Consider the following 57,671-nt stretch of genomic DNA (forward strand, 5'->3'; position numbering starts at 1 on the left):
GTCCTCGGTTGCCCTGTCGATCGATCCGCCTGTGCTGTATTCGCGTCCGGCCATCGACCCCCTGTTTGAATCGGCCGCGGCGGTGTTTGGTCCGCGCGTGCTGGCACTGCTGCTGACCGGCGCCAGCAGTGATGGCTCCGAGGGCGTGGCGGCAGTGCGCGAGGCGGGAGGTCGCGCCTGGCTGCAATGCCCCGAAGAGGCCGAAGCCTCGATGATGCCGGCCTCGGCCCTGCAGCATGCCGGCGCCGATGCGGTGCTGCCCCTTGAACTGATGTGTCGCCGCTTGAAGGAGTTGTTTTCATGAACCTGTTGCCACCGGACCCTGCGCAGGCCCAGGCCCCGGTCAACCTGTTGATCGTCGATGACGTTGCACAGAACCTGGTGGCGATGCAGGCACTGCTGCAGCGCGAGGGCGTCAACCTGCTGCTGGCCAGCTCCGGCGCCCAGGCGCTCGAACTGCTGCTCGAGCACGAGGTGGCGCTGGCGCTGCTGGATGTGCACATGCCCGAGATCGACGGCTTCACGCTGGCGGAACTGATGCGGGGCTCGATGCGCAGCCGCGACGTGCCGATCATCTTCCTCACCGCGTCGCCGGATGATCCGGTGCGCGCGTTCAAGGGATACGAAACCGGCGCGGTGGACTTCCTGCACAAGCCGGTGGCGCCGCAGGTGATCCTCGGAAAGGTCAATGTGTTCATCGAGCTGTACCAGCAGCGGCAGCTGCTGAAGGTGCGCAACGAAGCCCTGGAGCGCGCGCTGAAGTTGAACGAGACCATGGCCGCGGTGCTTACCCACGACCTGCGGACGCCGCTGTCAGCCATCCTGCTCTGCGCGGACAAGCTCAGCCTGGAACTGCCTGCGGGCAATTCCGCTGCACAGCAGACATTGCAGCACCTGGAAGCAAGCACGCTGCGCATGGCACGGATGGTCGAGCAGCTGCTGGACTTCTCGCGCATCCGCAGCGGCGGCCTGCGATTGCAGACCACGACCTGCGACCTCGACGCCCTGGCCCGCGCGGTCATTGCGGAGGCGGGCAGTGCCCACGGACTCGAGCGGATCCGCTTCCAGGCGCAGGGCGATACCGTCCTGCAGGGCGACATGGACCGGTTGGGACAGGTCGCATCGAACCTGATCGGCAACGCACTGACGCATGCCGGCGAAGCGCATGTCGAACTGGACGGTCGTGAGCCGCAGCGGGTGGTGTTGCGGGTCAGCAATGCCGGCCACATCGACGCGGCGCTGCTGCCGCGGCTGTTCGAGCCCTTCAAGGCCAGCTTCCACCAGAGCAAGGGCCTCGGCCTGGGGCTGTACATCGTCGATCAGTTCGTGCGCGCTCACGGCGGTCGATTGACCGCGCGCAACGACGCAGGGCAGGTCGTGCTGGAGGCGGCACTGCCACGGCTGTGCGGTGGGCCGGATATGGCCTGAACCTGAATTCTTCAGCAAGCGGGGCGCGCGCTTATGACGGGCTCATCCGCAACTGCTACCGTGGCTGCACATCTTGCCAGGGAAGCGCTATGCCATTGCGAGCCATCGCCTACGTCAGCCAGGCGCTGCCGGATCTTTCCGCAGATCGCCTGCAGGCGCTGGTGGACGACGCCGCCCGTTTCAACAAGCTGGCTGGCGTGACCGGGGTGCTGCTGCATGATGGCGGGCGCTTCCTGCAGTACATCGAAGGGCCGCCGGATGGCATTGATTCGGTGTATGAGCGCATCCTGCAGGCCGGCAGCCATGTCGACATCGTCGAGCTGGCGCGCAGCAGGCTTGGCCAGCGCCAGTTTCCCTATTGGGCGATGCGTGTCCTGCAGGTGGAGGCGTCCATGCTGCATGGACTCACGGTGGGCGACTGGGCCGGATTCAGCCGTGCGCTGCAGGGCGACCGCGCGGCGCCGACGGCGGTGGACCTGCTCGCCGACATCGTGCAGCCGGCGCTCCACGCCGGCTGAGTCGCGGCAAGGGCGCCGGGCTTCACCGCTGTCTCACCCAGCATGCGCTGAGATTGGATCTCCAGGGCATGGACGGGGGCAACATGGTACGGATGAAGCACACAGGGGCCGCGCTGCTGGTGGCGGCCCTGGCAGGCGCTGCAATGCCTGCCTTGGCCTGCACACGTGCGGTCTATCTGGGTGACAACGGCGATGTGATCACGGCGCGGTCGATGGACTGGAAGGTCGATGTGGCGACCAACCTGTACGTGTTGCCGCGCGGAATTGCACGGACCGGCGAGGCCGGGCCGAAGTCGTTGGCCTGGACTGCACGGTACGGCAGCGTGGTGGCCACCGGCTACGACGTGTCGACCACCGATGGCATGAACGAGAAGGGGCTGGTCGCCAATCTGCTATGGCTGGTGGAATCGGAGTATCCGCAGCAGCGCGGCAGCAAGCCCGGCCTGGCCATTTCATTGTGGGCGCAGTACGTGCTGGATAATTTCGCGACAGTTGCAGAGGCCGTGGCGGCGCTGCAGCGGGAGCCGTACTCCATCGTCACCGACAAGGTGCCCGGCGAGGACCGGCAGGCGACCCTGCATCTCTCTCTGTCCGATGCCAGCGGCGACAGCGCGATCGTGGAATACATCGGTGGCCGCCAGGTCATCCATCATGATCGCCGCTACCAGGTGATGACGAATTCGCCCATCTTCGAGCATCAGCTTGCGCTCAACAGCTACTGGCAGCAGATCGGCGGCACGGTGATGCTGCCGGGCACCAACCGATCGGCCGACCGTTTTGCACGCGCGTCGTTCTACATCAATGCGATTCCCAAGGCGGAAGACCCCGTGGTGGCACTGGCCAGTGTGTTCAGTGTGATCCGCAATGTCTCGGTGCCGTACGGAATCACCACGCCGGGCGAGCCCAACATCTCGTCCACGCGTTGGCGCACCGTGGCCGACCACAAGCGACGCCTGTACTTCTTCGAGTCCGCGATGACGCCGAATACGTTCTGGGTGGACCTCAACAGGATCGACTTCGGTGGCAAGGTGCTCAAGCTGGACCTGGGCAAGGACCAGCGCAACACCTTCTCCGGCGATGCGCTGGAGCATTTCGTTCCCAGCGCACCGTTCACCTTCCTCGGTGTTGGGAGCTAGTTCGACGCCTGGGTCGCGGCCGGGTAGACCGCCTGGATCTGGCAGCTGCCGCGGGTGTACAGCGGCAGCGGCCCCAGGCCACGCTCGTCGCCGGGCTCGAACTCGGCACTGAGGATGCGATCGCCGGGATTGCCGCAGATCAGGCCGTTCTGCAGCCCGGACTGGAAGCTGACCTGTGGCGCGCGGTCCAGCTGGCGGCAACTGCCGCCCAGTTCGACGCGGTAGTAGCGGTGGCCGCCATTGCGGTGTGGATTGGTCTCCACCAGCAGCCCCTGCTGGTCGGAGGACCAGGCACGGACGTTGCGGGTTGCGAAACAGTAGGAGGCCGATCCGCCGAAGCTGCGGCGCTGCTCGCGCCGCTGGCTGATGGTCACGGCAGGCAGGGTCGCGGTGCTCAGGCGGTCACTGTCACGGGCGACAGTGGCGTAGTCGCGGTTCTGCACTGGACTGACCGCGCTGACCGCGCAGCTGTGCCCGTCCACCACCACGCGTTCGCTGGGGCGGCCGCAGGCCCAGCCTGCCGGCGCTTCCAGCTTCAGGGAGGTGGCGGCACGCACGTTCGGGCAGTCTTCGCTGAAGTCGATCCGGTAGGCCTGGCCGGACGCGGCACGGACGGCGATCGAGCGCGGCGAGGCCTGCTCCACCTCCTGCACGCCCACGGCGTCGAGGCAGTGCGGTGCCGGCGCCCGGCGTTCCTGCCCGCTGGCGGTGACGGAAAGGGACAGGCCGATGCTCGCGGCCAGAGCCAGGGAAACCTGTCGATATGCCATGACCTGCACTCCTTGCTGGATAGACGGCCCGACTATAGCAGTCAATTGCACCGCCGGTGCCAGGCGCGCAGACTTGCCGAATGGGCGCCATTTTCCACCTCCGGCACTATGGCCAGGCCACTGGCCTGGATCGCCACGACTACGCGCAATGGGTGCTGCCACTGCAGGGCGAGCTGCAGTTCGAGCTGGAAGGGCGGGGCGGCCGGCTGGACCTTCTGCAGGGCGCATTCGTGGCCGCCGGCGAGGCGCATGACCAGATGGCGGAGGGTCCGAACGGTTTCGTGATCGTTGATTGCGGTCCGGATGTTCTGGACGACGACACGCAGGAGCACCTGTGCAGGCAGCGGTGGCTGCATCTGCCGCTGGCCCTGCGCCAGGGGCTGGCCGAGGTGCGGCAGGGGCAGCCGCTGCCGTTGCTGCTGCCCGCCTTGCTGAGGGTGTTTGCACCGGCAGGCAGTGGCGCGCGCATGCAGGGGCTGTGCACGGCGGTACAGGCCGACCCGGGGCAGCCCTGGCCGGTCGCGCGCATGGCGGCATTCGTCGGCGTCAGCGAAAGCCGGCTGCATGCGTTGTTCCAGCGCGAATTCGGCTTGAGTCCGCAGGCCTGGGTCAGTGCCTGCCGCCTGCGCTGGGCCAAGCACCAGCTGCGGACCAGTGCGCTGCCGATCAGCGAGATCGCGCTGGCCGCAGGGTATTCCGAACAGAGCGCATTGACCCGCGCGCTGCGCCGGGAAAGCGGCGTTACCCCTGCGGCCTGGCGGCGGGGCGGCCTCTGATCCATGGCGCTGCGGGAACGCAGCCGAGTGCGTCCGGCCCTGCCGGGACAGCAATAGCCTGGGTCAAGAGAGGTCGTCCGGTGGGCGGCTACACTGCGCGGCCTCTTCTCCCCCGAAGAATCCGCAATGCGCAACAATCCGATGGTCCTGGGCATCGCCAATGGCGTAGCCGCGGGCGCGCTGTGGGGCGTGGTGTTCCTGGCGCCTGCCGTGCTGCACACGTTCAACGCCCTGCAGCTGTCTGCCGGCCGTTATCTGGTCTATGGCCTCATCGCCGTGATCCTGCTGCTGCCGCGCTGGAGGCGGCTGGCACCGAGGCTGGGGCGCGCAGAATGGTACGGCCTGCTGTGGCTGAGCCTGGCGGGCAACCTGGTGTACTTCCTGCTGCTGGCCACGGCCGTGCAGTGGGCCGGTGGCGCTGCGGCCTCGCTGATCGTCGGCCTCATCCCGGTCGTGGTGACCCTGGTGGGCGTGCGCGAGAAGGGGGCGGTGCCCCTGAAGCAGCTGTTGCCGGCCCTGGCGCTGTGCATGCTTGGCGTGGCCCTGGTGGGGTGGGAGGCGCTGATGTCCGAACACCTGGCGACGCCCTGGCGGCAGCGCCTGATCGGCCTGCTGTGTGCCTTTGGCGCACTGTTCTCGTGGGCGCTGTACTCGATCGGCAACAGCCGCTGGCTGGCGCGGCGTCCGGATCTGACCAGCCATGACTGGTCGTTGCTGACGGGTGTCACCACCGGCGGGCTGTCCCTGCTGCTGGTACCGCTGGCCTTCGCCGGGTCTGCCGGCAGCCACACGGCCGCACAATGGGGCGCATTCTGGGCCATCAGCGCAGGTGTTGCGGTCGTGGCGTCGATCGTGGGCAACGCATTCTGGAACCGGGCCAGCCGTCTGCTGCCGCTGACTTTGACCGGGCAGATGATCGTGTTCGAAACCCTGTTCGCGCTGCTGTACGCATTTGCCTGGCAGCAGCGCTGGCCGACCGTGCTGGAGGCATTGGCGATCGTGTTCCTGGTGGCAGGGGTGATGCTGTGCGCGCACGCCCACCGCGCGCCACGCGCGATCGCCGAACATGCCGGCTGAAGGCGTTCTCAATGTCGACGATCGCCGCTTTGTCTCAATTGCAACCAAATGACGGCACGTTGACAGATGATCGGCGCAAGGAGTTTTTGCGCTGCAGCACTTGACAGCAGCGGGGCGAACAGTGTTTTCTGTCCGCCATGGTCCTTGATGCCGCCACCGCCAGCCTGATTGCACCCGCTACCGCGGGCCGTCCGACTGCACCGGTCGCCATCACCACCATTACCACCACCACCGTCACCACTGCCCTGGTGCGGCCCGTCGTCTTCGTGTAACTCCCGAAAACCACGGCCCCGCACCATCCAGGTGGCGGGGAAACTCGACACCTGCATGCGACGGGGCCTCCTGCCGAGGTCTGCATGTCTTCCCACGTTCTCCCCCCTTCTGTTGCCCCGGCCGAGCTGGCCGCGCCGTCCACGGTCGTGCACAAGTTCGGCGGCACTTCGGTGGCTGACGCCGAGCGCTACCGCCATGTCGGCGGCCTGCTGCGGGCCCGTCCCGAATCTCAGCAGGTCACCGTTGTCTCGGCCATGAAGGGCGTCACCGATGCGTTGATTGAACTGGCCCAGCTGGCGGCGCAGGGAGACGAGGGGTGGCGCGAGGCCTGGCATGCGTTGCGTGCCCGCCATCGTGGGGCCGCGGTGGCCCTGCTCGGCGAACAGGTGGGCGACACCGTGGAGTGGATCGACGCGCGTTTCGCGCAGCTGTCCGAAGTGCTGGCCGCGCTGACCGTGATCGGGGAGCTGCCGCGTGAAGTGCTCGACCGCGTGCAGGGCCTGGGCGAGGTGTTCTCCGCGCAGCTGCTGGGGACGTACCTGCGCGCATGTGGCGAGGACTGCGCCGTCCTTGATGCACGCGACGTGCTCGTGGTCGGCCACGGCGAGCTGGGCGTGGATGTGGACTGGGAAGCCAGCGCCGACCGTCTGGCGAAATGGCGCCTGCAGCACCCGCAGTCGCGCGTGGTCGCCACCGGGTTCGTCGCCCGGGACCGCAACGACCGCATCACCACCCTCGGCCGCAATGGCAGTGACTACTCCGGCGCGATTTTCGCCGCGCTGTTCAATGCCGACGAGCTGCACATCTGGACCGATGTCGATGGTGTGCTGTCGGCCGACCCGCGACTGGTGCCGGAGGCGGTGCAGCTGGAGTCGCTGAGCTACGACGAAGCCTGCGAGCTGGCGTACTTCGGCGCGAAAGTGGTGCACCCGCAGACGATGTCGCCGGCGATCCGGCTGGGGCTGCCGATCTTCATCCGCAACACGTTCCAGCCGGCCCATCCGGGTACGCGCATCAGCGCCGAGCGCTCGCCGCGCGGACCGGTGAAGGGGCTCACGCTGAGTCCCGACCTGGCCCTGCTGAATCTCGAGGGGACCGGCCTGATTGGCGTGCCCGGCACCGCCGAGCGCGTATTCGCAGCGTTGCGCCAGGCGCAGGTGTCGGTGGTGATGATCTCGCAGGGTTCTTCGGAGCACTCGATCTGCTGCGTGGTGCGGGCTGCCGAAGCGGGCCGTGGCCGCGGAGCGTTGCTGCAGGCCTTTGCCCATGAACTGTCGGTTGGCCAGGTGCAGCGCGTGCAGGTCCACGAAGGGGTCAGCGTGCTGGCGGCGGTGGGCGATGGCATGGCGGGCCAGCCCGGTGTGGCTGCGCGCCTGTTCGAGGCGCTCGGTCGGGCGCAGGTGAACATCCTGGCGATCGCCCAGGGTTCCTCCGAGCGCAACATCTCGGTGGCCGTGGACAGCGCTGACGCGACGCGCGCGCTGCGCGCCGCCCACGCCGGTTTCTGGTTGTCGCCGCAGACGTTCGCAGTAGGCGTGATCGGGCCGGGCAACGTCGGTGCCGCGCTGCTGGATCAGTTGCTGGCGGCGCGCCCGCAGCTGCTGGCCAAGGCCAATGTCGATCTGCGCCTGCGTGCACTGGCATCGCGTTCGCGGATGCGGCTGGAGGCCGATGGTCTGCATGCCGACTGGCGGCAGGCGCTGCAGGCGGGCGGTGAGGCCAGCGATCTGGACCGCTTCACCGAGCATCTGCTGGCCGCGCACCTGCCGCATGCGGTGGTGATCGACTGCAGTGGCAGCAGCGAGGTGGCCGAGCGCTATGCCGATTGGCTGGCCGCGGGCATCCATGTGGTCACCCCGAACAAACAGGCAGGCGCCGGCCCGCTGTCGCGCTACCAGCGGATCCGTGCGGCGGCGGCGGCCAGCGGCGCGCGCTTCCGCTATGAGGCGACGGTGGGCGCCGGCCTGCCGGTGATCACCACGCTGCGCGACCTGGTCGATACCGGCGACGAGGTGCTGGCCATCGAAGGCATTTTCTCGGGCACGCTGGCCTGGCTGTTCAACCGCTTCGACGGCAGCCAGCCGTTCTCCTCGCTGGTGGCGCAGGCGCGTTCGATGGGCTACACCGAGCCGGATCCCCGCGATGACTTGTCGGGCGTGGATGTCGCGCGCAAGCTGGTGATCCTGGCGCGCGAGGCCGGCCACGCACTCAGTCTTGAACAGGTGCAGGTGGAAAGCCTGGTGCCGGCGCTGCTTCGCGAAGGCAGCGTCGAGGACTTCATGGCCCGCCTGGGCGAGTCTGATGCATCACTGCAGCAACGCCTGCAGGACGCGCGCGCGCGCGGCGCAGTGCTGCGCTATGTGGCCAGGCTTGACGCGGACGGCGCGTCGGTGGGTCTGCACGAGCTGCCGGCGGCACACGCGTTCGCCAACCTGCGCCTGACCGACAACGTGGTGCAGTTCCGTACCCGCCGCTACTGTGAGAATCCGCTGGTGGTGCAGGGACCCGGCGCGGGACCGGAGGTCACGGCTGCAGGCGTGTTTGCCGACCTGCTGCGGGTGGCGGCCGGTGAAGGGGCGCGCCTGTGATCGCACGTGCATTCGCGCCGGCATCGGTGGCCAATGTGGCCGTGGGGTTCGACATTCTGGGCCATGCCATCGCCGGTATCGGCGACACGGTCAGCGTGCGCCGCATTGATGAGCCCGTGGTGCGTATCGCGGCGATCCGTGGCAGTGCGGTCGAGCTTCCACTGGAGGCAGCGGGCAACACGGCTGGCGCGGCACTGCTGTCACTGCGCGAGGGCCTGGGCCTGGGCTACGGGTTCGAGCTGGAGATCGACAAGGGCATTCCGTTCGGCTCCGGCATGGGTGGCTCAGCGGCATCCTGCGTCGCGGCACTGGTTGCAGCCAACGCGCTGCTGGATGCGCCGCTGCCACGCGTCGCTCTGTATCCACACGCGCTCGACGGCGAAGCGGTGGCCAGCGGCGGTCGCCATGGCGACAACGTCGGTCCCTTGCTGGCAGGCGGGCTGGCGCTGTGCACCGCCGACAGGGTGGTGCCGGTACCGGTGCCTGCGTGCTGGCACAGCCTGCTGGTGCATCCGCATGCGGTGCTGGAAACGCGCAGGGCACGGCAGGCGCTGCAGGGCAGTTATGCGCTGCGCGAGTTTGTCGCCCAGAGCGCGAATCTGGCCCTGGTCCTGAGCGGCTGCCATCGCGGCGATGCCACGCTGGTGCGCGCCGGCTTGCGCGATGTGCTGATCGAGCCACGCCGCGCCGGCCTGATCGCGGGATTCGAGGCAGCGCGTGACGCCGCGCTGTCGGCGGGCGCAATGGGCGCGGGCATTTCCGGTGCCGGCCCCAGCGTGTTCGCCTGGTTCGAGGATGCGGTGCAGGCGCAGGCTGCCGCAGGGCAGGTTCGGGCGGCATTCGCGGCTGCGGGCTTCGACAGTGACGCGTGGGTCTCGCCGCTGGACGCGGCGGGAGCACGACTGTGCTGACTTCTTTCCTCTCACTGGATGCCGATCCCATGCAATTCGTTTCCACCCGCGGCCAGTCGCCGGCCATCGGCCTGAGTGCCGCCATCGCCGCCGGCCTCGCCCCCGATGGGGGACTGTATGTGCCCAGCGCCTTGCCTGCGCCGCATCATGTGCAGCAGGGCGAGACCCTCGCCGAAACCGCCGCCGATCTGCTGGCACCCTTCTTCGGCGGCGACGCGCTGCAGGAGGCGCTGCCTTCGATCTGCCGTGAGGCATTCGATTTTCCGGTGCCGTTGCGACCGCTTGGTGGTGGCGACTACGTCCTCGAGCTGTTCCATGGACCGACCGCGGCCTTCAAGGACATCGGCGCACGTTTCCTGGCAGGCGCGCTGTCGAGGCTGCAGGCGGACAAGGAACGCGACCTGACGATCGTCGTTGCCACGTCCGGTGATACCGGTGCCGCGGTGGCGGCGGCCTTCCATCGCCAACCGGGCGTGCGCGTGGTGGTGCTGTATCCGGATGGCCGGGTATCGCCGCGCCAGGCGCACCAGCTCGGCTGCTTCGGCGACAACATCCAGGCGCTGCGCGTGGCGGGTTCGTTCGACGACTGCCAGGCCATGGTCAAGCAGGCGCTGGCCGATCGGGCGTTGCAGGCGGACGTGCCGCTGAGTTCGGCCAACAGCATCAGCCTGGGGCGTCTTCTGCCACAGATGAGCTACTACGCGCATGCGGCACTGGCCCATCATGGGCAGCATCGGCGCCGGCTCAATCTGGTGGTGCCGACCGGCAACCTGGGCAACGCGATGGCTGCGGTGCTCGCACGCACGCTGGGGGTTCCCATCGGCCAGATCGTGCTGGCCACCAATGCCAATGATGTGCTGCCGAAGTACTTCGAGGGCGGCGCGTATCAGCCGCAGGCCAGTGTCGCCACGGTCGCCAATGCGATGGATGTGGGCGCGCCGAGCAACTTCGAGCGCCTGCGGTGGCTGTACGACGGCGACGATGCCGAACTGCGCGCAGCCCTCCGTGCTTTCGCGGTGGATGATGTGACCATCCGCGCCACCATCGCCAGTGCGCACGCCAGCGGGGGCGAGCTGTTCTGCCCGCATACCGCGACGGCAGTGAAGGTGCTGCAGGACCTCCGCGCGGGCGGGGCGAAGGGCGACTGGGCGGTGGTGGCAACCGCGCACCCGGCCAAATTCGAGGCGGTGGTGGAGCCATTGATCGGCGAAGCAGTGCCGGTGCCTCCGGCGCTGGCGGCGCTGCTGCAGCGTCCCGCGCATGCGGAACCGCTGGCTGCCGACTATGCGGCGCTGCGCGAGGTGCTGCTGCGCTGACGGACAGGTGCCGGGCATGGCGCGGTGTCGTCTGAAGCAAGGGGCAGGGTGGGGCGCCCGGTACCACCGGGCGCAGGTCGTGGCGCGACGCTCAACCCTGGACGTCGCCTGCCAGCTGGCGCAGCCCGTCCTCGTCGAGGATCTCCACGACGTTCAGGTGCGGCAGCGCGATCAGCGCCTGCTGACGCAGCTTGGTGAAGGTGCGGCTGACTGTCTCCATGGTCAGGCCGAGGTGGTCGGCGATGTCGCCGCGCCCCATCGGCAGCGAGACGCGCAGGCCGTCGCCGCCCAGTCGCGCCTCGCGCGCGGCCAGGCGCAGCAGGAAGTCAGCCAGCTTTTCCGCGGGCTGCAGCCGCGCCAGGGCGAGGGCCGCATCCTGCGCAGCGTCCAGCTCCTGGCAGGCGCGTTGCAGCAGCTTGCGCTCCAGGTGCGGATAACGCCCGCGCAGCGCCTTCATCTGCGGCAGCGCGACGCGGCAGACCCGGCTGTCAGCGATCGCCTCGATGTCGTAGCGGTGATGGTCGCTGCCGCTCAGGCCCAGGTAGTCGCCCGGCAGCACGAAGCCATTGATCTGGCGGCGGCCGTCGGCCAGCGTCCGCACCAGGCGCAGTGCGCCGGCGGTCAATGTATAGACATGCTGGCGCTCTTCGCCGGTGCGGGCCAGGGTGCTGCCCATCGTCACCGCCTGCGAGACGGTCACCTGTTCAAGTGCCTGCACTTCGTCGGGAGACAGCGCCGAACACACCGCCAGGTGGCGGACCGAGCAGTGCAGGCAGTCCAGCGTGGAGCAGGACTGCCCGGCGGTATCGTTGTTGGCGGACGGGGCGCCGGAAGGCCGGGACATGGTGCGTGGGCGTATCACGGGCGGGGAGGGCCTTATGATACTTCAAGCGGCTGTTCGACCCTGCGTCAGGCGGCCGCGCGCTCCAGGGCGCTAGAATGTCGCCCCCTCCCACGTCCCGTTCCAGCAGGAGTTGCTCCCGTGATCAAGCCCCGTACCCCGCCCGGCACCCTTGAGCTGCTGCCGCGCGAGCAGATTGCGTTCCAGCGCATGCTGGACGTCATCCGCCGCAACTACGAGCGCTTCGGGTTCCTGCCGGTGGAGACGCCGGTGTTCGAGCTGTCCGATGTGCTGCTGACCAAGTCCGGTGGCGAGACCGAGCGCCAGGTGTACTTCGTGCAGTCCACCGGTGCGCTGGCCAATGCTGCCGAGTCGGGTGACCGCTCGCTTCCGGAAATGGCCCTGCGCTTCGACCTGACCGTGCCGCTGGCGCGCTATGTGGCTGAGCATGAGCACGAACTGACATTCCCGTTCCGGCGCTACCAGATGCAGCGGGTGTACCGTGGTGAGCGTGCCCAGCGCGGCCGTTTCCGCGAGTTCTACCAGTGCGATATCGACGTGATCGGCAAGGACAGCCTGAGCGTGCGGTACGACGCCGAAGTGCTGGCGGTGATCCACGCGGTGTTCTCGGAGCTGCGTATCGGAGACTTCAGCATCCAGTTGAACAACCGCAAGCTGATGCGTGGCTTCTTCGAAAGCCTGGGCGTGGCCGAGGGCGAGCGCCAGCTGGCGGTGCTGCGTGAAGTGGACAAGCTGGACAAGCGGGGCGCCGACTACGTGCGCGAGACGCTGGTGGGCGACGGGTTCGGCATTCCGGCCGGACAGGTCGAGAAGATCCTGGCATTCGTGGCCGTGCGTTCGCGGGGGCATGCCGATGCGCTGGCCCAGCTTTCGGCGCTGGAGGGCGCTGCGGGGTCCTCGGAAACGCTGCGAGCCGGCGTGGCCGAGCTGCGCGAAGTGCTGCAGCTGGTGCAGGCACTGGGCGTGCCGGAGAGTGCCTACTGCCTCAACTTCTCGATCGCCCGTGGCCTGGATTACTACACCGGCACCGTCTACGAGACCACGCTGACCGACCACCCGCAGATCGGTTCGATCTGCTCCGGCGGCCGTTATGAAGACCTGGCCAGCCACTACAGCAAATCGAAGCTGCCGGGCGTCGGCATTTCGATCGGCCTGTCGCGCCTGTTCTGGCAGCTGCGTGAGGCGGGCCTGATCGACGGAATCGAGGCCAGCAGCGTGCAGGCGCTGGTGGCGCTGATGGACGAGCAGGGCATGGCGCAGTCGCTGGATATCGCCCGCCGCCTGCGGGCCGGTGGCATCAACACCGAAGTGCAGATGGAGCCGAAGAAGATCGGCAAGCAGTTCCAGTACGCGGCCAAGGCGGGCATCCGCTTCGTGGCGCTCGCCGGCGAGGACGAACTGGCGCGCGGAGTGGTGGCGGTGAAGGATCTGCTCCGCGAGCAGCAGTTCGAGGTATCCCGCGAGGAGCTGGCCAGCACCCTGCAGGTGGAACTGGAACAGTCGAAGGTGATGGTGTGAACTGACATTGCCGTGCCGCCGCTCTCCTGTTGGGGCGGCGCTGACCTGGAAGACGCCCGCCTCTGGCGGGCGTTTTTCGTTTCCGGCACCTGAATGATCGGGGCGGAGGCCGTGGAGCTGGTTTGACGCACTGCGCAAGAATGCGCTAATGTACTAGCGCGCTATTACATTGATGCAAGAGATCCGCCCCGTGAAAGCCCGTCCCGACATCGCCGCCAAAGACCCCCAGGCCGATCTGGAAGCCCTGGCCCAGGCGTTCGCGGCCCTGCGTGAGCCGGAGCAGGTCATGGCTTTCCTGCGTGACCTGTGCACTCCGGCCGAGCTGGAGGCCATGGCCGACCGCTGGAAAGTGGTGCCGCTGCTGCAGCAGGGGGTGCCGTACCGCGAGATCCACGAGCGCACCGGGGTCAGCGTGACCACCACCGGGCGGGTGGCGCGCTCGCTCGAGCATGGCCATCGAGGCTATGCCGCTGCCATCGACCGTCTGGCCTCGCGCTGATCCGCGCCCCGTACCGAACTTCGAGACCTTCCCATGAGTGCAACCCAGGCAGCCCCGGCACGAGACCGGCTGCGTATCGCCATCCAGAAGAGCGGGCGGCTTGCCGAGCCCGCCCGCAACCTGCTCAGTGCCTGCGGCCTGAGCTGGCGCGAAAGCCGTGACAAGCTGTTCTGCTACGGCGAATCGTTGCCGGTGGACCTGCTGCTGGTGCGCGACGACGACATTCCCGGCCTGATTGCCGACGGCGTCTGCGACCTGGGCATCGTCGGCCGCAACGAACTGGACGAGCAGGCCGCCGCGCGTCGCCAGATCGGCCTGCCGGATGCCTATCAGGCCCTGCGGGGGCTGGGTTTCGGCCAGTGCCGGCTGATGCTGGCGGTGCCCGAGGACTGGCAATGGCAGGGGCCGGCACAGGTGGCCGGCACGCGGATCGCCACCAGCTATCCCGCCATCCTCAAGGCATGGCTGGTTGAGCAGGGCGTGGACGCGCAGGTAGTGGAGCTGTCCGGTTCGGTTGAGATCGCGCCGCGGCTGGGCACGGCCGACCTGATCTGCGATCTGGTGTCGAGTGGTGCCACCCTGCGTGCCAACCAGCTTGTGCCGGTGCACAACCTGCTGGACAGCGAGGCGGTGCTGGCCGGTGCGGTGCGCGTGCCCGATGACGCTCGAGCGGGCCTGCGCGCCATGCTGCTGCGCCGCCTCGATGGCGTGGTACAGAAGCAGGACCGCAAGCTGCTGATGTTCCGCGCCAGCGAAGACCGTGTTGATGCCCTGGCCCAGCTGCTGGCCGATGCCGGGCCGCTGGAGCGCCTGCCGGCTGACGGCGGCACGCTGCGGCTGCAGACCATGTGCCCCGGACCACTGAGCTGGCAGCGCATGGAAGAGCTTGAGCGTGCGGGCGCGCAGGGCCTGATGGTGTTGAGCGTGGAGCGGTCGCTGGCATGAATCGTCTGATCTGGTCGCAACTTGATGAGGCCGCGCGCAGTGCGGCACTGACCCGCCCGGTGCAGGCCGTGGCGCAGCAGACGCGCGATGCGGTCGCGACCCTGATCGCGCAGGTGCGCGCGCAGGGCGACGAGGCGCTGCGTGTGATCACCGCACGCTTTGACGGTGTGCAACTGCCGTCTTTTGAAGTGTCTGACGCCGAATTCGCGACTGCCGAAGCGGCGGTGCCAGGCCATCTGCGCCAGGCCATGGTGGAAGCGGCCGGGCGCATCGCGCGCTTCCACAGCGCAGGCATGGGCCAGGGCTATGCGGTGGAAACCGCGCCGGGCGTGGTCTGTGAACGCATGCTGCGGCCGATCGGCCGGGTCGGCCTGTATGTGCCGGCCGGCAGCGCACCGTTGCCGTCCACGGCGTTGATGCTCGGCGTGCCGGCGCAGCTGGCCGGGTGCCCGCAGGTGGTGCTGTGCACACCACCGCGCGCCGACGGCAGCGCCGATCCGGCGGTGCTGGTGGCTGCCCGGCTGACCGGCGTGCAACGCGTTTTCAAGCTGGGCGGCGCGCAGGCGATCGCTGCGATGGCCTATGGCACCGCCAGCGTTCCGGCCTGCGACAAACTGTTCGGGCCCGGCAACAGCTTCGTCACCGAAGCCAAGCAGCAGGTCGCGCAGAACGGTGCAGCGGCGATCGACATGCCTGCAGGGCCGTCGGAAGTTCTGGTGATTGCCGATGCCGGTGCCAATCCGGCGTTTGTGGCTGCCGATCTGCTGTCGCAGGCCGAACACGGCCCCGATTCGCAGGTGCTGCTGCTGACCGATGATGCCGCGATGCTGGCCGCGGTCGAGGCCGAAGTGGAACGCCAGGTCGCGCTGCTGCCGCGGCAGGATATCGCCCGCCAGGCGCTTTCGGCGTCGCGCCTGATCCTGGTCGACACGCTGGCCGATGCCTTCGCGATCAGCAACCGCTACGCCCCTGAGCACCTGATCCTGGCCCTGCGCGAACCACGCGGCTGGCTTGATCGGGTGCAGGCTGCAGGCTCGGTGTTCCTGGGTGATTACACCCCCGAGGCATTGGGCGACTACTGCAGTGGTACCAACCATGTGCTGCCCACCGCAGGCGCCGCACGTGCGTACAGTGGTGTCAGCGTGGCCAGCTTCCAGAACTTCATCAGCGTGCAGAGTGCCAGCGCCGCCGGGTTGGCGGCGATCGGCGGCTGCGCGCGCACCCTTGCCAGCGCCGAAGGGCTGGACGCGCACGAGCGCGCCGTTGCCCTGCGCATGGAGGTGGCTGCATGAATGCCGGGATCGACGAGGTACTGGCGCTGGTCCGCACCGACCTGCAGGCCTTTGCAGGTTACAGCTCGGCGCGCAGTGCGGCAGTGCAGGGCGATGTCTGGTTGAACGCCAACGAATCGGCCTGGGCCAACCCCGCGGACGCCGAGGGCCGCAGCCGGCGCTATCCAGAGCCCCAGCCACAGGCGTTGCGCGATGGACTGGCTTCGCTGTATGGCGTGCAGCCGCAACAGGTGCTGGTCGGGCGTGGCAGCGATGAAGCCATCGACCTGCTGGTGCGCGCGCTGTGCGTGCCGGGGCGCGACGGTGTGCTGGTCACGCCGCCGGTGTTCGGTATGTATGCGGTCTGTGCACGGCTGCAGGGCGCGCCTCTGATCGAGGTGCCCCTGGTCGATGCCGCCGACGGCCTGCGCGCCGACCTGGATGCGGTGATCGAATCGGCCAGAGCACGCAATGCGAAGCTGGTGTTTCTGTGCGCGCCCTCCAATCCGGCCGGCAGCGATATCGCCCTGGCCGACATCGAGCGTGTGGCCGAAGCCTTGCGCGGTCGGGCGCTTGTCGTGGTCGATGAAGCCTATGTCGAGTACGCGCAGCGTCCTTCGGCGACCTCCCTGCTTGCCACGCACGCCAATGTGGCAGTGCTGCGTACGCTTTCAAAGGCCCATGCGCTGGCGGCGGCACGGATCGGAACGTTGATCGCCGCAGCGGAACTGATCGCGGTGCTGCGTCGCTGCCAGGCACCGTATCCGGTGCCAACGCCGTGCGCGGAACTGGCGGTGCAGGCGCTGCAGCCGGCGGCGCTGGCACGCACACGCGAGCGCGTGGCCACCGTGATTACCGAACGCGAGCGCCTGCGTACTGCGCTGCAGGGCCTGCCTGGCGTACGCCAGGTCCATGCGTCCGCAGGCAACTACCTGCTGGTGCGCTTTGCCGATGCCCAGGGCGCGTTCGATGCGTTGCTGGCGGCCGGCGTGGTGGTGCGCGACCAGCGTGCAGCCCCGCAGCTGGAGGATGCGCTGCGGATCAGCATCGGCAGCCCCGAAGAGAATGACCGCGTGCTTGCGGCCCTGTCGGCCCGGAGGGCCGTTGCATGACCCCGATCCTGTTCATCGACCGCGACGGTACCCTCATCGAGGAACCTTCCGACTTCCAGATCGACGCCTACGAGAAGCTGCGCTTCGTGCCGCAGGTGATTCCGGCACTGCTGAAGCTGCGTGATGCAGGCTACCAGTTCGTCATCGTCACCAACCAGGATGGGCTCGGCAGCGAGGGCTATCCGCGCGCCAGCTTCGACGGACCGAACGATCTGATGCTGCAGATCTTCGAAAGCCAGGGCATCGTGTTTCGTGACGTGCTGATCGACTGCAGCTGGCCGCAGGACAATGCCCCGACCCGCAAGCCCGGCATCGGCCTGATGACGGCTTACCTGCAGGACCGCAGCATCGACTGGGCACGCTCGGCGATGGTCGGCGACCGCATCACCGACCTGCAGTTCGCCGACAACCTCAACATCCGTGGCTTCCAGTTGCGCACGGAGCAGTTCGGCGGTGACTGGGACTGGCCGGGCATCGCCCACGCACTGGCCGATGCGCCGCGCACGGCCGTGGTCCAGCGCAACACGAAGGAAACGAAGATACGCGTCGAGCTGGATCTGGATCGCGCCGGTGACGCCAACATCCGCACCGGGTTGCCGTTCTTCGACCACATGCTGGAACAGATCGGCAAGCACGGTGGTTTTGCGCTGGACATCCGCGCCGAGGGCGACCTGCACATCGACGAGCATCACACCATCGAGGACACCGGGCTGGCGCTGGGCCAGGCGCTGCGCGAAGCCTTGGGTGACAAGCGCGGCATCGGCCGCTACGGGTTCACCCTGCCGATGGACGAGACCCTGGCCAGCGCAGCGCTGGACTTCAGTGGCCGGCCCTATTTCGTCTTCGAGGGCGAGTTCAAGCGTGAGCGCGTTGGCGACATGCCGACCGAACTGGTGCCGCATTTCTTCCGCTCGCTGTGCGATGCAGGTGGATTGAATCTCAATCTGCAGGTGCGTGGCGACAATGACCACCACAAGGTGGAGGCCTGTTTCAAGGCGCTGGCCCGCGCGCTGCGCCCGGCGCTGGCGCGCCAGGGTACTGCGCTGCCCTCGACCAAGGGGGCCCTGTGAGCGAGGTCGCGCTGATCGATGCCGGCGGCGCCAATCTGGGTTCCGTGCGCTATGCACTGGAACGGCTGGGGGCCAGTGTGCGCCTGGTACGCGACGCAGAGGGGCTGGCGGGCGCACGACGGGTAATCCTGCCCGGCGTCGGTGCGGCAGGGCCGGGCATGCAGCGCCTGCATGCGCAGGGACTGGTGGAGCCGTTGCGACGGATCGAGGTGCCGTTGATGGGCATCTGCCTGGGTATGCAGCTGCTGTTCGAGCGCTCGGAAGAAGCCGGCGTGGAAGCGCTCGGCCTGATTCCCGGGGTGGTGCGCAAGCTGGTGCCGGCGTGCGGCATCCGCGTGCCGCACATGGGCTGGAACCGCCTGCTGCCACTGCGGTCCTCGCTGCTGCTGCGCGATGTGCCTGATCGTGCAAGCGCCTACTTCGTGCACAGCTATGCGGCGCCATTGAACAGCCACACGGTGGCCGCCTGCGATCACGGCGGCCTGTTCACTGCCGTGGTGGAGCAGGGGCGCTACTTCGGTGCGCAGTTCCATCCCGAACGCTCCGGCGATACCGGATCGCTGATGTTGCGCAACTTCCTCGAGGGCACCGCTGCATGAGTTTCACCGTCTACCCCGCACTGGATATCCGCGAAGGCCGTGTGGTGCGGCTGCGGCAGGGCGATTACGCGCAGGAAACGCACTACGGCGACGATCCCCTGCCGCGCGCGCAGGCATTCGCCGCGCAGGGCGCGCGTTGGATGCACTTGGTCGATCTGGACGCAGCACGTGCCGGCGGTTACACGCTGGCCCCGCTGCTGGCGGCGGTTCGCACGCAGACGACGTTGCAGGTGCAGACCGGCGGTGGTGTGCGTGGGCGTGATGACGTGGCGCGCATTCTCAATGCGGGCGCGAGCCGGGTGGTGGTAGGGTCGCTGGCAGTGCGCAGGCCCGATGAAGTGGTCGGCTGGCTGCAGGAGTTCGGTGCCGATCACATCACCATCGCGCTGGATGCACGCCAGGACCCTCAGGGCCAATGGCAGCTGCCGGTGCATGGCTGGACCGAGAATGCGGGCGTGACCCTGGATGACCTTGCCCTGCGGTATGCACGGGCGGGCATGCGCCACCTGTTGTGTACCGATATCGCCCGTGACGGCATGCTGGCCGGGCCGAACATCGGCCTGTACCAGCACCTGGTGGCGCTGCTGCCAGGCGTGCAGGTGCAGGCCTCCGGTGGCATCCGCGATGTGGCCGACGTGGCCGATGCGCGTGCTGCCGGCTGTGGCGGCGCCATCCTTGGCAAGGCGCTGCTGGAACAGCGCATGGACCTGGCGGAGGCGCTGGCATGCTGAGTCGCCGCATCATTCCCTGCCTGGACGTGCGCGAAGGACGGGTGGTCAAGGGGGTGCGCTTCCGCGACCACGTGGACATGGGGGATATCGCCGAGCTGGCGCAGCGTTACCGCGACCAGGGGGCCGATGAGCTGGTGTTCTATGACATCGGCGCCAGCCCCGAGGCGCGTTCGGTCGATGTGGCCTGGGTCGAGCGCATCGCACGGCTGATCGATATCCCGTTCTGCGTGGCCGGTGGCATCGACAGCGTGGAAACCGCACGGCGGGTGCTGTTTGCCGGTGCCGACAAGATCTCGATCAATTCGCCGGCGCTGGGCCGTCCCGCACTGATCGACGAACTGGCTGCCGAGTTCGGCGTGCAGTGCGTGGTGGTCGGCGTCGACTCGGTGCGCGAGGCCGACGGTGAATGGCGGGTGCGCAGCTTCAGCGGCGACCCGGACAAGACCCGGGCGGTACCCATACGGACGCTGGACTGGATCGTCGAGGCACAGCGCCGCGGCGCAGGCGAGATCGTGCTGAACTGCATGGACAGCGATGGCGTGCGCCGCGGCTACGATGTGGCCCAGCTGCAGCAGGCGCGTGCGTTGTGCCAGGTGCCGCTGATCGCGTCCGGCGGTGCGGGCACGATGGAGCATTTCGCCGAGGCCTTCGACCGCGCCGACGTGGATGGTGCGCTGGCCGCCAGCGTGTTCCACAGCGGCGCCATCGCCATTGCAGACCTGAAGCGCTACCTGCGCGAACAGCAGATCGAGGTACGGGATGTCTATTGAGGTGCGACCGTCGCTGGAGGCCCTGCAGGGGCTGGACTGGAGCAAGGGGGACGGCCTGCTGCCCGCGGTGGTGCAGGACGCCGATACCCTGCAGGTGCTGATGCTGGGTTACGTCAGCGCGGAGTCGCTGGCCGCGACGCTTGCCGTCGGGCACATGACCTTCTACAGCCGCAGCAGGCAGCGCCTGTGGACCAAGGGCGAGCAGTCCGGCAACGTGCTCGTGGTGCAGTCCATCAGCGTGGACTGTGATGCCGATACGCTGCTGGTGCTGGCCCGCCCGGCAGGACCGACCTGCCACACCGGTGCGGAGAGCTGCTTCGACCAGGCGCCGAAGGATTTCCTGGGCGGGCTGGGGCAACTGGTGGCCACGCGTGAAGCACAGCGTCCACCCGGCAGTTACACCACCCGCCTGTTCGAGGACGGCATCCGCCGTATCGCGCAGAAGGTGGGCGAGGAGGGCGTGGAGACCGCTCTGGCCGCAGTCGCACAGGACGACGCGGCGCTGCTGGGCGAGGCTTCGGACCTGCTGTACCACCTGCTGGTGCTGCTGCGCGCACGCGGCCTCTCGCTTGACGACGCCCGGCGGGTGCTGGAAACGCGCCATCGTTGATGGCTGCATGTGGCCTGCGGTCCGCACGCGCTTTCGGCGCTGGCGCCTGCCCGGCTGCATCGGGGCGGCAGACAGCCATGGCTCCGCTCTACAATAGGCAGTCTTCTTCCTTGCCGGATTGCCCATGAAATCGCCCGCTGCGTGGCTGTGCTGCCTGTTGCTGACCTCGCCGGCCTGGGCTGCGGATGCGGTTGTCAGCGGCAAGGTCTACCTGGAACGCGACGGCAGGCCCGGCCGTGGTGCGACCGACCCGGGCCTGGCCGGGGTGCAGGTGTCCAACGGCGAGCGCATCGTGAAGACCGCAGCCGATGGCAGCTACAGCCTGCCCGTGCGCGAGGGCCAGACGGTGTTCGTGATCAAGCCGGATGCGTACGCGTTCCCGAAGGCGAGCGACGGGCTGCCGTCGTTCTGGCGTCATTTCCAGCCCAACGGCTCGCCTGCACTGAAGTACGGTGGCATCGCCGCAACCGGCGATGCCACCCGCAACTGGGACTTCGCGCTGCAGACGGATCGTCATGACAACCGGCGTGGTTTCCAGATGCTGGTGTTCACTGATTCACAGACCGCAAGCCTCAAGGACATCGGCTACTACCAGCAGTCCATCGTGGCGCCGCTGGTCGGCCAGACCCGGGCGCGGCTTGGCACGACGCTCGGCGATATCGTCAATGATGACCTGACGCTGTATCCGGCCATCAACAAGGTCACCACGCAGCTGGGCGTGCCGTGGTTCCATGTGCCGGGCAATCACGATCTCGATTTCGATGCCGCCGTTGACGAGCATTCGCTGGACAGCTGGCGCAACGTCTACGGCCCGGACACGTACGCTGTGGAGGAGGGCGGTGCCAGCTTCGTGTTCCTCGACGATGTGGTGTACGACCCGAAGGCGAGGCCGAGCTATGTCGGTGGCCTGCGCGAGGATCAGTTCGCGTTCCTTGCCGCCTACCTCAAGGGTCTGCATCGCGACCGCCTGCTGGTGCTGGGCATGCACATTCCGCTGTTCGATGCAGCGCCGGGTCGCGAGAGCTTCCGGCACGCCGACCGGCAGCGCCTGTTCGACCTGCTGAAGGACTTCCGCAACGTGCTGGTCCTGAGCGGCCATAGCCACACCCAGCAGCATGTCTACCATGGCAAGGCCGAGGGCTGGCACGGCGAAAAGCCCCTGCACGAGTACAACGTCGGTGCCAACTGCGGTGCGTTCTGGTCCGGTGTGAAGGATGCTGCCGGCGTGCCGGACAGCACCATGAGCGACGGCACGCCAAAGGGCTACGCGTTGCTGGATGTGGCTGGCAACGGCAGCTATCGCCTGCAGTATCGCGTGGCCGGCGCGCCAGCCAGCGAACAGATCGGCCTGCATGCGCCGAAGGTGCTGCGCCAGGGCGCGTATCCGGCGTGGGGCGTGTACGCCAACGTGTACATGGGTGAGGACGCGAGCGTGGTCGAGTACCGCGTGGACGGTGGCGCATGGCAGCCGATGAAGCAGGTCCGCCAGCCCGACCCGCGGCTGCTGGTGGAGAACGCGGCGGACGACCTGTCCAGCGTGCTGCGCGGTTACGATCGCTCGCCGGAGGCCACCGCTTCGCCGCATCTGTGGCGCGGCGCGCTGCCCACCGACCTGGCCGTGGGCGACCACAGGATCGACGTGCGTTCGACCCAGCCGGATGGTGCGGTATTCACCGCCACCACCCGTTATAGTCTGCAGACCGCAGAACCCTGAACCACGGGCGCCGCTGCGGGCAAGGTCATGACAGGGCCGGCATGCCGGCGCCGCGCCGCGCTAGGCAAAGCGACCCTGATGCCTGAGAATCGGTGCGATTCAATCGATTCAAGCAGGCCAGAGTGACCATCGCAGCAGTGCCCCCGGTTTCCACCGACTCCCCCCGCGGCGGTCTTCCGCGAAGCCTGGTCGTCGCCGATGTCGGCGGTACCTTTGCGCGTCTGGCGCTGGCTGAAACGCTGCCCGGGCAGGCGCCACGGCTGGGCGGTCATCGCACCTACGCGTGTGCCGATCATGCCAGCCTGGCGGCGATTCTGGCCGACTTCACCCGGAGCCTCGCACTGCCGGTGCGGTCGGCGGTGGTCGCCATCGCCGGCCTGCTCGATGGCGATGTGCTGATCAACGCCAATCTGCCGTGGACGGTGTCGTTGTCCGCCACCCGCGCACAGTCCGGTCTGGACGATCTGCAGCTCATCAATGATTTCGAGGCGGTGGCACTGGCCATTCCCTACCTGCAGGCCGACACCCTGGTTCCATTGAACGGCGATGCCGACCCGGCGAAGGCGTTCCCGGCGCTGGTGCTGGGGGCCGGTACCGGCCTGGGCGCGGCGCTGCGCTTCGCCGATGGCGGGCGTCCGGTGCTGCCCAGCGAGATCGGCCACGCTGCCCTGGGGGCCGGCAACGCGCTGGAGCTGGAGGTGCTGGGCAGGCTGCTGCAGCGGTGGCCACATGTGGACAACGAGCGTGTGCTGTCCGGCAGCGGTCTGATGAATCTGTATCCGTGCCTGTGCGAGATGCGTGGCGTCACGCCTGTGTGGTCCAGCACCGAAGCGCTGATCGGCGCCGCACGCAGCGGCGAAGACGCACTTGCCGTGGAGACGCTGCAGGTGTTCTGCGCCTGGCTGGGCAGCCTGGCCGGCGATGCCGCCATCGCCGTGGGGGCCCGCTCGGTGTACCTGGCGGGCGGCATTTCCACCCACGTGCAGGACTTCCTCGCCGACGGCCGCTTCCGCGAGCGCTTCCTCAACAAGGGCGTGCTGGCCGACGTGCTGCGGCAGGTGCCGGTATGGCGGGTCGAACACGGCCAACTGGGCGTGCTGGGCGCCGCCGTCTGGCATGCGGCGCGGTACCCCGTACACGATTGATCGGTGCTGCCGGCATCGGGCCGGCGACACGTTGCAGACTGGGAGGCAACATGGTGGATCGCAGGCAGTTCCTGCAGGCCGGAGCGCTGGCCGCAGGCATGGCCGCCCTGCCGGGCGTACAGGCACGTGTGCAGGGCGGAGCGAAGGTGGTCTCGACCTGGGATTTCGGAGTGCCGGCCAACCAGGCGGCATGGAAGGTCCTGGCGCAGGGTGGCAGTGCCCTGGATGCAGTGGAGGCCGGCGCACGCTGGGCCGAGAGCGAGCTGTGCAATCCCACCGTGGGCCATTGCGGCAATCCGGACCGGGACGGCGTGCTGAGCCTGGACGCCAGCATCATGGACGGCGATGGCCGCTGCGGTGCGGTGGCCGCGCTGGTCGACATCCTGCACCCGGTGTCGGTGGCCCGCAAAGTGATGGAGAACAGCCCGCACGTGTTGCTGGTGGGTGAAGGGGCGCAGCAGTTCGCCGTGCAGCAGGGCTTCGAGCGCAGGCGTCTGCTGACGCCGCAGGCCGAAGCGGCCTGGCGCGAGTGGTTGAAGACCGAGAAGTACCAGCCCCAGATCAACGCCGAGCGACGTGGCCTTCCCGGCAACAGCGACAACCACGACACCATCGGCATGCTGGCGCTGGATGCCCGGGGCCATCTTGCCGGTGCCTGCACCACCAGCGGCATGGCCTGGAAACTGCACGGCCGGGTTGGCGACAGTCCGATCATCGGCGCCGGCCTGTACGTCGACAACGAGGTCGGTGCTGCCACCGCATCGGGCGTGGGCGAAGAGATGATCCGCAATGCGGCCTCGTTCCTGGTGGTCGAGCTGATGCGCCAGGGTCGAACGCCCGCCCAGGCCTGCCGTGAGGCGATCGACCGCGTGGTACGCAAGCGTCCCGAGGCAAGCAGGACCCTGCAGGTGTGCTTCCTGGCCATGAACAAGCAGGGCGAGGTGGGCGCCTATGCGCTGCATCGCGGTTTCGTCTATGCCGTCTGCGATGCGCAGCGCCAGGATGAGCTGCGCGATTCGCCGTCGATCTACACGAGCACGCAGGCGTGAGCACGCGGCTCACCCTGGAGATCGCCAGCAACTCACTGGCTTCGGCGTTGGCCGCGCAGGCCGGTGGCGCCGACCGCATCGAACTGTTCGACAACCTCGCCGAGGGCGGCACCACTCCGTCGTTCGCCAGCATCGCCATGGCCCGCGAACGCCTGTCGATTCCGCTGTTCGTGCTGGTGCGGCCGCGGCCGGGCGATTTCCACTATGACGCGCTGGAGGCCGAGCTGATGCTGCGCGATATCGCACAGTGCCGTGCGCTGGGCTGCGATGGCGTGGTGATCGGTGCGTTGGACCGGCAGGGCGATATCGATCTGCCCCTGTGCCGCGTGCTCATCCAGGCGGCGGGTCCGCTGCAGGTGACGTTCCACCGTGCCTTCGACGCCGCGCGTGACCTTCCGGCGGCGTTGGAGCAGGTGATCGCTCTGGGGTGCCGCCGTGTACTGACGTCCGGCGGGCAGGCCAGCGCAGTTGCTGGTGTCGACGTGCTGGAAGGCCTGGTCGCCCAGGCGGCGGGGCGCATCAGCGTGATGGCGGGTGCTGGCCTGGACCCGGCCAACATCGCTGCGGTGGCGCGGCACAGCGGCTGCGTTGAGCTGCACGCGTCGGCCAAGAGCCGCCGGCACTCGGCCATGCAGTTCCACAACCCGGCACTGCGCGGGCTGGACCCGCACTGGGATCAGACCGATGCCGCAATCGTGGCGGGGCTGCGGCGGGCGCTGGACGCCGATCTGTCCTGATACTGGTCCAAGCCGGTTCTGCGCGGGTCTGCCGCCCGCGTGTCATCCGCTGATCTCCGGCCTGCGGCGGCCAAGCTGCGCAAGCCACTGATTCATCTGCTTTTCGAGCGGAGACGGCAGCGCATCCGCAACCGCGTGTTGCGCCGCGGAATGCTCTCTCCGGTTCAGCCGTGCTTTAGTTTGGATCGATCCACAGGGGGGCGCCGGAACCGGCTTGAACCGACTCCGGCACCTGGATCTTCCGTAGTGCCGCGCCACCACCCATCCGTGCGACCACACCCTCCGAGAGCGACCACATGGCTCAGTTCGTCCGCAACCGTCGTCACCTGCTGTCCCAGGCCCTGGTCCTGGCCCTGCTTCCGCTGGCTGCCAATGCACACGAAACCTCAGGTTCGTCCACCAAGGATCTCGACGCGGTCACCGTCACCGGCTCGCGCATCAAGCGCGCCAGCGTCGAAGGCCCGGCTCCCGTCAACGTGATCACCGCGCAGCAGATCCAGAAGGAAGGCTTTGTCAGCGTGTACGACGCGCTGAAGACGTTGACCGAAGCCACCGGCACCGTGGAGGCGGCGTCGCAGTGGGGTTCGCACACGCCCAACGCCAGTGGTCTGAATCTGCGCGGGATGGGCCCCAACCGCTCACTGCTGCTGGTCAATGGCCGGCGCGTGGCCGACTACCCGTTGCCGTATGGCGGGGAGACCAATTTCTCCAACTACGGCAACATTCCCGCCGCTGCGGTGGAGCGCATCGAGGTCCTGACCGGCGGCGCCTCAGCGATCTACGGCTCGGATGCCATTGCAGGCGTGGTCAACGTCATCCTGAAGACCCACTACGACGGCGACGAAGTGCGCGTGCGCGGCGGCACCTCCACTGAAGGTGGTCGCGATACCTGGGATCTGTCGTGGGCCGGTGGCAGGACCGGAGACAACTGGAGCGTGACCTATGCGCTGCAGTACACCAAGCGCGATCCGCTGTTCGGCCGTGACCGGCCGCAGATGGATGATGCCGATGATGCGCCGCGCCCCTCCTGGAACATGGAACAGCGCAAGGTCGGTTTCCGTCCCACCGCCGGCCTGGCCCTGATCGACCCGGGAACCGGCCAGCGGCTGGCACCACCGACCGGCACCTGCGAGAAGTTCGACGGCGAGTACTACACCGCCGATCGGCTGGTCTACAACTACAACACCGATACGGTCACCAATACCGGACGCTTGTGTGGCATGACGGCCGACTATGCCAACTGGCTGCTGACCGGAGGTGCCGAGAATGTGTCCGGCAATCTGTATGCCACGTTCGATTTCGACAGCGACCTGCAGGGCTGGACGAACCTGGCGGTGTACCGGTCGGAGGCGATCTGGGGCACCAATCCGCCCAGCGTGACGCTCATCGATGATGACAACGGCTACTACTGGGATGCCAACCGCAACCGCGCGATCCTGGGCGTGCGCCAGTTCACGCCCAACGAGGTGGGCGGCCTGGACACCCTGCGCAACACCAACCGCGAGCTGTCCTGGGACTGGAGTGCAGGCCTGCGCGGGCGCCTGGCGGGCCGCTTCGACTGGAGTGCCACCATCGGCCGTTCCTACTACCGCGTGGAAGAGCGGCAGAATGTGGTGGACGAGCAGAAGTCCTATGACTTCTTCCTCGGCCCGCGCCTGGGTACGACGGCGGATGGTGAAGCGATCTACGCACTGGACGAAGCGCGCTGGTGGAACCCGCTCACGCCGGACCAGTACTGGCAGATGGGTACGGTGGCGAAGAACCGTGCGTCTTCCTGGGTCAACCAGGCGTCGGCGGACATCACCGGTGAGTTGTTCCAGGGCTGGGCGGGGCCTGTTTCGTTCGCGGCGGTGGCCGAGGTGGCGCAACAGGGATATCACCTCGCTCCCGATCCTCGGGCCGGCATCGATTTCGATCTGCAGAACGTTGATCGCGGTGGCGGCGAGCGCACGCGCTACTCGGCGGGCGTGGAGTTCAAGATTCCACTGCTGGACAGCGTGATCGCCACCGCGGCGGCACGCTACGACCGTTACGGCAGTTACAAGGCCGACGCCAATGCAGAGGCGCTGGACATCGGCAGCCAGAAGGAGACCACCTGGAATGTCGGTCTGGAATGGCGGCCGGTGGAGTCGCTGCTGGTACGCGGTTCCTACGCCACCAGCTTCCACGCACCTGACATGCACTACCTGCTGGGGCAGCCCAGCAGTTCCGAGGTGCAGACCTATGACCGCCTGCGTTGCATCGAAAGCGGTGCCTATCTGGTCAACAACTGTGGCGTGGGTAATACCGATGTCTGGTACACGTTCGACGTGAATCGTCGCGGTACCCCGCTGCTGCGCTCGGAAACGGGGGATTCATGGACGGTCGGATTCGTGTGGGATGCGATGTCCAATCTTTCGATCAGTGCCGACTACTGGGCGATCAAGCTGGAGGACATGATCGTCGATGTCGGCGCCGACGAGGTGCTGGCCAGCGAAGCGGGCTGCCGCACGGGCCTGAACATCGACGGCACGCCGTGGGCCAATCCGGCCGGCGCCGACTACTGTGCCGGCATTCTCGCGCGCGTGAACCGCGACAGCAATGGCCGCCTGGTGTCGATCGAGCGGGGGCCATTCAACCTGGCCAGCCGGGAGGTCCGCGGTATCGACCTGACCGCGCGCTACCGGTGGGACAGCGCAGCATGGGGAAGCTTCCAGTTCGGCGTGAACTACACCAACCAGCTGTCGACCAAGGAGCAGCGCTATGCCGCGGATCCGAATCCGCAGCGCCGTGACCGCGACCTGCGCAGCAAGCTGCGAGCAAGCCTGGCCTGGCAACGTGGTCACTGGAACGCGAATGTGTACGCCGACCGCATCGGCTCGGTGCCGGGCGTGCGTTACCACTGGGGCACCGACCGCCTGGACAATCCCGGCGGCTGCCTGCCGTTCGCCGATGGTTACGTGCCCAGCGACAGTCCTTCGCTGGACTGCCTGGAACCTGCCACGCGTCCCGACGGTTCGCCGAATCCGAATCCGAACGCCGGCCAGCGCACGGCGCGCTACTACGGCCGGGTCGGACCGTTCATCACCTGGAACGTCAATGTGGGCTATCAGGTGACTGAACGTGCCAAGGTCAATGTGTACGTCAACAACGTCTTCAATTCGGCCAGCTGGAACCACAAGGATCCCTACAAGCTGGACTACGATTTCGCGCCGACCCGGCTGCTCGGCGCGGTCGGCCGCGAGTTCGCGCTGGAATACGTGTTCACGTTCTGAGCCCGCGCCATGGATCCACCCTCGACCGGTGGATCCATGCCCCGCGGATGAACTGACCGCTGGGCCGCAGGACAGGACAGGACAGGCTGGATTTGACCTTCCCACGATGGCAAGGTTTAGCCTGTTCCTGTCCAGAAGGAACCCGGGAATCCAGTCATGAGCCTGTCGCACGCCACCACCGCCGCTTCCGTGCCTGATCCGATCAGCCTGCCCATCGAAGGCATGACCTGCGCGAGCTGCGTAGGCCGGGTCGAGGCCGCGCTGGCCAAGGTGGAGGGGGTCGGCAGCGTCTCGGTGAACCTGGCCACGGAACGTGCCGATATCCGTCCGTCGGGGCCGATAGACCGCGCCGCCTTGATCCAGGCGGTGCACAAGGTCGGCTATGAGGTTGCGGCCACGACCGTGGAGCTGGCCGTGGAGGGCATGACCTGCGCGTCCTGCGTGGGCCGGGTCGAACGCGCGCTGCTGGCCGTGCCGGGCGTGAGCGCGGCGAGCGTGAACCTGGCCACCGAGCGCGCCACCGTGCGCGGGGCAGCAGACGTGGAGGCGCTGCTGGCGGCGATCGACAAGGCGGGCTACGGCGCCCGTCTTCTCGATGGCAGCGCGCAGGCCGATGACGGCGGCGAGAAGAAGGACACCGAGCGTGCTGAACTCAAACACGCGCTGATACTGGCCAGCGTGCTGGCCCTGCCGGTGTTCGTACTGGAGATGGGATCGCATCTGATCCCGGGCATGCACCACTGGGTGATGTCGACCATCGGGTTGCAGGCCAGCTGGTATGTGCAGTTCGTGCTGACCACGCTGGTCCTGGTGATCCCCGGCCGGCGCTTCTACCAGAAGGGCATTCCGGCACTGCTGCGCTTGGCACCGGACATGAACTCGCTGGTCGCGGTGGGCACCGCTGCGGCGTTCGGCTACTCGGTGATCGCGACCTTCGCACCGCGGCTGCTGCCGCCCGGCACGGTGAACGTCTATTACGAAGCCGCGGCGGTGATCGTCGCGCTGATCCTGCTGGGCCGCTTTCTCGAGGCGCGTGCCAAGGGCCGTACGTCGGAAGCCATCAAGCGGCTGGTCAAGCTCCAGGCCAAGGTCGCCCACATAGTACGCGACGGTCGGGTGGTCGATGTCCCGGTGGGCGAGGTGGTCAGTGGCGATCTCGTGGAAGTACGTCCTGGCGAACGCATCCCGGTGGATGGCGAGGTGGTCGAGGGGCGCAGCTTCGTCGATGAGTCGATGATCAGCGGTGAGCCGGTTCCGGTTGAAAAGGCATCGGGCGCGGCCGTGGTCGGTGGTACGGTCAACCAGCAGGGAGCACTGACCGTGCGTGCCACGGCGGTAGGTGCGCAGACCGTGCTTGCGCAGATCATCCGCCTGGTGGAACAGGCACAGGGGTCGAAACTGCCGATCCAGGCCGTGGTCGACAGGGTCACGCTGTGGTTCGTGCCTGCGGTGATGCTGGCCGCGTTGGCCACCTTCGTGGCGTGGCTGCTGCTTGGGCCGTCCCCGGCGCTTACCTTCGCCCTGGTCAATGCCGTGGCCGTGCTGATCATTGCGTGCCCCTGTGCGATGGGGCTGGCAACGCCGACCTCGATCATGGTCGGCACCGGGCGGGGCGCGGAGATGGGCGTGCTGTTCCGCAAGGGCGAGGCACTGCAGCTGCTGAAGGATGCGCGGGTGGTGGCGGTGGACAAGACCGGAACCCTGACCGAGGGCCGCCCGCGGTTGACCGATCTGGAACTGAGCAACGGTTTTGCGCGAGCGGCGGTGCTGGGCGCGGTCGCGGCCGTTGAATCGCGCTCGGAGCATCCGATCGCGCGCGCGATCGTGATGGCCGCCGAGGAGGAGGGCATCTCCGTGCCGGTCCTGCAGGACTTCGAATCGGTCACCGGAATGGGGGTGCGTGCGATCGTGCAGGGAAGCCGCATTGAAGTCGGGGCCGACCGGTTCATGCGTACGCAGGGCGTTGATATCGATGGCGTTGCCGCGCTGGTGCAGCGTCTGGGAGGCGAAGGAAAGTCACCGCTGTACGCCGCCTTCGATGGCCGGCTGGCAGCGGTGATCGCAGTGTCCGACCCGATCAGGACGAGCACGCCGGCCGCCATCACCGCACTGCATGCGCTGGGACTGAAGGTGGCGATGATCACCGGCGACAATGCGCGCACCGCACAGGCGATCGCACGCCAGCTGGGCATCGACGAGGTCGTGGCCGAAGTGCTGCCCGAAGGCAAGGTGGAGGCGGTGCGCCGCCTCAAGGCTGCGCAGGGGCACGTCGCCTTCGTCGGCGACGGCATCAACGATGCGCCCGCCCTGGCGGAGGCGGATGTGGGCCTGGCCATCGGCACCGGTACCGATGTGGCGGTGGAATCGGCCGATGTGGTGCTGATGTCCGGCAGTCTGCTGGGCGTGCCCAATGCCATCGCGCTGTCCAGAGCCACCCTTGGCAACATCCGGCAGAATCTGTTCTGGGCCTTCGCCTACAACACCGCGCTGATTCCGGTGGCCGCCGGCGTGCTGTATCCGGCCTTCGGCATCCTGCTGTCGCCGGTATTCGCTGCCGGTGCGATGGCGCTGTCCAGCGTGTTCGTGCTGGGCAATGCACTGCGCCTGCGTCGCTTCCGGGCGCCGATGGCCGACGCCGCCAGCCACTGAAAAGGAGACTGTCTTGAACATCGGTGAGGCCGCGAAGGCATCGAGCGTTTCGGCGAAGATGATCCGCTACTACGAGCAGATCGGGCTGATTCCTGCTGCCGACCGTACGGCGTCCGGCTACCGGGCCTATTCGCACGCCGACGTGCATCGACTGCGGTTCATACGCCGCGCGCGGGACCTGGGATTCTCGGTCGCCGAGATCACGGATCTGCTGGGCCTGTGGAACGATACCTCGCGCCACAGCGCCGACGTCAAGCGCCTGGCCGAGCAGCACATCGATGATCTCGAGCAGCGCATCGACCACATGCGGCAGATGGCCGATACGCTGAAGTCGCTGATCAGCTGCTGTGCGGGCGACGAGCGGCCGGAGTGCCCGATCCTGCAGCGGCTGGAGGAGGGCGAGGAAGGCGCGGAGCCAGTCGCGGCGCGGCGGCAGGTGCGCCGCAGCTGAGCTGCGGGGCGCAGGGCTTTCGCACCTGCGCGACGGGAGTGCTGTGGCTCCTTCAGAAGGACGTGAGCATCGCCCCGAGCCGGGCGATCAGGCGGTGCGCGGCGGGAAGCCTGCGTCCTTCACAGCGGCGAAGATCTCCGCTTCGCTGGCCGTGGTCTGCACCTGCACGCGGCCTGTCGGCGGATCGGCGACCACGCGGGCCTGCGGATCAACGCTCTGGATCGCGCGGGTCACACTGCGCGCGCATCCGCCGCAGGTCATGCCGTCAACATGGAAGTCCATCTGTAGCTCCTTCGGTTCCGGGGAATGCAGCCAGTGTGCACCTTCCAACGATGGCAGGGTCAAGTGATGCCTGCGTGGCGCCCATGAAAAACGGCAGCCACCTGTACCAGCGTGGCTGCCGTGGAGGAATGTCCCCGCGCCGGGCGGGGCGACTGCCTTAGAACTTCCAGGTCGCGCCGAAGTACAGCTGGCGGCCCGCGTAGGTATTGGAGATCAGGCGGGCCTTGGTGTCATTGCCCAGATGCACGCGCTGCTCGGACTTGGTGGCGTTGATCACCGACGCGGTCAGGGTCCACTCCGGGGTGAGGTTGTAGGCCACGTTGAGATCAAGCTGGTCGTACGGCTCGGTGTAGACCGTCATGCCGTTGTTCAGCCCGCCGACCACCTGGCCGCGACGGTTGTACGAGGCGCGGGCAAGGAACGTGTCGTTCTCGTAGAACACCGTCACGTTGGCCTGGTTCTTGGCGCTGCCGACCAGCGGCGACGAGCCGATGTTCTGCCCATCCAGCACGATCGAGGCCAGGTTGGTGTCGTTGTAGGTGTAGTTCGCCTGCACGCCGACGCCGAAATCGAAGGTGTACTGGCCGTACAGCTCCACGCCCTGCGACACGCCGTCCTGGCCATTGGCGCGGGTCTCGTAGTCCTGCACGGTCACGGTTTCGCCACCGACCTGCATCTGCATGTCGCGCACGACAGGCACGGTGAAGTTGTCCACGTTCTTGCGGAACAGGCCCACGCCGGCCACCGCGCCCGGCTGGAAGTACCACTCCAGGCCGAGGTCGAACTGGGTGGCCTCGAAGGGTTCAAGCTGCTTGTTGCTGCCGTCGCCGGTCCAGCCCGGGGTCGGTGCACCGCCGGCCACGCGACGGTCATTGACGTACTCCTCGCTGTAGTAGCGCAGGCTGCCCGGAGCGCCGATCTCGGTGTAGCCGGGGCGTGCGATGACCTTCGAGGCGGCGCCGCGCAGCAGCAGGGTATCGGTGATGTCCCAGGCGATGTTGAAGCTCGGCAGGACGTCGGTGTAGGTGCGGTCCACGCCCAGCAGCTCGAAACTCTTGCTCTGTGCCAGGTTGTAGGGCAGGCGCACGAAACCGCTCTCGCAGCTGTAGTTCGGGTAGGCCGCTGCGGCCGGGTCGGAGCACGCCATCGGTGCGCCTGCGGCGTTGTCGAGGAAGTAGTCGTCGAAACGCTCGATCGAATCGGTGGACTGCGCCAGCTGCTTGGTGCGCACCACGCGCACGCCCACGTTGCCGCGCACCCGCTCGGTGCGGAAGTTGGCCTGGAAGTAGCCCGAGTAGATCTTCTCGTTGACGTTGTAGATGAAGTCGTCCTCGACACGGTTGTGCGAACCGCCGTAGGTCTTGTTCAGGTAATCGATGTAGGCCGGATAGTTGATGCCCGGGAACACGTTGGTATTGAAGCCGCCGGGGATGTTGCTGATCGGGTTGGACAGGAAGAAGCCGGGCTGGGCGATGTTGGCCGTCGGGTCGCAGCCGCTCTGGTAGCGGTTGTTGTCGTAGTCCGACGGGTCGCGGCCCTGGCACACCCAGTAGGTATTGCCGGTGTTGCGGTGCACCGTGCCGTCACGATACTTGGCACCGAACTGGATCGAGTCCAGCCAGCCGGATTCGAACAGCTTGGTGACATCGGCCTGGAAATAGTTCTGCTTGATCTCGGTCTGCTTCCAGGACGAGTCCGTCGAACCGGTGTCGATCTCGGCGATGCCGGCCATGAGCTGCTGCTGCAGGTCGGGTGCGAAGGTGCCCGACGGCGTGCCGGTCAGGTCCCAGGAGGTGCTGCTGGACGATTCCCACACGCCATTGGTCTGCCGACGCGGTTTGGCTGACATGCGGAAGTTCATCGAGGGGCCGCCTTCGGACCAGGTGCGGCCGCCGGTGAACGACGCCTTCCACAGCGGGCTGATATCCCAGTCGATGCTGAGGTCGGCGGTCTGCGAGAGCGCCTTTTCGCGGCTGTAGCCGCCGGTGAGCTGCGGGGTCGGAATGGTGCAGTCATCGGGGCCCCAGCCCCCCGGCTCGAGCCCGGCCGCTTCGGCCTCGGCTTCATTGCAGTAATAGGTCTTGCCGGCCAGCTTCTCGAACTGCGCGCCGGTGACGACGGTGCCGCTGGGATCGAAGTCCAGCCCGTTGAGCATGCGGCCGCCGGCCCAGTTGCCGTCACCGTTGAAGCGGGCCATGCTCCACTCCGGCACCTTCAGCATGTGCTGGGCGTAGTTGCCCTCCAGCTCGAAGCGGAAGTAGTTGGCCGTCATGGTCACGTTGTCGACCGGCTTGAACTGGAAGGTCAGCTGCCCGCCCTTGCGCTCGCGCGTTTCCTCCTTCACCGCGAAATTGACCGAGGTCGGCATGAAGAAGTCGGTGTAGTTGCGACCGTTCTGGTTGTTGAAGCCGGAGTTGCCCCACCAGTACTCGATGCCGTCCTGCAGCATGGGGTTGCCATGCACATCGCGCGCATCGGTATCGGTGCCGTACCACTGATAGTTCTCGGTGGTGACTTCCATGGTGCGGCTGGTGCGTTTCTGCTGGGTCACGCCGACCAGCACGCCGAAACGCTCGTCCCTGCTGTGCCACGAGTACAGTGCGGAGGCCTGCGGATCGATGTCGTGACTGGTATCCGACGAGGTGCCTTCGAGGGTGACGAAGCCCGAGTTGGACTCCATGTCCAGAGGGCGCCGGGTGTGCAGGATGACCGTGCCGCCGATGCCGCCTTCGTCGATGCGCGCTTCCGGCGATTTGAACAGCTCGGCGCTGGACAGCATGTTGGACGGCAGAAGGGTGTAGTTGAAAGAGCGGGTCGCCTCGTCGTTGGTCTCGGAGGTGGCGACGTAGTTGCCGTTCAACTGGGTCAGCGTCAGGTCTGCAGCGAGGCCGCGCACGCTGACCGTCTTGCCTTCGCCGCCGTCGCGGGTGATGACCACGCCCGGTACGCGCTGCAGCGCGTCGGCCACGTTCTTGTCGGGGAACTTGCCGACGTCTTCGGCCGTGATCACTTCGACCACGGCGTTGGCGTCGCGCTTCTGCTCAAGGCTCTTTTCGATGGCGTAGCGGTAGCCGGTGACCTGGACGCTGTCCAGGGTGGTGGCATCGGGCGTGCCGGTGGTGGTTTGCTGCGCCGCGGCGCCTGCCGGCAGGACGGCGGCGGCCAATGCCAGCGCGATGGCCAGCGACAGTGCGTCCTGGCCATGCATGCGTTTTGAATGACTCATTCCCATCTCTCCCTCTCTCCTGGATTGATCCGCTGACGTGTGACGTGGTGCGGATGACTTGAATCGATCTAATCTGTGGTGATGCCGGTGCGGTCGCTACGCAGTTGCAACTGCATCCTGTGTCTGTGCCGGCCCGTCCTGTCGCTGCTTCCCCAAACTCCCGGCCACCGCAACGTCGTCTTGGATCGATCTAAGCGATGGGCGGGCGTTTTTTAGCATGGGTTGCCCGTCGGCGCATGCTGCTGCGCAATATGGTATTGCCGTGGCGGGGGCATGACGTTTTTCTGAATCGGCTGGAAACGTTTTCTCGCGCGACTCCACGGCAGGCCCGCCTGCAGTCCGCCCGGCGGGACGTATGCTGCGGCGCAGAATGCATTGGCGCGAATCGCCATGCTCTACTTGAATCGATCTAAATACACGGTTGCGCGGGTCTTGCGCCATTCCACGGGGAGCAGCCTGCCGGCAGGCAGGGCTCAGCGGAAGGCGTCGCAGGCTCCAGCCGTCTGCCACCGCACCATCGACCACAGGAACCCGACATGCGCCCAGTGCCGTCCGCTCCCGCTGTCCCCTCGACGCCGCGCCCGTTGACGCGATTGGCCTGGCTGCTCGCTCTGGCGATGTCGCCGGTGCTGCTGCAGGCCGCCCCGGCCGCACTCGAGCGCGAGGTGAACACCTTCATCGGCAGCAAGGACGATGGCAACACGTTCCCGGGCGCCTCGGCACCCTTCGGCCTGATCCAGGTCAGCCCCATCGGCAGCCACTATTCGGGGTGGCGCTACGACGACGAGAAGATCCGTGGCTTCGGCCACTCCTTCCTGTCCGGTGCCGGGTGCTGGGAGCAGGGCGGCCAGGTCTCGGTCCTGCCCGTGACCGGCAGCATCGGTCCCGGTGGCGATTTCGACACCGCCGACGCCAAGAGCTTCAACCACAAGACCTATGCCGCGTCGTACACGCATGACGGCGAAATCGGCCAGGCCGGCTACTACAAGGTGCGCCTGACCAGCTACGGTGGCATCGATGCCGAGGCGACCGCGCGCACCCGTGCCGCCGCCGAGCGCTACACCTTCAGCCAGCGAAGCGGCGATGGCCACGTGCTGGTGAATGTCGGCCAGGCGAATGAACGCCATTCGGTGATCGGCAGCGTGATCGACGTGGTCGGCGACCGCGTGGTCGAGGGCAAGCTGGTCACCAGGAGTTTCTGCGGTGGCCACCAGTACACGACGTGGTTCCGCATCGAGTTCGATCGCCCGTTCAAGGCGCACGGTACCTGGGGCGAGGCCGGTGGCCTGCCGGGGGCGCGCCACAGCATGGAAGGCGAGCAGAAGCCGAACGGTGCCTGGTTGAGCTTCGACCTGGCCAAGGGGCAGTCGGTCACGGCGGTGAGCGCGATTTCGCATGTCGATGCTGAAGGCGCGCGCACCAACCTGCGCACCGAAGGCATGCAGGGCGGAGCGCTGATGGGGTTCGACCGCATGCGCGCGCTGTCGCAGCAGGCGTGGCGCGAGGAGCTGGGCCGGGTGCGCGTGCAGGGCGGCAGTGCTGATGACCGCACGGTGTTCTACAGCGCCGCCTACCACGCGCTGCTGCAGCCGCTGACCGGCAGCGATGCCGACGGCCGTTACCGCGGCTACGACGATGGCATCCATCGCGCGGATGGCTGGACCTACTACGAGTACTTCTCGCTGTGGGATACCTACCGCGCGCAGAACCAATGGCTGGCGCTGACCCGCCCCGATGTGGCGCGTGACATCGGCCGTACGCTGCTGGCGATCGACGAGCAGGGGGGCTGGCTGCCACGCTGGGGTTACGCCAACTTTGAGACGAACATCATGACCGGCGATCCGGTGACCCCGTTCATGGTTGACCTGTGGCGTTTCGGTGCGTTCAAGGGCCGTGAATCGCAGGCGTGGGATGCGCTGCGCCGCAATGCATTCGGCACCCCGCCGTTGAATTCCCGTCATGCGGGCCGGTCGGGCAATCCGACCTATCTGGACAAGGGCTACGTGGTCTACGACCGTGCGTTCCCGTCCAAGGGCATGGACGTCGATCCGCATCACGGCGGCTCGGCCACTCTGGAATATGCACTGGCCGACTGCGCGCTTTCGCAGATGGCCGATGGTCTGGGTCACGCCCGGGATGCGGCGACGCTGCGCGAGCGCGGCCGCAACTGGCGCAAGGTGTGGGACCCGCAGGTCCGCGATGCCGAGACCGGCTTCAGCGGCTTCCCGCGGCCTCGCACCGAGGACGGGCAGTGGTACACCCCGGCCGACGGGCACTACAGCCCACGTTCCCACCACGGCTTCCATGAAGGCACCGCGTGGCAGTACCAGTGGCTGGCGCAGCAGGACATGCCGGGACTGGTCGAGGCGATGGACGGTCGTGAACAGGCCGGGCGCCGGCTCGATGCCTTCTTCGCGATGGATGCACTGCAGGCCGATCCGCTCAATGCCGCGCGGCGCGAATGGGTGGTCGGGCCCTACAGCTACTACAACCAGTTCCGCTACAACCCGAACAACGAACCCGATCTGCACGCGCCGTGGCTCTACACCCTGATCGGCCAGCCGTGGAAGACCGCCGCGGTGGTGCGGGCTGCGCAGCAGCTGTTCACCAATGCGCCCAATGGCGTGACCGGCAACGACGATCTTGGAACGATGTCGGCGTGGTACCTGTTCAGTGCGATCGGCATGTACCCGGCAGTACCGGGCAGTGGCCAGTTCCTGCTGCATACACCGCGCTTTGCCCGGGTCGAGGTCGACATGGGCAATGGCCGCACCCTGCGCATCGATGCCCCGGGGGCAGACGGCCGCCGCCTGCAGTACGTGCAGGGCGTGCAGGTCGATGGCCAGGCGCATGCCCCGGTCTGGCTGGACTGGGAGCGCCTGCAGCAGGGCCCGCGCCTGCACTTCGCCCTCGACGCGCAGGCGCCGACCCAGGGGTGGGGCACGGCGGTGAAGGATCTGCCGGTGTCCTGGTGCGCGGCACCTGGCAGCCAGCTGCGTTGATCGGGGCTGTGCCGTTCGCGGCGACCCAGCGAACGGCACGGCACGAGACGGCCGCGATCCATTAGGCTTGAGCCCTCAGCGGAGCCCGGGAATACGATGAACGACAACGGCAGCAGCACTTCCAGCAAACGCGCCGGCAAGGCAGTGACGGTGACCGACATCGCGCGCGCCATCGGCGTATCGCGGGCGACCGTGTCGCTGGTGCTGCGCGGCAGCCCGCTGGTCAACGTCGATACCCGGGCCAAGGTCGAGGCCGAGCTGCGGCGCCAGCGCTATGTCTACAACCGCGCAGCAGCCAACCTGCGGCGGCGCACGTCCTCCAGCATCGCACTGGTGATCAACGACCTGTCCAATCCATTCTTCGCCGAATTCGCCTCCGGCGTCGACGAGGCGCTGGGTGGGCGTGGCTACGTGACCCTGCTGGGCAGCACCGGCGAATCGCCGGAACGCCAGCAGGCGGTGCTGTCCACGCTGATGGAGCACACCCCGGCGGGGCTGATCCTGTCGCCGGCCGAAGGCAGCGATGCCACGCAGCTGCGCCAGGCACTGGGAGCCAATGCCAACGTCCTGCTGTTCAACCGTGAGCTGGACGGGGCCGATTGGGACTTCCTGACGCTGGACAACCAGCATGGGGCCTATCTGGCCACCCGCCACCTGATCGAGCGCGGCCATCGCCATATCGCCTTCTTCGGCGGCCACGCGGCGTCCAGTTCCTGCCACCAGCGCCGTGCCGGCTTCCAGCAGGCGCTGGCTGAGGCTGGACTGTCGCTGCCACCCGGCTGGATGATCGAATCGGCGCCGAACCGGCTGGAGGCGGCCGCACGCACCGACGAACTGTTCGCCGATGGCCATCGGCCGAGCGCAGCGGTCTGCTACAACGACACCGTCGCGCTGGGGCTGATGCTGGGCCTGAACTCGCGCGGCATCCGGCCGGGCGGCGATTTCGCTGTCACCGGCTTCGACGATATTTCCGAGGCTTCGGTGGCGGTGCCACCGTTGACGACGCTGACCGCCGACCCGCGCGAGCGTGGCCGGCAGGCGGCGGCACTGCTGCTGCAGCGCCTGGACGAACCGGATGCGCCGCCACGGCGCACGGTGGCTCCGGTGCAGCTGCGGATCCGCGAAAGCAGTGCCGCCCGGCCGACCTGATTTCACTGCCGTTACTCCTTCCACGCAACAACGATTCCGCGCAACGAGGCGCGTTCCGCATGCCGATCTCAGCAACGCCCCGTCCGTCGGGTTCCCCGGGCAACGCACCGGCCGTCACCAACGGCAAGGCCCTGGCCGTGGTGACCACCATCTTCTTCATGTGGGGCTTCCTGACCTGCCTCAACGACATCCTGATTCCACACCTGAAGGCGGTGTTCGAGCTGAACTACGCGCGGGCGATGCTGGTGCAGTTCACCTTCTTCGGTACGTACTTCCTGATGTCGCTGCCCGCTGGCCGCCTGGTCGCGGCTCTCGGCTACAAGAAGGGCATCGTGGCCGGCCTGCTGATTGCAGGTGTGGGTGCGCTGGGCTTCTGGCCGGCGGCCGAACTGCGGATCTACGGCGCTTTCCTGGGTGCATTGTTCGTGCTCGCCACCGGCATCACCGTGCTGCAGGTGGCCGCCAATCCCTATGTGGCGCTGCTGGGCCCGGAGCAGACCAGCTCCAGCCGGCTGACCCTGGCGCAGGCGTTGAATTCGCTGGGTACGGCGATTGCGCCGATCTTCGGCGGCATGCTGATTCTTTCCAATACGGTCAAGAGCGCCGATGAAATGGCGGCGATGCCGACCGCCGAACAGCTGGCCTATCGTGCTGCCGAGGCGCAGGCCGTGCAGGGCCCGTATGTGGGCCTCGCGGTGGCGCTGGTGCTGCTGGCGTTGTTCGTGTTCCTGTTCCGCCTGCCGGCGCTGAGCGATGCGACCGAACAGGCCGACCAGGGGCATCACCACAGCTATCTGGATGCGTTGCGCCAGCGTCATCTGCTGCTGGGCGTGCTTGGCATCTTCTTCTATGTCGGTGCGGAAGTGTCGATCGGCAGCTTCCTGGTGAACTACCTGTCGATGCCCGACATCGGCGGATTCAGCGAGCAGGAGGCCACACACTACGTTTCCGCCTACTGGACGATGGCGATGGTCGGCCGCTTTGCCGGCTCGGCGCTGCTGGCCCGCTTCTCGCCGAGCCGCCTGCTGGCGATCTTCGCACTGGTCAACGTCGGACTGCTGGCGCTGACCATGGCCAGCGCCGGCAGTGTCGCGCTGTACTCGGTGGTGGCGATCGGCCTGTTCAACTCGATCATGTTCCCCACCATCTTCGCGCTCAGCATCGAGCGCCTGGGGCCGCTGACCAACAAGGGCTCGAGCCTGCTGATCATGGCCATCGTCGGCGGCGCCGTGGTGCCGTACCTGCAGGGCGTGCTGGCCGACCACATCGGGGTGCAGGCCAGCTTCATCCTGCCGCTGCTGTGCTACGTCTACATCATTTTCTACGGACTGGTCGGCGCACGTACGCCGGCCTCCGCAACGCAGGGAGGCTGAGTCCGGAATGGGTGCGATTGTCTGCTTCGGCGAAATTTTGATCGATCTACTGGCGCAGCCGCCGGCCACTGCGGACACGCCGCGCGCGTTCCTGCAGTACGCCGGCGGAGCACCGGCCAACGTCGCGGTGGCTGCCGCGCGGCTGGGCGCGAAGACCCAGTTCGTCGGCATGCTGGGCCGCGACATGTTCGGCGACTTCCTGGCCGAAAGCCTGGCCGAGCACGGTGTCGGTACCGACTACATCGTCCGCACCGATGCCGCCAAGACCGCGCTGGCGTTCGTCGCTCTCGATGCAGAGGGGGAGCGCAGCTTCAGCTTCTACCGCCCGCCGGCGGCCGATCTGCTGTTCCGCGACAGTGATTTCCAGGCCGCCTGCTTCGACAGTGCGCAGTGCTTCCACGTCTGCTCCAACAGCCTGACCGAGGCGGCCATCGCGGACGCAACCTTCGCGGGCATGGAGCGCGCGCGCGCTGCCGGGGCTGTGGTCAGTCTCGACCTCAACCTGCGGCCGGCGCTGTGGCCGGCCGATGTCGATCCGTCGCCGCGCCTGTGGCAGGCGCTCGAACGCGCGGACCTGGTCAAACTGTCGCGCGAAGAACTGGACTACCTGGCGGCGCCCCTGGGCGACGGCGGCGAGGACGCGGTGCTGCAGCGGCTGCTGGCGGCGCAGGCTCGCTGGGTGATCGTGACCGATGGTGCGGCCACGCTGCGCTGGTACACCCGCCAGGCGCAGGGCACGGTGACCAGCTTCCAGGTCGCCGCTGTCGATACCACCGCAGCCGGTGATGCCTTCGTGGGAGGCGTGCTGGTGGGACTGCTGGAGCGGGGTGGCGCAGGCGCGGGATTCAGTGCGTTCTGCCAGGACCCGCAGGCCATCGACGCCACGCTGCGCTTCGGTGCCGCGGTCGGCGCGCTGGCCGTTACCCGCAAGGGCGCGTTCGCCGCGATGCCCTCGCTCGACGAAGTGCAGCAGCTGCTGCAGGCACAGGACATTACCGCATGAGCACCTCGCCCGACTTCCGTTCGCCCGCGTTCCTGCGCGCGCATATCGCCGACACCCTGGCGTTCTATCATCCGCGCTGCATCGATCCGGCCGGTGGTTTCTTCCATTATTTCCGTGACGACGGCAGCGTCTACGATGCCAGCCATCGCCATCTGGTAAGCAGCACCCGTTTCGTCTTCAACTACGCGATGGCCTATCGCGAGTTCGGCAAGGCCGAGTACCGCGAGGCCGTCGAGCATGGCGTGCGCTATCTGCGTGAGGTGCACCGCAATCCGGCCACCGGTGGCTATGCCTGGACCCTGCGCGATGGCCAGGTCGAGGACGACATGAATCACTGCTATGGCGTGGCGTTCGTCCTGCTGGCCTACAGCTGCGCGTTGAAGGCCGGCATCGAGCAGGCCCGCGCGTGGATGGATGAGACCTGGCAGCTGCTGGAGGCGCGCTTCTGGGAGCCGCAGCACGGTCTGTACCGGGACGAGGCGGACGGCCAGTGGAACTTCACCGGTTACCGTGGACAGAACGCCAACATGCACATGTGCGAGGCCATGCTGGCTGCGTTCGAGGCCAGTGGCGAACAGCGCTATGTGGAACGTGCCCTGCAGCTGGCCGACACCATGACCCGTCGCCAGGCAGCCAAGGCCGGTGGCCTGGTATGGGAGCACTACGATTCCAACTGGGAGATCGACTGGAACTACAACCTGGACGACCCCAAGCATCTGTTCCGTCCCTGGGGTTTCCAGCCGGGCCACCAGACGGAGTGGGCCAAACTGCTGCTGATCCTGGATCGGCACGTGCAGGCCGACTGGCTGGTACCCACGGCGCGTCATCTGTTCGACGTGGCCGTGGAGCGCAGCTGGGACGAGGCCCGTGGTGGCCTGTACTACGGTTTCGCGCCGGAGTCACGACGGCAGCCGGGCATGGACGGCGCGCCGATCGGCGGCGACAGCTTCGTCTGCGACGACGACAAGTACTTCTGGGTACAGGCCGAAACCCTGGCAACCGCTGCGCTGATGGCTGCGCGCACCGGTGATGACCGCTACTGGCAGTGGTACGACCGCATCTGGGCCTACTCCTGGGAGCACTTTGTCGATCACCGCTACGGCGCCTGGTTCCGCATTCTCGATGCAGACAACCGCAAGTACAGCGATGAAAAGAGCCCCGCAGGCAAGGTGGATTACCACACCATGGGTGCCTGCTACGAAGTGCTGAACGTCGTGCGTTGAGCATGACCGGTAGCGCCGGGCCATGCCCGGCGGACACAACAGGAGTCCCGCCCGTGCATCGCCCTTTCCGTGCCGTTTGCCCATTCGCCTCTCTGGCCCTGTTGTGGATTGCCACTCTCGTATTCCCGGCAGCGGCCGCTCCGTTACAGGCAAGCTGGGAGTTCCGCATGCTGCCGGGCGACGTGCAGGGCGCGGCGCATCCCGGCCTGCAGCAATGGCGCAGCGCGCAGGTGCCGGGCAGCATCCACACCGACCTGCTGGCGCATGAACTGATCCGTGATCCTTACGTCGGCGCCGCCGAGGCCGAGCTGCAGTGGATCGGCCTGGCGGCATGGGAATACCGTGCACGCTTCGATGTGGACGCCGCGACCCTGGCCAGGCCGAACGCGGAACTGCGCTTTGACGGTCTGGATACGTACGCGGAAGTCACCCTCAACGGCAGGCCGCTGCTGCGCGCCGACAACGCTCACCGCAGCTGGCGCGTGCGCGTGGACGGCCGCCTGAAGGCGACGGGCAACACGCTGCAGATCGTGTTCCGTTCGCCGATCCGCACGCTGCTGCCCGCTGTCCAGGCGATGCCGCACAGGATTGCTGGCAATTATCCTTCGCCCTACGGTGACGAGCCGAAGGATGCGATGGTCGGTAATTTCGCGCGCAAGCCGGCCTACCATTTCGGCTGGGACTGGGGTCCGCGCTATGTCACCGCCGGAGTCTGGCGTGGTATCGACCTGGAGTCCTGGGGGGAACGCCGCCTCGGCGATGTGGCCGTACGCACCGAGATGCTGGACGCGCAGCAGGCGAAGCTTGCGGTCGTGCTGCAGGTGGAACAGGACGCTGCCGCGGGTACCGCGGCCGTCGATGTGGAGGTGTTCGATCCGGAGATGCGCAGTGTCGCGCGGGTGCAGCGGCACGTTGCAGTGGCCCCGGGAGCGAATACGGTGGAGCTGCCGGTGGCGCTTGCCCAGCCGCGCCGCTGGTGGCCGGTCGGCTACGGGGCACAGGATCGCTACGTGGTGGCGGTCCGCCTGGACAGCGGCGACAGCGGGTCGCTCGCGCGCGAGCAGCGCATCGGCCTGCGCACGGTCGAACTGCGCCGCGACAAGGACGCTGATGGCGGCCAGGGCTTCGCATTCGTCATCAACGGCGTGCCGGTCTTCGCCAAGGGTGCGAACGTGATTCCCTTCGACGCGTTCCCGGCCCATGTGGATCCCGCGCGCGTGCGCCAGGTGCTGACCGCCGCGCGCGACGCCAACATGAACATGCTGCGCAACTGGGGCGGCGGCTACTACGAAAACGATGTGTTCTTCGATATTGCCGATGAACTGGGCCTGCTGGTCTGGCAGGACTTCATGTTCGGCGGCGGCATGCAGCCCGGCTACGACCCGGCATTCCGCGCCAGCGTGGTTGCCGAAGCGCGCGACAACGTGCGCCGCCTGCGCCATCACCCCAGCATCGTGTTGTGGTGTGGCAACAACGAAGAGGAAACCGCGTGGAAGGACTGGGGCCATGGCCGCGACCTGAAGGCCGCAGATCCGGTCTTCGCCGCAAAGGTCTGGCAGGGCTATGTGGACCTGTTCGGCAATGACCTGCGTGCGGTGGTCCGTGAAGAAGGGCTGGGGGTGCCGTACTGGTCCAGTTCGCCCAGCAACGACCTCGACGAGAAGGCCAATGATTCCACCCGTGGCGACAAGCACTACTGGCAGGTGTGGGGCAATCCGGCGTTGCCGGTGCAGGCCTATCTGCGCGAGACGCCGCGCTTCATGTCCGAGTACGGCCTGCAGGCGTGGCCGGCCGTGGCTACGGTGGACCAGATCGCAACCCGCGCCGAGCAGCGGATCGACAGCCCGGTGATCCGCGCGCACCAGAAGTTCATGGCGGGCGAGGGCAACAGCCGTCTGCTGCACTATATCGAGCGGGGTTACGGTACCCCGAAGGATTTCGGGGACTTCGTGTATCTCAGCCAGGTGATGCAGGCCGATGGCATCGCTCTGGCAGCGCTGCACCATCGCGCCTCACGCCCCTACACAATGGGCTCGCTCTACTGGCAGCTCAATGACGTATGGCCGGGTGCGTCCTGGTCGAGTGTGGACTACTTCGGACGCTGGAAGGCGTTGCACTACCAGGCGCGGCGCTTCTTCGCTCCCGTTGCCGTGGCGGCGCTGCGTGACGAGGGCACGACACGCGTGCGTCTGCTCAACGATGGCGAGGCCGGCGAGGCGCGCTGGCGGCTGCGGGTGATGGATGTCGACGGCAAAGTGCTGCGTCGTCGGGAGCAGGCGGTGACCCTGGCGGCCGCGGGCGTGACGGCGGTCGGCGATTTCAGTGATGCCGAGCTGCTGGCGGGTGCCGATCCGAAGCGCACGATTGCTGTCTTCGAGGTGCTGCAGGGAGGGAAGACGACTGCGCGTCAGGTCGTGGGATTCGTCGAGGCGAAGGATCAGGTGCTGCCCCGCCAGGCGCTCAGGGGCACGCTGGACATCGAGGGGGACCACTACCGGCTGCGGCTGCAGAGCAGGGCATTCGTGCGCGCGGTATGGGTGGACTTCGGTGCCCTGGAGGTGCAACTGGAGGACAACCTGCTCGATCTGCTGCCGGGCGAGAGCCGCGACATCAGCGTGCGCGGCCCGGTGGATCTGGCCACGCTGCGCGAGGCGCTGGAGGTGCGCAGCCTCAACGATCGTTGAGGGGCGCCGTCGGCGGTACCTGGCGTGGGCCGCAGCCAACCCGGGTTGGCTGCGACCAGAAAGGGATCGTGTTACAGCTGGATCTGCTGGAAGTTCTCGACCCGCTCGTGACCGTGAGCGGCGTCGCCGACGCGCGGCATCGGGTAGTCGTCCAGACGGTCCAGCAGGCGGGTCTGCAGGCCCGCCTCGCGCGCGGCATCAAGCTCTTCCACCACGTCGGACAGGAACAGGATCTCGCCTGCCGGCACGCCGATGGACTGGACGATGCGGCGGTAACTGTCGGCCTCACGCTTGCCGCCGATCTCGGTGTCGAACCAGCCGGACACCAGCGGGCTGAGATCGCCCGCGTCGCTGAAACCGAAGAACAGCTTCTGCGCCGGCACCGAACCGGAGGAGTACACGTACAGCGGCAGGCCCGAGGCATGCCATCCCTTCAGCACCGGCGCCACTTCCGGATAGAAGTGCGCGGTGTAGTCGCCACGGCGATAGCCGGCGTCCCAGATCAGGCCCTGCAGCGCCTTCAGCGCCGTGTGCTTGCGGTCCTGGTCGATCCAGCCCTGCAGGGTCTCGGCGACCACGCTGTCCTGGCAGGCGCCGCCGATTTCGCTGGCCACCGTGTCCAGCCAGCGGCGCACGTCCGGTCGCTGGCCATGCTCGGCCACGAAGCCGGGCAGCGCCTGGCGCGCATAGGGGAACAGCACGTTCTTGACGAACGAGATGCTGCTGGTGGTGCCTTCGATGTCGGTCAGGATGACGCGGGGCTGCATGGATCAGGATGCCTGGGTCGGAACGTAACGGGGGAATTTCTGCGCGATGTCGGTGCCGGTGAAGTGGCCGACCCAGCCATCCGGCTCGGTGAAGAAGCGGATGGCCACGAAACTCGGCTCCTCACCCATGTCGAACCAGTGCGTGGTGCCATCGGGCACGGCGATCAGGTCGTCCTTCACGCATTCGATCTCGTAGACCTTGTCACCCACGTGCAGGGTGAACAGCCCCGAGCCGGCAACGAAGAAGCGCACTTCGTCTTCCTTGTGGAAGTGTTCGTCGAGGAACTTCCTGCGCAGCTCGGCGCGGTTGGGATTGTCCGGCGCGATCGACGCCACATCCACGCTCTTGAAGCCGCGTTCGGCGACCAGGCGATCGATGTCGGCGCGGTAAGCGGCGAACACCTCGTCCTGGCTGGCGCCCGGCGCGACCGGTGCGGTGGCCTGCCAGCGCTCGAAGGTCACGCCGATCTTCTGCAGCTCGGCAGCGATGATGGCGCCGTCCTGGCTGTCCAGCAGCGGGGACTCGGGGCGGGTGTCGTCGTAGATGCGCAGTCGGCTCATGGCGGCAGCTTGAACGTCTCGGGGGGAGGACAGGGTAACAGGGTGGCGCGCGGGTGCAGATTGCGGTTTGGAATCTGCTCAGCCACGCAGCCTGCGCAGTTCCAGTTCGCAGTGCAGCAGGAACTCGAATGCCTCAAGGTGGCGGCGCGCTTCGGCCATGTCGCGGCCCCAGGCGTACAGGCCGTGGCCATCGATCAGGTAGCCCCACAGCGTCTGGCGGTCCAGCAGATCCTCGACCTGGGCCGACAGCACGTTCATGTCCTGGGTGTTGGCGAACACCGGCACGTCGATGGCCATCTCGTGCGTGCTGTTGCCGGCAAAGGCTTTCAGCAGCTCATAGCCTTCCAGGCGGATGTGCCCCTGCGGTGCATACAGGCGCGAGGCGACGGTCTGCACCGGCGAATGCGTGTGCAGGACGCAGCCGACTTCCGGGAAACGCCGGTACAGCTGCGTGTGCAGCAGCGTCTCGGCGGACGGGCGCAGGGGACGGCCGACGGCCTGGCCATCGAAGTCGACGACCATGATGTCGTCCTCGATCAGCCGCCCCTTGTCCTTGCCGGAGACGGTGATTGCCGCATGGCGGTCGTCGAGGCGATGGGAGAAGTTGCTGCTGGTGGCCGGGGTCCAGCCGGCCTGGGCCAGTTCGCGGACGTTGTCGATCAGCAGCTGGGCGAGCTCGCTCAGGCGCGCGGTGTCGTAGGGGAGGGGGGCGGCGTTCATGCGGGCGATTTTACTGGATTCGGCCAACGGCTGAGCCCCTCGTGGCTGTCTCGCCGGGCGGGATTTCTTGCTTTGGCCGGGCGGGTGGGCTGTGCAGGGGACGCCGTAAACCCATCCTTGGGGGCTTGGCCGCGGCATCCCTGCCGCGGACACCCCTGCACATCCCACCCGCCCGGCCACGGACAGGTTCCGTGCACGTCAGCCACGGAGTGAAGAAGGAAAAGCGAAAAGCGGGTCGCTTCGCTGCGCTTGCTCGGAGCGGAGCATGGCTCCGCTCTACAGAGGATTCATCGACCTACGAAAATTCATTCCCTGGACGAATTCATCCACGCATGACGTGGACCAACCAGACGCGCCGGGAGACTGCCAGGGGTGGGGAGGCATGGGTGCGCGGGGGTGTCAGCCGCAGGGATGCGGCTGCCAAGCCTACATGGACGTACTTGCGGCGTCCCCCGCGTACCCATGCCTCCCCGCCAAACCAACACACCCGCTCTTGCCGTTGCTCCGGCTTCAACGGCGGGTGCAGGGCCGCAGGCCCTGCAATCCTCTTACTTACCCCGCAGGCGGCTGTGCCGGAAGCCGTAGCAGAAATAGATCACGAACCCGAAGAACGTCCACACGCCCATCAGCATCCAGTTGTGCATCGTCATCGCCGACAGCAGCGCCAGGCAGCTCAGCACGCCCAGGCTGCAGATCAGCCACGCCATCGGCATGCGGAACGGGCGCGGCAGGTCCGGTTGGGTGCGGCGCAGGATCAGCACGCCCGCACACACCGCCGCGAAGGCGATCAGCGTGCCCATCGAGGTCAGTTCGCCGAGCACGTCCAGCGGGAACAGCGCAGCCAGCAGGGCGATGCCGATTCCGGTGATGACCGTATTGATATGCGGAGTGCGGTACTTCGGATGGATCCGGGTGAACACGGGCGGCAGCAGGCCATCGCGACCCATGATCATGAAGATGCGCGGCTGCGCGATCACCATCACCAGTACGACCGAAGAAAGGCCGACCAGTGCCCCGACTTCCACCACCACCCGCAGCCAGCCCAGCTGGGGATGCGCCGCGACGGCGGTGACCACCGGCTCATCGGTGCCGAGCAGGGTGTACGGCACCAGGCCGGTCATGACGGCCGCCATGGCGATGTACAGCACCGTGCAGACCACCAGCGAGAGCATCATGCCGATCGGCATGTCGCGCTGCGGACGGTGTGACTCCTGGGCCGCCACCGAGACCGCCTCGAAACCGATATAGGCGAAGAACACCATGGCAGCGCCACGCAGCACGCCCTCCATGCCGTACTTGCCGGGCCCCTGGTTCTCCGGAATGAACGGGGTCCAGTTGGCAGGATCGACGTACTTCCAGCCAACCACGATCACCAGCACGATCAGGCCGGTCTTGAGCACCACCATGGCCATGTTCATGGCCGAGGACTTGCTGATGCCCACGTAGCACAGCCAGGTCAGCAGCAGCACCAGGATGGCCGCCGGCAGGTTGGCGATCGCGCCGGTCGGGCGCAGCTGCCCGTCCAGCGGTGCGCTCACCAGTGCGGCCGGCAGGTGGATGTCGAAGTGACTGAGCAGGCTCAGGAAGTAGCCGGTCCAGCTGACCGCCACTGCCGAGGCGGACACGCCGTACTCCAGCACCAGCATCCAGCCGATGAACCAGGCCGAGAGCTCGCCGAAGGTCGCATAGGTGTAGGTATAGGCGCTGCCCGAGACCGGCACCATCGAAGCGAACTCGGCGTAGGCCATGGCGCAGAACGCGCAGCAGATGGCGGCCAGCACGAAGGACAGCATGATGGCCGGGCCGGCATGGTTGGCTGCGGCCTGCCCGGTGATGACGAAGATGCCGCCGCCGATCACTGCGCCGATGCCCAGGGCGGTCAACCCCCAGGGTCCGAGGTGGCGGCGCAGGCTCAGGCCATTGGCGTCTTCATGGGCGGCATGCGGGTGCTTGGTGGCCCAGAGTTGCTTGAACATGTGTGGGGATCTTGTCGATGCGCGCCGGGTGGGCGCGCGGGCGGAAACACTGGCAGGAGCAGACGGGCCGGCGCAGGGCCGGCCCGCAGGTTCAGGCGGACTTGGCCAGCTTGCTGTTGCGCATGCCGTAGCCGAAGTAGATCAGCAGGCCCAGCACGGTCCAGCCGACGAACAGATGCCAGTGCACCACGAAGGCCTGCCAGAACAGGAACAGGCAGGCCGCCGCGCCCAGCGGGCAGATGATCCATACCACCGGTACGCGGAACGGACGATGCAGCTCCGGACGGGTGTAGCGCAGAACCAGCACGCCGATGCATACGGTTGCGAACGCCAGCAGGGTACCCATCGAGACCAGTTCGCCCAGCACGTTCAGCGGCATCAGGCCGGCCAGTGCCGCAGCGATCACACCGACCACGATCGTGGCCCAGTACGGGGTGCGGAAGCGGGCATGGACCTTGCCGAAGAACTTGGGCAGCAGGCCGTCGCGGGAGATCGTGTAGGCGATGCGGGTCTGGCCCATCATCATCACCAGCACCACCGAGGACAGGCCGGCGATGGCGCCGATCTCGACTGCGGTCTTCAGCCAGGACAGGCTGGCATAGGGCTCCAGCGCGGTGGCCACGGGCTTGTCGGTGCCCAGCAGGTGATACGGCATCATGCCGGTCAGCACGGCGCAGACGATGATGTAGACGAGGGTGCACACGGCCAGCGACCCGAGCAGGCCGATCGGCATGTTGCGCTGCGGGTCCTTGGTTTCGCCGGCTGCGGTGGAAACCGCGTCGAAGCCGATATAGGCGAAGAACACGATGGTGGCGGCACGGAACACGCCGCTCCAGCCGAACTCGCCGGATACGCCGGTGTTTTCCGGAATGAAGGGCTGCCAGTTGGCCGGATCGATGTGGGCGGCGCCGAAGCCGATGAACAGGCAGATCACGGTGACCTTGATGGCCACGATGATGGCGTTGACGAAGGCCGACTGGGTCACGCCGACATACAGCAGGCCCGAGACCGCAGCGACGATCAGGACCGCCGGCAGGTTGAACAGCTTGCCGGAAGAGATGAACTCGCTGCCGGTCCATGCGATCGGTGCCGCACTGAGTGCGTCAGGGAACGGCATGTGCAGCGTGGTGGTGATGAAACTGATCAGGTAGGCCGACCAGCCCACCGCGACCGAGGCCGAGGCGAACAGGTACTCCAGTACCAGACACCAGCCGATGAACCAGGCCATGCCCTCGCCGAGCGTGGCGTAGGAGTAGGAGTAGGCGCTGCCCGATACCGGCATCATCGCGGCGAACTCGGCGTAGCACAGGCCGGCGAGTGCGCAGGCGATGCCGGCGAAGACGAACGAGAGCATCACTGCCGGGCCGGCGTGGTTGGCGGCGGCCTGCCCGGTCAGTACAAAGATGCCTGCACCGATCACCGCACCTACGCCAAGCAGGATCAGGTGTTTCGCCGTGAGGGTCCGTTTCAGCGTGGCTTCGCCGTCCAGGCTGCCTTCGATGGGTTCGCCGGCATCGACGTGCCCGGCCGGTTGCACCGGCTTGACCCTCAACAGAGCTTTCAGCATGCAGTACTTCCCTAATGATCGGTTTGGGGGCCGTCGATACGTTGCCGGCAGCCCTGAATGGTGAAGGCCGCGCGAACGGCCCGCTGTACCTTAGCCAAAGCTGAAGCCAACGCACAAGCGCAATCGCAACAATGAGCGGCGATAATGAACAGTATTTTTCCGAACCACCCCCATTCATGAGCCACACCGCCGAAACCCTTGCCGCGCTTGATGATCGCCTGCGCAGTCTGCTGCGGGACCATGCGCGCCTCGAGCCCGCCCACGACGCCCTGGCTGCCGAATTCGGCACATTGCTGGACGATCCGGAAGATCCGTTCCGGCGCGAGCGGTTGGCCGGCCACTTCACCGCCAGCTGCTGGCTGGTCAGCGCCGATGGCCAGCGCCTGCTGCTGACCCACCACCGCAAGCTGCAGCGCTGGCTGCAGCTGGGCGGCCACGCCGACGGCGACCGCGACCTGGCCCGGGTGGCGCTGAAGGAGGCAGAAGAGGAGTCGGGGCTGTCCGGGCTGGTGCTGGACGATCCGGCGATCTTCGACCTGGACAAGCACTGGATCCCCGAACGCGGGGAGGTGCCGGGGCATTGGCACTACGACGTGCGCTTCGTGATCCGGGCGCTGGGTGGCGAGGACTTCGTGCTCAGCGAGGAATCGCTGGACCTGGCGTGGCGGCCGGTGACCGAAGTCGCGGCCGACCCGGAATCGGACGAATCGATGCAGCGCATGGCGCGCCGGTGGTTGGCGCGCTGACGGGGACGTCCACCTCATGCGCGGGCCGCCGGGCATGGCCCGGCGCTACCGTGATGGCGTGGGTGGCGCCGGGCCGTGCCCGGCGAACCGTGATCGCGTGGGTAGCGCCGGGCCGTGCCCGGCGAACCTTCAATCAATACAGGATGCGGGTGCGCAACGTGCCCGGAATGGCCGCCAGTTCTTCGCGTACCGCGCCGGCCTGCTCCTCGCTGGCGGTGATGTCGATCACCACGTAACCAACCTTCGGGTCGGTGCGCAGGAACTGGCCGTCGATGTTGACGTTGTGGCGCGAGAAGATCTCGTTGACCTTGGACAGTACGCCCGGCACGTTCTGGTGGATGTGCAGCAGGCGCAGGCTGTCTTCGTGTTCGGGCAGGGTCACTTCCGGGAAGTTGACCGCCGACAGGGTGCTGCCGTTGTCGCTGTAGCGCACCAGCTTGGCGGCGACTTCCACGCCGATGTTGTCCTGCGCTTCCAGCGTGCTGCCGCCGACATGCGGGGTCAGGATCACGTTGTCGTGGCGGGTCAGTGGTGATTCGAAGATGTCGCCGTTGCCCTTCGGCTCCACCGGGAACACATCCAGTGCAGCCCCGCCGACTTGGCCGCTGGCCAGCGCTGCGTCCAGCGCATCGATGTCGACCACCGTGCCGCGCGCCGCATTGATCAGGTGCGCGCCCTTGCGCATCTTCGCCAGCTCGGTGCTGCCGATCATCCACTGCGTGGCCGGGGTCTCCGGCACGTGCAGGGTAACGATGTCGGCACGTGCCAGCAGGTCGTCCAGGCTGGCCGCGGCACGGGCATTGCCCAGCGCCAGCTTGGTTTCCACATCGTGGAAGATCACCTGCATGCCCAGCGATTCGGCCAGCACGCCGACCTGGGTGCCGATGTGGCCGTAGCCGATGATGCCCAGCGTCTTGCCCCGTACCTCATGGCTGCCGCTGGCGGACTTCGACCAGCCGCCGCGGTGGCATTCAGCGTTCTTCTGCGGGATGCCGCGGGTCAGCATGATCGCCTCGGCGATCACCAGTTCGGCCACGCTGCGGGTGTTGGAATAGGGTGCGTTGAACACCGGGATGCCGGCCAGCTCGGCCGCGTCCAGGTCGACCTGGTTGGTGCCGATGCAGAAGCAGCCCACCGCGATCAGGCGCTTGGCCTCGGCCAGCACCTCGGCGCTGAGCTGGGTGCGCGAACGGATGCCGACGATATGCGCTTCGGCGATGCGCGCCTTCAGTTCGTCCTCGGGCAGCGCCTTGGTGTGCGCCTCGATCTGGCTGTAGCCGGCGGCGCTGAATACCTCCACGGCTGTCTGGCTGACCCCCTCCAGCAACAGCACGCGGATATCCTGCTTCGGGAACGAGGTCTTCTTCGGCGACATGGGGCAACACGGCCAGTGGGACAGGGGCTGACCACTATGCCAGATCGGACCGCCCATGGTGCAGTGCGCAATTGGTTGCATCCGTAGCTATCTGTGCGGCACTGCGGGGCTGGACGCTGGCGCGTGCCACTGGCACGCTTGCCCGTTCGTCACGCACCGCGCTGGACCGTCATGACCGATTCCCGCATTGCCTCGCTGCTGCAGGCCTGTCCCGGCCTGAAGCTGAAGACCGACCCATCCGACCTGGAGCATTACGGTCGCGACTGGACCCGGCGCTGGACGCCGGCGCCGCTGGCGATCGCGCTGCCGGCCACGGTCGAGGAGGTGCAGGCGGTGATGCGCTGGAGCGCGGCCGAAGCGGTTGCGGTCGTGCCCTCCGGCGGCCGTACCGGCCTGTCCGGCGGCGCGGTGGCCGCCCACGGCGAACTGGTGCTGAGCCTGGAACGGATGAACAAGGCCCTGGCCTACGACGCGGTCGACCGGACCCTGGTGGTACAGGCCGGCATGCCGCTCGAAGCGCTGCACAACGCCGCGCTGGAGCATGGATTGATCTACCCGGTCGACTTCGCCGCGCGCGGGTCGTGTTCGATCGGCGGCAACATCGCCACCAATGCCGGCGGCATCCGCGTGATCCGGTACGGCAACACCCGTGAATGGATCGCCGGGTTGAAGGTGGTCACTGCCAGCGGCGAACTGCTGGAATTGAACAAGGGCCTGATCAAGAACTCCAGCGGCTACGACTTCCGCCAGCTGCTGATCGGTTCGGAAGGCACGCTGGGCGTCATCGTCGAGGCAACGGTGAAGCTGACCGATCCCCCGCCAGCCAGCAATGTGATGCTGCTGGCGTTGCCCAGCTTCGAGGTGCTGATGCAGGTATTCGCCGCCTTCCGCGCGCGCCTGCAGCTGCAGGCGTTCGAGTTCTTCACCGACCGGGCGCTGGAACACGTGCTGGCACAGGGTGCGCAGGCGCCGTTCGACGAAGTGCATCCGTACTATGTCGTGACCGAGTTCGCTGCCAATGACGAGGCACAGGAAGCCGCGGCCATGGCGGCCTTCGAGGACTGCATGGGCAACGGCTGGGTCAGCGACGGCGTGATCAGCGCCAGCGACGCCCAGGCGGCCCAGCTGTGGCGCCTGCGGGAGGGCATCACCGAATCACTGGCGCGCTACAAGCCCTACAAGAATGACGTCTCGGTGCGTATCTCGGCGATGCCGGCGTTCCTGGCCGAGACCCAGGCGCTGATCGGCCAGGCCTATCCACACTTCGATGTGGTCTGGTTCGGCCATATCGGCGACGGCAACCTGCACATCAACGTGCTGAAGCCGGACGACACCAGCGACGCCGAGTTCCTTGCCCAGTGCGAGCAGGTGACCAAGCTGCTGGCGCAGGTGCTGGCGCGTTTCGATGGCAGCATTTCGGCCGAACACGGGATCGGCCTGGTCAAGAAGGGTTACCTGGACAGCACGCGCGGGCCGGCGGAAATCGCGTTGATGAAGGCGGTCAAGCGCGCGTTCGATCCCGAAGGGCGGCTGAACCCGGGCAAGCTGTTCGACGCCTGATCTGGGCAAACTCTTCACGCACCCGTTACGCTCCTCCCATTCCTTCAACCGGCCTTCGACCGATGATCCGACCGTTCCTGCTGATTGCCCTGCTGTCCCTGCCGCTGGCCGGCTTCGCTTCCAGCTTCGCCGGCACCTCGGCCGGTTCGGCAACGGGTGCATCGTCCGGCTCGTCGGGCAGCAGCTCGGGTGACGACAAGGTCGTGCGCGCTGCGCGCGATGATGCCGCGGCCTTTGTCGCCAGCGACGGCCAGATCCGTGGCGCGCGCCTGCAGGCCGCGCTGGTCCATCTGCGCGAGCAGGACGCTGCCGCGCAGCAGCAGAGCGATCTGGAACTGGCGCGCGCCCTGCTGGCGCGTTGATCCGGGCCGCATGCCGCCCGCGGTTTCGCTTGCCGTGGCGCCGGCCGATGCACGGCTGAACCTCTTGCGTACGCGGGCCGCAGCGGGTGCCGGGCGCGATCCGGCGCTGTACAAGCGTGCCCTGCATGCAGGATGGGGTATCGCATTGGCGTGGCTGGCGATACCGGTGGCGCATGCGACCGACCGCCTGCAGTTGGACCCTGCAGGCCTGGACCCAACACAACAACGGCTGGCCTGGCAGACCCTGGCCGACGTGCAGTCGCTGCTGCCCGAGGGGCTGCTGCGCGCGTTGCCGCCCCAGGTGCAGGTGCGCTGGAGTGAGGCCCTGCCGGCCGATGTGCACGGTCGGGCCTTTGGCGGGCGCGTGTCGCTGCGTCGCGACCTGCTGGATGAGGAGGTACCCGGCGCCCGCCGCGCGCGACGCAGCGCGCTGGTGCACGAACTGGCCCACGTTGCCGACCGCAACGGTGCAGGCTGGTCGCGCAGCGCGCGCTGGCGCGATCTGTCCGGCTGGCAGCGCAGGCCGTGGCATCTGGGCCGCGGTGACAATGATTTCCGTGACCGCAGCCCGGATCCCTACGAGCTGACGGATGCGGCCGAGTACCTGGCAGTGAATGCCGAGCATTTCCTGCTCGATGGTGCGTTCGCCTGCCGCCGTCCCGCCCTGGCGCAGTGGTACCGGGCGCATTTCGGCACGCCGCCATCGCTGCCACGCCCGCACTGTGACGCAACCCTCCCACTGCTGCAGGCCGAAGCGGAGGAGGGGGCAGCCTCGTTGCTGCAGCTGGATCCCGCGCGCGTCTATGCGGTGGACTACCTGTTCGCTGAAGGCAGCCGGCAGCCGATGAGCCGCTGGGGCCACAGCATGCTGCGGCTGGTCATCTGCCGGCCGGGCCGGACGCCGGGACCGGCGTGCCGACTGGATCTCGAACATCACCGCGTACTGTCCTTCCGCGCGTTCGTGGGTGATGTGCAGATTTCCAACTGGCGTGGCCTGACCGGCGACTATCCGTCGCGCTTGTTCGTGCTGCCGCTGCAGCAGGTGGTGGATGAATACACCAAGGTCGAGCTGCGTGGCCTGCAGTCGCTGCCCCTGCGCCTGCAGCGCGAAGAAATCGCCAGCCTGCTGGAACGCACCGCGCAGGTGCATTGGACCTATGACGGACGCTACTACTTCGTCAGCAACAACTGCGCGGTGGAGACTGCGAAACTGCTGCAGGCCGGCGTGCCCCGGCTCGGCCAGGCCGGGCTCGCCCAGCTCACCCCGCGGGGACTGCGGCGTCGGCTGGCACGGCTGCATGTTCTGGACGACCAGGTACTGGCGGATCGGGCGGGTGCGCAGGCTCAGGGGTATTACTTCGCCTCCGCGCGTGATCATTACCAGCAGCTTTTTTCCGTGGCTGCCACCCAGCTCGCCTTGCCGGCGCGCGACGTGCGCGCATGGCTGGATCTGCCCGCGCGCGAGCGCGGCCCCTGGCTGCTGCAGGGTGATCTGCGCGCAAGTGCCGGCCTGCTGCTGCTGGAACAGGCCGCGCAGCGACGCGCGGAGCTGCGCGCGCGTGACGTGCTGAAGCGTCGTCTGCTGGCGGCGCCGGAGAGCGCTGAGGCACAGAGCCTGCGTGAACTGCTGGACCTGAGCGGGCAGTGGCTGCGTCCCGGGGAGCTGCTGCCGGACGGCGGCTACGGCTTGCCGCTGCCTGAGGAACAGGTACTGCTGGCCGACCGCGTTGCGCTGGCCAGCGCCCAGGCGGTGCCGGCATGGCGGACCCTGCGCATGCAGCTGCGGCAGCAGCTGCCGGCGTCGCAGCGGGGGGAACTCGATGACATCGACGCGAACCTGGCGGCGCTGGGTGAGCGTCTGCGACGGCAGGCGACGCCTACTGACGCGGCAGTTCGATGACGAAGCGGCTGCCGCCGCTGCCACCGGGCGCGCAGTAGACCTTTCCGCCATGTGCATCGGCGATGGCCTTGACCACGGCCAGGCCCAGGCCGCTGCCACCGCCCTGGCGCGAACGTGAACCGTCGGCACGCATGAAGGGGCTGAAGATGTCCGCGTGCAGTGCCGGATCGATGCCGGGGCCCTCATCCTCGATGGCAACCTGCACGTGCCCCGGGGTGTCATGCACGGCGATCCGCACCCGGCCCGGGCTGGCGTAGCGCCGTGCGTTCTCCAGCAGCGCAAGAAGCGCCTGCCGCAGGCGGGTCGGATCGCAGTGGGCGTTGTGCTCCTCGCGGCTGGTCTCCAGTTCCAGCACGAAGCCGGCCGCGCGGAACTGGGGATCGACCAGGGTCATCACCGAGTGCACTTCGGCCACC

Annotated in this window: 48 protein-coding genes (2 of these 48 cut by a window edge); 36 read left to right on the forward strand and 12 right to left on the reverse strand. The window is 67.4% G+C overall.

Features of this window, described 5'->3' with window-relative positions; translation table 11 throughout:
- From ACVOKU_RS02320 to ACVOKU_RS02335, 4 genes are all read left to right on the forward strand, one after another.
- Positions 1-304, forward strand: the 3' portion of a protein-coding gene (locus ACVOKU_RS02320; protein WP_053516743.1) for a chemotaxis protein CheB. The gene continues 272 nt to the left of window position 1, outside the view; the window shows 304 of its 576 coding nt (coding positions 273-576); its start codon lies beyond the left edge, outside the window; its stop codon occupies positions 302-304.
- Entirely contained in the window at positions 301-1,428 is a 1,128-nt protein-coding gene (locus tag ACVOKU_RS02325) for a hybrid sensor histidine kinase/response regulator (RefSeq protein ID WP_481558954.1), read from the forward strand. The genes ACVOKU_RS02320 and ACVOKU_RS02325 overlap by 4 nt, the downstream gene beginning before the upstream one ends.
- An 89-nt stretch (positions 1,429-1,517) precedes the next feature.
- Positions 1,518-1,946 (forward strand): BLUF domain-containing protein, encoded by a 429-nt coding sequence (locus ACVOKU_RS02330; protein WP_053516741.1) that lies wholly within the window; start codon positions 1,518-1,520, stop codon positions 1,944-1,946.
- Between the two features lie 83 nt (positions 1,947-2,029).
- The gene (locus tag ACVOKU_RS02335; RefSeq protein ID WP_053516740.1) at positions 2,030-3,082 is read left to right on the forward strand and encodes a linear amide C-N hydrolase; all 1,053 of its coding nucleotides are present in this window, start codon (positions 2,030-2,032) and stop codon (positions 3,080-3,082) included.
- Here the strand turns inward: ACVOKU_RS02335 and ACVOKU_RS02340 are convergent.
- A complete protein-coding gene (locus ACVOKU_RS02340; protein WP_481558955.1) occupies positions 3,079-3,852 on the reverse strand; it encodes a DUF6491 family protein in 774 nt (257 codons plus the stop codon). The two genes, ACVOKU_RS02335 and ACVOKU_RS02340, sit on opposite strands and share 4 nt — an antisense overlap.
- Positions 3,853-3,932: 80 nt before the next feature.
- On the opposite strand from ACVOKU_RS02340, the gene ACVOKU_RS02345 reads away from it, so the two are divergent.
- Positions 3,933-4,628: a helix-turn-helix transcriptional regulator gene (locus ACVOKU_RS02345; RefSeq protein WP_262101317.1), complete on the forward strand. Its 696-nt coding sequence runs from the start codon at positions 3,933-3,935 to the stop codon at positions 4,626-4,628.
- 126 nt (positions 4,629-4,754) lie between these two features.
- Positions 4,755-5,705 (forward strand): DMT family transporter, encoded by a 951-nt coding sequence (locus ACVOKU_RS02350; protein ID WP_481558956.1) that lies wholly within the window; start codon positions 4,755-4,757, stop codon positions 5,703-5,705.
- 8 nt (positions 5,706-5,713) lie between these two features.
- Here the strand turns inward: ACVOKU_RS02350 and ACVOKU_RS02355 are convergent, their stop codons facing one another.
- Positions 5,714-6,034 carry a hypothetical protein gene (locus ACVOKU_RS02355; protein ID WP_481558957.1) on the reverse strand — a complete coding sequence of 107 codons (321 nt, stop codon included), beginning with the start codon at positions 6,032-6,034 and terminating at the stop codon, positions 5,714-5,716.
- A 27-nt stretch (positions 6,035-6,061) separates the two neighbouring features.
- Between ACVOKU_RS02355 and thrA the strand changes: the two genes are divergently transcribed.
- The 3 genes from thrA to thrC are packed head-to-tail and all read left to right on the forward strand — an operon-like array spanning position 6,062 to position 10,793.
- Positions 6,062-8,566: a bifunctional aspartate kinase/homoserine dehydrogenase I gene (thrA, locus tag ACVOKU_RS02360; protein ID WP_481558958.1), complete on the forward strand. Its 2,505-nt coding sequence runs from the start codon at positions 6,062-6,064 to the stop codon at positions 8,564-8,566.
- On the forward strand, positions 8,563-9,477 hold the full coding sequence (locus ACVOKU_RS02365; protein ID WP_481558959.1) for a homoserine kinase: 915 nt from the start codon (positions 8,563-8,565) through the stop codon (positions 9,475-9,477). Before thrA ends, ACVOKU_RS02365 begins: the two co-directional genes overlap by 4 nt.
- A gap of 29 nt (positions 9,478-9,506) precedes the next feature.
- Positions 9,507-10,793 carry a threonine synthase gene (gene thrC, locus ACVOKU_RS02370; RefSeq protein ID WP_481558960.1) on the forward strand — a complete coding sequence of 429 codons (1,287 nt, stop codon included), beginning with the start codon at positions 9,507-9,509 and terminating at the stop codon, positions 10,791-10,793.
- 91 nt (positions 10,794-10,884) lie between these two features.
- On the opposite strand, the gene ACVOKU_RS02375 is transcribed toward thrC, so the two are convergent.
- Complete coding sequence (locus tag ACVOKU_RS02375) at positions 10,885-11,637, reverse strand: Crp/Fnr family transcriptional regulator (protein WP_053516731.1); 753 nt, start codon at positions 11,635-11,637, stop codon at positions 10,885-10,887.
- 138 nt (positions 11,638-11,775) lie between these two features.
- Between ACVOKU_RS02375 and hisS the strand changes: the two genes are divergently transcribed.
- From hisS to cueR, 17 genes are all read left to right on the forward strand, one after another.
- Positions 11,776-13,173 carry a histidine--tRNA ligase gene (gene hisS / locus ACVOKU_RS02380; RefSeq protein WP_481558961.1) on the forward strand — a complete coding sequence of 466 codons (1,398 nt, stop codon included), beginning with the start codon at positions 11,776-11,778 and terminating at the stop codon, positions 13,171-13,173.
- 190 nt (positions 13,174-13,363) lie between these two features.
- Positions 13,364-13,672 (forward strand): YerC/YecD family TrpR-related protein, encoded by a 309-nt coding sequence (locus tag ACVOKU_RS02385; protein WP_074901503.1) that lies wholly within the window; start codon positions 13,364-13,366, stop codon positions 13,670-13,672.
- Positions 13,673-13,705: 33 nt separating this feature from the next.
- The gene (hisG, locus tag ACVOKU_RS02390) at positions 13,706-14,617 is read left to right on the forward strand and encodes an ATP phosphoribosyltransferase (protein WP_481558962.1); all 912 of its coding nucleotides are present in this window, start codon (positions 13,706-13,708) and stop codon (positions 14,615-14,617) included.
- Entirely contained in the window at positions 14,614-15,909 is a 1,296-nt protein-coding gene (gene hisD, locus ACVOKU_RS02395) for a histidinol dehydrogenase (protein ID WP_481558963.1), read from the forward strand. Before hisG ends, hisD begins: the two co-directional genes overlap by 4 nt.
- Positions 15,906-17,000 carry a histidinol-phosphate transaminase gene (hisC, locus tag ACVOKU_RS02400; protein WP_481558964.1) on the forward strand — a complete coding sequence of 365 codons (1,095 nt, stop codon included), beginning with the start codon at positions 15,906-15,908 and terminating at the stop codon, positions 16,998-17,000. The genes hisD and hisC overlap by 4 nt, the downstream gene beginning before the upstream one ends.
- Positions 16,997-18,070: a bifunctional histidinol-phosphatase/imidazoleglycerol-phosphate dehydratase HisB gene (gene hisB / locus ACVOKU_RS02405; RefSeq protein WP_053516725.1), complete on the forward strand. Its 1,074-nt coding sequence runs from the start codon at positions 16,997-16,999 to the stop codon at positions 18,068-18,070. Before hisC ends, hisB begins: the two co-directional genes overlap by 4 nt.
- Positions 18,067-18,669, forward strand: a complete 603-nt coding sequence (gene hisH, locus ACVOKU_RS02410; RefSeq protein ID WP_053516724.1) for an imidazole glycerol phosphate synthase subunit HisH — start codon at positions 18,067-18,069, stop codon at positions 18,667-18,669. Before hisB ends, hisH begins: the two co-directional genes overlap by 4 nt.
- Positions 18,666-19,400: a 1-(5-phosphoribosyl)-5-[(5-phosphoribosylamino)methylideneamino]imidazole-4-carboxamide isomerase gene (hisA, locus tag ACVOKU_RS02415; protein ID WP_481558965.1), complete on the forward strand. Its 735-nt coding sequence runs from the start codon at positions 18,666-18,668 to the stop codon at positions 19,398-19,400. The genes hisH and hisA overlap by 4 nt, the downstream gene beginning before the upstream one ends.
- The gene (hisF, locus tag ACVOKU_RS02420; RefSeq protein ID WP_481558966.1) at positions 19,394-20,170 is read left to right on the forward strand and encodes an imidazole glycerol phosphate synthase subunit HisF; all 777 of its coding nucleotides are present in this window, start codon (positions 19,394-19,396) and stop codon (positions 20,168-20,170) included. Before hisA ends, hisF begins: the two co-directional genes overlap by 7 nt.
- The gene (gene hisIE, locus ACVOKU_RS02425; protein ID WP_111186556.1) at positions 20,160-20,780 is read left to right on the forward strand and encodes a bifunctional phosphoribosyl-AMP cyclohydrolase/phosphoribosyl-ATP diphosphatase HisIE; all 621 of its coding nucleotides are present in this window, start codon (positions 20,160-20,162) and stop codon (positions 20,778-20,780) included. The genes hisF and hisIE overlap by 11 nt, the downstream gene beginning before the upstream one ends.
- A gap of 124 nt (positions 20,781-20,904) precedes the next feature.
- Positions 20,905-22,494, forward strand: a complete 1,590-nt coding sequence (locus ACVOKU_RS02430) for a calcineurin-like phosphoesterase C-terminal domain-containing protein (RefSeq protein WP_481558967.1) — start codon at positions 20,905-20,907, stop codon at positions 22,492-22,494.
- Between the two features lie 122 nt (positions 22,495-22,616).
- On the forward strand, positions 22,617-23,639 hold the full coding sequence (locus ACVOKU_RS02435; RefSeq protein ID WP_481558968.1) for a glucokinase: 1,023 nt from the start codon (positions 22,617-22,619) through the stop codon (positions 23,637-23,639).
- 50 nt (positions 23,640-23,689) lie between these two features.
- Complete coding sequence (locus ACVOKU_RS02440; protein ID WP_481558969.1) at positions 23,690-24,688, forward strand: glycosylasparaginase; 999 nt, start codon at positions 23,690-23,692, stop codon at positions 24,686-24,688.
- On the forward strand, positions 24,685-25,425 hold the full coding sequence (locus tag ACVOKU_RS02445) for a copper homeostasis protein CutC (RefSeq protein ID WP_481558970.1): 741 nt from the start codon (positions 24,685-24,687) through the stop codon (positions 25,423-25,425). Before ACVOKU_RS02440 ends, ACVOKU_RS02445 begins: the two co-directional genes overlap by 4 nt.
- A 296-nt stretch (positions 25,426-25,721) precedes the next feature.
- Positions 25,722-28,679, forward strand: coding sequence for a TonB-dependent receptor plug domain-containing protein (locus ACVOKU_RS02450; protein ID WP_481558971.1), 2,958 nt, complete (start codon positions 25,722-25,724; stop codon positions 28,677-28,679).
- Positions 28,680-28,835: 156 nt separating this feature from the next.
- Positions 28,836-31,328 carry a heavy metal translocating P-type ATPase gene (locus ACVOKU_RS02455; RefSeq protein ID WP_481558972.1) on the forward strand — a complete coding sequence of 831 codons (2,493 nt, stop codon included), beginning with the start codon at positions 28,836-28,838 and terminating at the stop codon, positions 31,326-31,328.
- A 13-nt stretch (positions 31,329-31,341) separates the two neighbouring features.
- Positions 31,342-31,779, forward strand: coding sequence for a Cu(I)-responsive transcriptional regulator (cueR, locus tag ACVOKU_RS02460; RefSeq protein ID WP_481558973.1), 438 nt, complete (start codon positions 31,342-31,344; stop codon positions 31,777-31,779).
- 87 nt (positions 31,780-31,866) lie between these two features.
- Here cueR and ACVOKU_RS02465 read toward each other — a convergent pair whose 3' ends face one another.
- Positions 31,867-32,061: a heavy-metal-associated domain-containing protein gene (locus tag ACVOKU_RS02465; RefSeq protein WP_053516712.1), complete on the reverse strand. Its 195-nt coding sequence runs from the start codon at positions 32,059-32,061 to the stop codon at positions 31,867-31,869.
- Positions 32,062-32,218: 157 nt separating this feature from the next.
- A complete protein-coding gene (locus tag ACVOKU_RS02470; protein ID WP_481558974.1) occupies positions 32,219-35,293 on the reverse strand; it encodes a TonB-dependent receptor in 3,075 nt (1,024 codons plus the stop codon).
- Between the two features lie 530 nt (positions 35,294-35,823).
- Here ACVOKU_RS02470 and ACVOKU_RS02475 point away from each other — a divergent pair.
- The 6 genes from ACVOKU_RS02475 to ACVOKU_RS02500 all read left to right on the forward strand — a co-directional run bounded on the left by ACVOKU_RS02475 (position 35,824) and on the right by ACVOKU_RS02500 (position 45,721).
- Entirely contained in the window at positions 35,824-38,289 is a 2,466-nt protein-coding gene (locus ACVOKU_RS02475; RefSeq protein WP_481558975.1) for a GH92 family glycosyl hydrolase, read from the forward strand.
- A gap of 96 nt (positions 38,290-38,385) precedes the next feature.
- Positions 38,386-39,438: a LacI family DNA-binding transcriptional regulator gene (locus ACVOKU_RS02480; RefSeq protein WP_053516709.1), complete on the forward strand. Its 1,053-nt coding sequence runs from the start codon at positions 38,386-38,388 to the stop codon at positions 39,436-39,438.
- Positions 39,439-39,497: 59 nt separating this feature from the next.
- Complete coding sequence (gene fucP / locus ACVOKU_RS02485; RefSeq protein WP_481558976.1) at positions 39,498-40,811, forward strand: L-fucose:H+ symporter permease; 1,314 nt, start codon at positions 39,498-39,500, stop codon at positions 40,809-40,811.
- 7 nt (positions 40,812-40,818) lie between these two features.
- Positions 40,819-41,814 (forward strand): carbohydrate kinase family protein, encoded by a 996-nt coding sequence (locus ACVOKU_RS02490; RefSeq protein ID WP_414487896.1) that lies wholly within the window; start codon positions 40,819-40,821, stop codon positions 41,812-41,814.
- Positions 41,811-43,037, forward strand: coding sequence for an AGE family epimerase/isomerase (locus ACVOKU_RS02495; RefSeq protein ID WP_346475715.1), 1,227 nt, complete (start codon positions 41,811-41,813; stop codon positions 43,035-43,037). The genes ACVOKU_RS02490 and ACVOKU_RS02495 overlap by 4 nt, the downstream gene beginning before the upstream one ends.
- A gap of 2 nt (positions 43,038-43,039) precedes the next feature.
- Complete coding sequence (locus ACVOKU_RS02500) at positions 43,040-45,721, forward strand: beta-mannosidase (RefSeq protein WP_481558977.1); 2,682 nt, start codon at positions 43,040-43,042, stop codon at positions 45,719-45,721.
- A gap of 71 nt (positions 45,722-45,792) precedes the next feature.
- On the opposite strand, the gene mtnC is transcribed toward ACVOKU_RS02500, so the two are convergent.
- The 5 genes from mtnC to ACVOKU_RS02525 form a co-directional block, all read right to left on the reverse strand.
- On the reverse strand, positions 45,793-46,488 hold the full coding sequence (gene mtnC / locus ACVOKU_RS02505) for an acireductone synthase (protein ID WP_053516704.1): 696 nt from the start codon (positions 46,486-46,488) through the stop codon (positions 45,793-45,795).
- Positions 46,489-46,491: 3 nt separating this feature from the next.
- Positions 46,492-47,049: a 1,2-dihydroxy-3-keto-5-methylthiopentene dioxygenase gene (locus ACVOKU_RS02510; RefSeq protein ID WP_053516703.1), complete on the reverse strand. Its 558-nt coding sequence runs from the start codon at positions 47,047-47,049 to the stop codon at positions 46,492-46,494.
- Between the two features lie 78 nt (positions 47,050-47,127).
- Positions 47,128-47,769 carry a methylthioribulose 1-phosphate dehydratase gene (locus tag ACVOKU_RS02515; RefSeq protein ID WP_053516701.1) on the reverse strand — a complete coding sequence of 214 codons (642 nt, stop codon included), beginning with the start codon at positions 47,767-47,769 and terminating at the stop codon, positions 47,128-47,130.
- 548 nt (positions 47,770-48,317) lie between these two features.
- A complete protein-coding gene (locus ACVOKU_RS02520) occupies positions 48,318-49,745 on the reverse strand; it encodes an amino acid permease (protein ID WP_481558978.1) in 1,428 nt (475 codons plus the stop codon).
- Between the two features lie 91 nt (positions 49,746-49,836).
- Positions 49,837-51,312, reverse strand: a complete 1,476-nt coding sequence (locus ACVOKU_RS02525) for an amino acid permease (protein ID WP_053519499.1) — start codon at positions 51,310-51,312, stop codon at positions 49,837-49,839.
- A gap of 131 nt (positions 51,313-51,443) precedes the next feature.
- On the opposite strand from ACVOKU_RS02525, the gene ACVOKU_RS02530 reads away from it, so the two are divergent.
- Complete coding sequence (locus ACVOKU_RS02530; RefSeq protein ID WP_080375326.1) at positions 51,444-52,058, forward strand: NUDIX hydrolase; 615 nt, start codon at positions 51,444-51,446, stop codon at positions 52,056-52,058.
- A gap of 133 nt (positions 52,059-52,191) precedes the next feature.
- Here the strand turns inward: ACVOKU_RS02530 and serA are convergent, their stop codons facing one another.
- Positions 52,192-53,433 (reverse strand): phosphoglycerate dehydrogenase, encoded by a 1,242-nt coding sequence (serA, locus tag ACVOKU_RS02535; protein WP_481558979.1) that lies wholly within the window; start codon positions 53,431-53,433, stop codon positions 52,192-52,194.
- A 171-nt stretch (positions 53,434-53,604) separates the two neighbouring features.
- Here serA and ACVOKU_RS02540 point away from each other — a divergent pair, with 171 nt between their 5' ends.
- From ACVOKU_RS02540 to ACVOKU_RS02550, 3 genes are all read left to right on the forward strand, one after another.
- Positions 53,605-54,993, forward strand: a complete 1,389-nt coding sequence (locus ACVOKU_RS02540; RefSeq protein ID WP_277381716.1) for an FAD-binding oxidoreductase — start codon at positions 53,605-53,607, stop codon at positions 54,991-54,993.
- A 62-nt stretch (positions 54,994-55,055) separates the two neighbouring features.
- Positions 55,056-55,355, forward strand: a complete 300-nt coding sequence (locus tag ACVOKU_RS02545; protein ID WP_053519503.1) for a DUF2388 domain-containing protein — start codon at positions 55,056-55,058, stop codon at positions 55,353-55,355.
- Positions 55,356-55,365: 10 nt separating this feature from the next.
- On the forward strand, positions 55,366-57,255 hold the full coding sequence (locus ACVOKU_RS02550; RefSeq protein ID WP_481558980.1) for a DUF7844 domain-containing protein: 1,890 nt from the start codon (positions 55,366-55,368) through the stop codon (positions 57,253-57,255).
- On the opposite strand, the gene ACVOKU_RS02555 is transcribed toward ACVOKU_RS02550, so the two are convergent.
- Positions 57,233-57,671: the end of an ATP-binding protein gene (locus tag ACVOKU_RS02555; protein WP_053519504.1), read on the reverse strand. Its footprint extends 629 nt past the window's final position; the window shows 439 of its 1,068 coding nt (coding positions 630-1,068); its start codon lies off the right edge, out of view; it ends in the stop codon at positions 57,233-57,235. The genes ACVOKU_RS02550 and ACVOKU_RS02555 overlap by 23 nt on opposite strands.

The organism is Stenotrophomonas sp. STEN147, from assembly GCF_056757995.1.

Excerpts from the sequence above, each read along its gene's own strand:
- ACVOKU_RS02515 (WP_053516701.1), bottom strand. The coding sequence starts at position 47,769 with ATGAACGCCGCCCCCCTCCCCTACGACACCGCGCGCCTGAGCGAGCTC.
- ACVOKU_RS02490 (WP_414487896.1), top strand. The coding sequence starts at position 40,819 with ATGGGTGCGATTGTCTGCTTCGGCGAAATTTTGATCGATCTACTGGCG.
- ACVOKU_RS02330 (WP_053516741.1), top strand. The coding sequence starts at position 1,518 with ATGCCATTGCGAGCCATCGCCTACGTCAGCCAGGCGCTGCCGGATCTT.
- ACVOKU_RS02450 (WP_481558971.1), top strand. The coding sequence starts at position 25,722 with ATGGCTCAGTTCGTCCGCAACCGTCGTCACCTGCTGTCCCAGGCCCTG.
- ACVOKU_RS02355 (WP_481558957.1), bottom strand. The coding sequence starts at position 6,034 with ATGCAGGTGTCGAGTTTCCCCGCCACCTGGATGGTGCGGGGCCGTGGT.
- ACVOKU_RS02525 (WP_053519499.1), bottom strand. The coding sequence starts at position 51,312 with ATGCTGAAAGCTCTGTTGAGGGTCAAGCCGGTGCAACCGGCCGGGCAC.
- mtnC (WP_053516704.1), bottom strand. The coding sequence starts at position 46,488 with ATGCAGCCCCGCGTCATCCTGACCGACATCGAAGGCACCACCAGCAGC.
- hisA (WP_481558965.1), top strand. The coding sequence starts at position 18,666 with ATGAGTTTCACCGTCTACCCCGCACTGGATATCCGCGAAGGCCGTGTG.
- hisC (WP_481558964.1), top strand. The coding sequence starts at position 15,906 with ATGAATGCCGGGATCGACGAGGTACTGGCGCTGGTCCGCACCGACCTG.
- hisB (WP_053516725.1), top strand. The coding sequence starts at position 16,997 with ATGACCCCGATCCTGTTCATCGACCGCGACGGTACCCTCATCGAGGAA.
- ACVOKU_RS02530 (WP_080375326.1), top strand. The coding sequence starts at position 51,444 with ATGAGCGGCGATAATGAACAGTATTTTTCCGAACCACCCCCATTCATG.
- serA (WP_481558979.1), bottom strand. The coding sequence starts at position 53,433 with ATGTCGCCGAAGAAGACCTCGTTCCCGAAGCAGGATATCCGCGTGCTG.
- ACVOKU_RS02430 (WP_481558967.1), top strand. The coding sequence starts at position 20,905 with ATGAAATCGCCCGCTGCGTGGCTGTGCTGCCTGTTGCTGACCTCGCCG.
- ACVOKU_RS02335 (WP_053516740.1), top strand. The coding sequence starts at position 2,030 with ATGGTACGGATGAAGCACACAGGGGCCGCGCTGCTGGTGGCGGCCCTG.
- ACVOKU_RS02470 (WP_481558974.1), bottom strand. The coding sequence starts at position 35,293 with ATGGGAATGAGTCATTCAAAACGCATGCATGGCCAGGACGCACTGTCG.
- thrC (WP_481558960.1), top strand. The coding sequence starts at position 9,507 with ATGCAATTCGTTTCCACCCGCGGCCAGTCGCCGGCCATCGGCCTGAGT.
- hisD (WP_481558963.1), top strand. The coding sequence starts at position 14,614 with ATGAATCGTCTGATCTGGTCGCAACTTGATGAGGCCGCGCGCAGTGCG.
- ACVOKU_RS02440 (WP_481558969.1), top strand. The coding sequence starts at position 23,690 with ATGGTGGATCGCAGGCAGTTCCTGCAGGCCGGAGCGCTGGCCGCAGGC.
- ACVOKU_RS02480 (WP_053516709.1), top strand. The coding sequence starts at position 38,386 with ATGAACGACAACGGCAGCAGCACTTCCAGCAAACGCGCCGGCAAGGCA.
- ACVOKU_RS02545 (WP_053519503.1), top strand. The coding sequence starts at position 55,056 with ATGATCCGACCGTTCCTGCTGATTGCCCTGCTGTCCCTGCCGCTGGCC.
- hisF (WP_481558966.1), top strand. The coding sequence starts at position 19,394 with ATGCTGAGTCGCCGCATCATTCCCTGCCTGGACGTGCGCGAAGGACGG.
- ACVOKU_RS02495 (WP_346475715.1), top strand. The coding sequence starts at position 41,811 with ATGAGCACCTCGCCCGACTTCCGTTCGCCCGCGTTCCTGCGCGCGCAT.
- ACVOKU_RS02455 (WP_481558972.1), top strand. The coding sequence starts at position 28,836 with ATGAGCCTGTCGCACGCCACCACCGCCGCTTCCGTGCCTGATCCGATC.
- ACVOKU_RS02540 (WP_277381716.1), top strand. The coding sequence starts at position 53,605 with ATGACCGATTCCCGCATTGCCTCGCTGCTGCAGGCCTGTCCCGGCCTG.
- ACVOKU_RS02475 (WP_481558975.1), top strand. The coding sequence starts at position 35,824 with ATGCGCCCAGTGCCGTCCGCTCCCGCTGTCCCCTCGACGCCGCGCCCG.
- fucP (WP_481558976.1), top strand. The coding sequence starts at position 39,498 with ATGCCGATCTCAGCAACGCCCCGTCCGTCGGGTTCCCCGGGCAACGCA.
- ACVOKU_RS02520 (WP_481558978.1), bottom strand. The coding sequence starts at position 49,745 with ATGTTCAAGCAACTCTGGGCCACCAAGCACCCGCATGCCGCCCATGAA.
- ACVOKU_RS02500 (WP_481558977.1), top strand. The coding sequence starts at position 43,040 with ATGACCGGTAGCGCCGGGCCATGCCCGGCGGACACAACAGGAGTCCCG.
- ACVOKU_RS02375 (WP_053516731.1), bottom strand. The coding sequence starts at position 11,637 with ATGTCCCGGCCTTCCGGCGCCCCGTCCGCCAACAACGATACCGCCGGG.
- thrA (WP_481558958.1), top strand. The coding sequence starts at position 6,062 with ATGTCTTCCCACGTTCTCCCCCCTTCTGTTGCCCCGGCCGAGCTGGCC.
- ACVOKU_RS02340 (WP_481558955.1), bottom strand. The coding sequence starts at position 3,852 with ATGGCATATCGACAGGTTTCCCTGGCTCTGGCCGCGAGCATCGGCCTG.
- hisG (WP_481558962.1), top strand. The coding sequence starts at position 13,706 with ATGAGTGCAACCCAGGCAGCCCCGGCACGAGACCGGCTGCGTATCGCC.
- ACVOKU_RS02350 (WP_481558956.1), top strand. The coding sequence starts at position 4,755 with ATGCGCAACAATCCGATGGTCCTGGGCATCGCCAATGGCGTAGCCGCG.
- ACVOKU_RS02510 (WP_053516703.1), bottom strand. The coding sequence starts at position 47,049 with ATGAGCCGACTGCGCATCTACGACGACACCCGCCCCGAGTCCCCGCTG.
- ACVOKU_RS02345 (WP_262101317.1), top strand. The coding sequence starts at position 3,933 with ATGGGCGCCATTTTCCACCTCCGGCACTATGGCCAGGCCACTGGCCTG.
- hisIE (WP_111186556.1), top strand. The coding sequence starts at position 20,160 with ATGTCTATTGAGGTGCGACCGTCGCTGGAGGCCCTGCAGGGGCTGGAC.
- ACVOKU_RS02550 (WP_481558980.1), top strand. The coding sequence starts at position 55,366 with ATGCCGCCCGCGGTTTCGCTTGCCGTGGCGCCGGCCGATGCACGGCTG.
- ACVOKU_RS02325 (WP_481558954.1), top strand. The coding sequence starts at position 301 with ATGAACCTGTTGCCACCGGACCCTGCGCAGGCCCAGGCCCCGGTCAAC.
- ACVOKU_RS02465 (WP_053516712.1), bottom strand. The coding sequence starts at position 32,061 with ATGGACTTCCATGTTGACGGCATGACCTGCGGCGGATGCGCGCGCAGT.